At 42.5% G+C, this 57,671-nt stretch carries 36 protein-coding genes and 2 tRNA genes (2 of these 38 cut by a window edge); 26 read left to right on the top strand and 12 right to left on the bottom strand.

The annotated features are described in order from the left end of the window. From H6679_05245 to ssb, 6 genes are all read left to right on the top strand, one after another. Positions 1-516, top strand: partial view of a hypothetical protein gene (locus tag H6679_05245; GenBank protein ID MCB9493651.1) — the 3' portion only. Its footprint begins 123 nt before the window's first position; the window shows 516 of its 639 coding nt (coding positions 124-639); its start codon lies off the left edge, out of view; it ends in the stop codon at positions 514-516. Positions 517-951: 435 nt separating this feature from the next. After that, a complete protein-coding gene (locus H6679_05240; GenBank protein ID MCB9493650.1) occupies positions 952-1,836 on the top strand; it encodes a hypothetical protein in 885 nt (294 codons plus the stop codon). 125 nt (positions 1,837-1,961) lie between these two features. Next, positions 1,962-2,480 (top strand): hypothetical protein, encoded by a 519-nt coding sequence (locus H6679_05235; GenBank protein ID MCB9493649.1) that lies wholly within the window; start codon positions 1,962-1,964, stop codon positions 2,478-2,480. Between the two features lie 265 nt (positions 2,481-2,745). After that, the gene (locus H6679_05230; GenBank protein ID MCB9493648.1) at positions 2,746-3,396 is read left to right on the top strand and encodes a hypothetical protein; all 651 of its coding nucleotides are present in this window, start codon (positions 2,746-2,748) and stop codon (positions 3,394-3,396) included. 9 nt (positions 3,397-3,405) lie between these two features. After that, on the top strand, positions 3,406-4,503 hold the full coding sequence (gene lpxB / locus H6679_05225; protein ID MCB9493647.1) for a lipid-A-disaccharide synthase: 1,098 nt from the start codon (positions 3,406-3,408) through the stop codon (positions 4,501-4,503). A 132-nt stretch (positions 4,504-4,635) separates the two neighbouring features. Then, positions 4,636-5,154: a single-stranded DNA-binding protein gene (ssb, locus tag H6679_05220; protein MCB9493646.1), complete on the top strand. Its 519-nt coding sequence runs from the start codon at positions 4,636-4,638 to the stop codon at positions 5,152-5,154. Between the two features lie 191 nt (positions 5,155-5,345). Here the strand turns inward: ssb and H6679_05215 are convergent, their stop codons facing one another. Beyond that, complete coding sequence (locus H6679_05215; GenBank protein MCB9493645.1) at positions 5,346-5,585, bottom strand: hypothetical protein; 240 nt, start codon at positions 5,583-5,585, stop codon at positions 5,346-5,348. A gap of 185 nt (positions 5,586-5,770) precedes the next feature. Between H6679_05215 and H6679_05210 the strand changes: the two genes are divergently transcribed. Both H6679_05210 and H6679_05205 read left to right on the top strand, forming a co-directional pair. Next, complete coding sequence (locus H6679_05210; GenBank protein MCB9493644.1) at positions 5,771-6,082, top strand: divalent-cation tolerance protein CutA; 312 nt, start codon at positions 5,771-5,773, stop codon at positions 6,080-6,082. Positions 6,083-6,195: 113 nt separating this feature from the next. Further along, complete coding sequence (locus tag H6679_05205; GenBank protein ID MCB9493643.1) at positions 6,196-7,704, top strand: hypothetical protein; 1,509 nt, start codon at positions 6,196-6,198, stop codon at positions 7,702-7,704. Here H6679_05205 and H6679_05200 read toward each other — a convergent pair. Then, the gene (locus tag H6679_05200; protein MCB9493642.1) at positions 7,701-9,179 is read right to left on the bottom strand and encodes a DEAD/DEAH box helicase; all 1,479 of its coding nucleotides are present in this window, start codon (positions 9,177-9,179) and stop codon (positions 7,701-7,703) included. The genes H6679_05205 and H6679_05200 overlap by 4 nt on opposite strands. Before the next feature lie 200 nt (positions 9,180-9,379). Then, the gene (locus tag H6679_05195; GenBank protein ID MCB9493641.1) at positions 9,380-11,329 is read right to left on the bottom strand and encodes a hypothetical protein; all 1,950 of its coding nucleotides are present in this window, start codon (positions 11,327-11,329) and stop codon (positions 9,380-9,382) included. Between the two features lie 233 nt (positions 11,330-11,562). Between H6679_05195 and H6679_05190 the strand changes: the two genes are divergently transcribed. From H6679_05190 to H6679_05175, 4 genes are read left to right on the top strand one after another with little or no spacing between them, the layout of a single operon-like run. Next, positions 11,563-13,269, top strand: a complete 1,707-nt coding sequence (locus H6679_05190) for an arginine--tRNA ligase (GenBank protein MCB9493640.1) — start codon at positions 11,563-11,565, stop codon at positions 13,267-13,269. A 3-nt stretch (positions 13,270-13,272) separates the two neighbouring features. Then, positions 13,273-15,102: an elongation factor 4 gene (lepA, locus tag H6679_05185; protein MCB9493639.1), complete on the top strand. Its 1,830-nt coding sequence runs from the start codon at positions 13,273-13,275 to the stop codon at positions 15,100-15,102. Positions 15,103-15,119: 17 nt separating this feature from the next. Continuing rightward, positions 15,120-15,623: a MerR family transcriptional regulator gene (locus tag H6679_05180; GenBank protein MCB9493638.1), complete on the top strand. Its 504-nt coding sequence runs from the start codon at positions 15,120-15,122 to the stop codon at positions 15,621-15,623. An 18-nt stretch (positions 15,624-15,641) separates the two neighbouring features. Next, positions 15,642-16,508 carry a zinc metalloprotease HtpX gene (locus tag H6679_05175; protein ID MCB9493637.1) on the top strand — a complete coding sequence of 289 codons (867 nt, stop codon included), beginning with the start codon at positions 15,642-15,644 and terminating at the stop codon, positions 16,506-16,508. A gap of 81 nt (positions 16,509-16,589) precedes the next feature. On the opposite strand, the gene H6679_05170 is transcribed toward H6679_05175, so the two are convergent. The 5 genes from H6679_05170 to H6679_05150 all read right to left on the bottom strand — a co-directional run bounded on the left by H6679_05170 (position 16,590) and on the right by H6679_05150 (position 35,766). Beyond that, positions 16,590-26,066 (bottom strand): hypothetical protein, encoded by a 9,477-nt coding sequence (locus H6679_05170; GenBank protein ID MCB9493636.1) that lies wholly within the window; start codon positions 26,064-26,066, stop codon positions 16,590-16,592. A gap of 24 nt (positions 26,067-26,090) precedes the next feature. Then, entirely contained in the window at positions 26,091-30,104 is a 4,014-nt protein-coding gene (locus H6679_05165) for a hypothetical protein (protein MCB9493635.1), read from the bottom strand. Positions 30,105-30,368: 264 nt separating this feature from the next. Next, on the bottom strand, positions 30,369-33,968 hold the full coding sequence (locus H6679_05160) for a hypothetical protein (protein MCB9493634.1): 3,600 nt from the start codon (positions 33,966-33,968) through the stop codon (positions 30,369-30,371). A 238-nt stretch (positions 33,969-34,206) separates the two neighbouring features. After that, on the bottom strand, positions 34,207-34,611 hold the full coding sequence (locus tag H6679_05155) for a hypothetical protein (protein MCB9493633.1): 405 nt from the start codon (positions 34,609-34,611) through the stop codon (positions 34,207-34,209). An 18-nt stretch (positions 34,612-34,629) separates the two neighbouring features. Beyond that, the gene (locus tag H6679_05150; GenBank protein ID MCB9493632.1) at positions 34,630-35,766 is read right to left on the bottom strand and encodes a hypothetical protein; all 1,137 of its coding nucleotides are present in this window, start codon (positions 35,764-35,766) and stop codon (positions 34,630-34,632) included. Positions 35,767-35,934: 168 nt separating this feature from the next. Between H6679_05150 and H6679_05145 the strand changes: the two genes are divergently transcribed. Genes H6679_05145 through H6679_05130 form a run of 4 tightly spaced genes read left to right on the top strand, consistent with a single transcriptional unit; the run spans position 35,935 to position 36,765 of the window. Continuing rightward, positions 35,935-36,135, top strand: coding sequence for a hypothetical protein (locus tag H6679_05145; GenBank protein ID MCB9493631.1), 201 nt, complete (start codon positions 35,935-35,937; stop codon positions 36,133-36,135). Positions 36,136-36,144: 9 nt separating this feature from the next. Beyond that, on the top strand, positions 36,145-36,345 hold the full coding sequence (locus H6679_05140) for a hypothetical protein (protein ID MCB9493630.1): 201 nt from the start codon (positions 36,145-36,147) through the stop codon (positions 36,343-36,345). A gap of 9 nt (positions 36,346-36,354) precedes the next feature. Next, positions 36,355-36,555, top strand: a complete 201-nt coding sequence (locus H6679_05135) for a hypothetical protein (GenBank protein ID MCB9493629.1) — start codon at positions 36,355-36,357, stop codon at positions 36,553-36,555. Between the two features lie 9 nt (positions 36,556-36,564). Then, positions 36,565-36,765 carry a hypothetical protein gene (locus H6679_05130; GenBank protein ID MCB9493628.1) on the top strand — a complete coding sequence of 67 codons (201 nt, stop codon included), beginning with the start codon at positions 36,565-36,567 and terminating at the stop codon, positions 36,763-36,765. A gap of 1,097 nt (positions 36,766-37,862) precedes the next feature. Here the strand turns inward: H6679_05130 and H6679_05125 are convergent. Continuing rightward, positions 37,863-42,845, bottom strand: coding sequence for a hypothetical protein (locus H6679_05125; GenBank protein ID MCB9493627.1), 4,983 nt, complete (start codon positions 42,843-42,845; stop codon positions 37,863-37,865). Between the two features lie 280 nt (positions 42,846-43,125). On the opposite strand from H6679_05125, the gene H6679_05120 reads away from it, so the two are divergent. The 6 genes from H6679_05120 to H6679_05095 all read left to right on the top strand — a co-directional run bounded on the left by H6679_05120 (position 43,126) and on the right by H6679_05095 (position 48,900). After that, entirely contained in the window at positions 43,126-44,334 is a 1,209-nt protein-coding gene (locus H6679_05120; protein MCB9493626.1) for a hypothetical protein, read from the top strand. A 337-nt stretch (positions 44,335-44,671) separates the two neighbouring features. Further along, positions 44,672-44,758: transfer RNA gene (locus H6679_05115), tRNA-Leu, on the top strand. 37 nt (positions 44,759-44,795) lie between these two features. Then, positions 44,796-46,445 (top strand): protein translocase subunit SecD, encoded by a 1,650-nt coding sequence (secD, locus tag H6679_05110; protein MCB9493625.1) that lies wholly within the window; start codon positions 44,796-44,798, stop codon positions 46,443-46,445. An 11-nt stretch (positions 46,446-46,456) separates the two neighbouring features. Then, positions 46,457-46,533: transfer RNA gene (locus H6679_05105), tRNA-Met, on the top strand. Positions 46,534-46,550: 17 nt separating this feature from the next. Continuing rightward, a complete protein-coding gene (locus tag H6679_05100; GenBank protein ID MCB9493624.1) occupies positions 46,551-47,150 on the top strand; it encodes a glycerol-3-phosphate acyltransferase in 600 nt (199 codons plus the stop codon). Positions 47,151-47,154: 4 nt separating this feature from the next. Continuing rightward, entirely contained in the window at positions 47,155-48,900 is a 1,746-nt protein-coding gene (locus H6679_05095; GenBank protein ID MCB9493623.1) for an ATP-dependent DNA ligase, read from the top strand. Positions 48,901-48,906: 6 nt separating this feature from the next. Here the strand turns inward: H6679_05095 and H6679_05090 are convergent, their stop codons facing one another. Continuing rightward, positions 48,907-49,650, bottom strand: a complete 744-nt coding sequence (locus tag H6679_05090; GenBank protein ID MCB9493622.1) for a hypothetical protein — start codon at positions 49,648-49,650, stop codon at positions 48,907-48,909. 190 nt (positions 49,651-49,840) lie between these two features. Between H6679_05090 and murD the strand changes: the two genes are divergently transcribed. The 4 genes from murD to H6679_05070 all read left to right on the top strand — a co-directional run bounded on the left by murD (position 49,841) and on the right by H6679_05070 (position 56,254). After that, positions 49,841-51,325 (top strand): UDP-N-acetylmuramoyl-L-alanine--D-glutamate ligase, encoded by a 1,485-nt coding sequence (gene murD, locus H6679_05085; protein MCB9493621.1) that lies wholly within the window; start codon positions 49,841-49,843, stop codon positions 51,323-51,325. A gap of 96 nt (positions 51,326-51,421) precedes the next feature. Continuing rightward, complete coding sequence (gene ftsW / locus H6679_05080) at positions 51,422-52,543, top strand: putative lipid II flippase FtsW (GenBank protein ID MCB9493620.1); 1,122 nt, start codon at positions 51,422-51,424, stop codon at positions 52,541-52,543. Positions 52,544-52,687: 144 nt separating this feature from the next. Further along, positions 52,688-55,432 (top strand): hypothetical protein, encoded by a 2,745-nt coding sequence (locus H6679_05075; GenBank protein ID MCB9493619.1) that lies wholly within the window; start codon positions 52,688-52,690, stop codon positions 55,430-55,432. Positions 55,433-55,573: 141 nt separating this feature from the next. After that, positions 55,574-56,254 carry a hypothetical protein gene (locus H6679_05070; protein ID MCB9493618.1) on the top strand — a complete coding sequence of 227 codons (681 nt, stop codon included), beginning with the start codon at positions 55,574-55,576 and terminating at the stop codon, positions 56,252-56,254. Between the two features lie 6 nt (positions 56,255-56,260). Here the strand turns inward: H6679_05070 and lpxI are convergent, their stop codons facing one another. Then, on the bottom strand, positions 56,261-57,064 hold the full coding sequence (gene lpxI / locus H6679_05065; protein MCB9493617.1) for a UDP-2,3-diacylglucosamine diphosphatase LpxI: 804 nt from the start codon (positions 57,062-57,064) through the stop codon (positions 56,261-56,263). Further along, positions 57,061-57,671, bottom strand: partial view of a Gfo/Idh/MocA family oxidoreductase gene (locus H6679_05060; GenBank protein ID MCB9493616.1) — the 3' portion only. Its footprint extends 334 nt past the window's final position; the window shows 611 of its 945 coding nt (coding positions 335-945); its start codon lies beyond the right edge, outside the window; its stop codon occupies positions 57,061-57,063. Before H6679_05060 ends, lpxI begins: the two co-directional genes overlap by 4 nt.

Raw genomic sequence — 57,671 nt, 5'->3', positions numbered from 1 at the left:
ATCGGGCAATTGAACGAAGAAGAAAGAGCTGAACTCAAAGCAGCGTTGGCAGAAAATGACAACGACATGATGAAAAAGCTCAAAGATAACAAAGCTCTTGTTATCGGTGGCACAGTTGTACTTGTTGGTGGCGGTGCTCTTGCAGCATGTTACGTCCTCAAAAAGGGTCCATTTGCTCCAGGCGTTGACTACTTGACAATGGATGATGCTAAGCTTGGTGCGCTTGAAAGTGATGACGCTGTTACAGCAGCTAACACAGCTTTTGATGCAGCTGTTAAAGCTAAAAAAGAAGATGCTAAGTTCAAAACATTTGACAGTAATGTTAAACTGAAAGCAGCGCTTGAGCAAGCTACAGAATTTGCTAAGATCTCAGGTGTTTCGGACGGTAAAGTTAAGATTACCGGTGATAGTGGTGATGTTGAAGTTACCGAACAAGCTTTCAAAGACTGGAAAGCACTCAAAGACGAAATTGCTAAGCTTGAAGCTAAAAAAGCTAAAGTTAAAAAGAAAGCTTAACGCTTAAACGCATCTAGTTAAACAAAAAGCGACATAGCTTACCATTATCCAGTCAACACATGTTGCTTTAAATTAGGGACCGAGGTCACAAGCCTCGGTCCTTTTTTGTGGTTGGCCTAAAAGAAAGTATCGACTGTATTTACTAACACTTGACACCGTCGTTCCCGCCCCCTGGTCAAGCCAGAGGACAAGCTCGGCGGGAATCCAGAACTTGGTTTATCATTATCTGGATCCCCGATCGGAGTCGGGGAAGACGAAGTTTTTTGTAAGCCAACTTTCTAATCGTACTGTCTTGGTCTTGTAAGCGATACTAAATGGTAGAGTGAATTTTTAGAAAAATGATAACCGTTCGCGTTTTATAGTGAACTTGGTATACTGCGGATCGATATATCATACATGGTCATTATTATCGTTAATGATGAGGAGTCTTTTTTTATGAATATTTCAAAAACATCAGCCTTGCTTTTGGTGAGTATGTGTGCCTTTGGTTTGCATGCACAAACACTCGTCCAAGAAAATACACAGCAAGAGTGTGCCCCTGTGACATGCGTTGTCAGCCAAGAGCAATGTAATGAACAAGGCAACGTGCAAGACGTTGAGCAGTTTGTGCTTGATCAACTTGCGCAATATGACACGGTTGATCGTGAGCAACTCAAAGAATTGTTTGCTCGTAAGTTTGAAAAGCTAAGCGAGGCCGAGCTGGCAATTATTTTTAAGTTGCTTGATAAAAGTGATGCAGCCGAAGCTGTTGATGGTGAACAAGCGTTGCTTGAACAGGCAAACATGAGTTTGCCTAAAATTGGTAGCGCATTGATGAAGATGAGTGCTTCCGTTGTTGTGTTAGCGGGAATTGATTATTGGTGGGGTGATATGATAGCTAGCAGCAGCGTTATTGCTTCATTTGTACGTAAGCTCAATGAACTGAACAAAGATGGCCAAGCTGGTGGCAGAAAAGATGATGATTGGGCGAAGTCTTTGTGGCGTGCAGGTGCTGTTGTCATTGGTGGTGGACTTGCCGGAGGCTTGACAGGAGAGTGTTTAGGCGATACGGTTGCATTGCTCAGTTTTTCGTCTGATGAAGAGCGCAGTGCAATTTTGGCATGCAGTAAAACATTCTTTTCAGCTTTAGCATCAATGACCATAGCGCTTGCTGTTATTGACGAAGATGACCCTAAGGGGTGGTTGAGTGGCTGGTACGATGCGGCAGCTTCAAAGTCAGATGAGATAAAACAAAAAGCAAAAGAGCTTAAAGAAGCTGCTAAGGCATTACAAAAGAAAGCTGAGCAAGTAGCCGGAGCCGGTGGTGGAGGCGGAAATTAGTATTAAAGATATTTTAACATGAGTAAAAAGCGGGCTGGTAAAACGGCCCGCTTTTGCGTTGTGTATTTTGATATGGTAGGCTTGGTGCATATTATCAGTTAGTGAGCAATTTTTGGGGACTTGTAATGATCAAAAAATCTGTTTGTTTTCTATTAGTGTTATTGTGTGTGTTTGGGAGCTTGTCGCCAGCTGAACCTGCTGATGTACCTGGCAACCGTCCAGCCTATGTAGACAACGTGTTGGACTCAGCCATTGTTTCTGTCGATAATAAAAATCAACTCAAAATTCGTCAACTTGTTGAGCAGGGCATTGCTCTTTTGGCAATGCATGCGATGAGTGATCAGGGTATTTTTTCTTCTGAGTGGGTGCTGAGAGTAGCGCTGCCAGTACTTACGGGCATACTTGTTGGTGAAGCAGTAGAAATTGGTGCACGCGCATGTGGGTACTTGCAAAAACGTCAAGGGTATGACTGGTATGATGACACGGTGTTTGATTTGTCATCACTTGATGATAATAGTGTTGCCAAAAAGATACTTTTTGAGTTTGTGCATAAACGCCGTTTTATCCGTCGACTGGTTGATGTTGTTGGTGTTGTTGCTGCGCATGCATTAGTAACGCGTTATTTGGATGAGGTGGATGTCTAGTATTTACTCGTCAACAGGGATCCAGAGTTTTTTGTTGATTTCTGCTTTTTGTCGTCTTCCTGAACTTGTTTCAGGATCCAGACAAAGGAAAAATCATTATCTGGATGCTGAAATAAATTCAGCACGACACGGGGAGTGATTTGAAAGTGTTTGTTGTTCCCGATGGACCTTGCAAATGTTAGTGCTGGGGTGACGAGAGCAACTGATGTATTGTATCATTTATTAAGTAGGTAAAAAATTCTCAGTAGACTACAAAAGGGATTTCATGAGAAGTAGAAAAAAAGGGTTGTTGTTTTTACTTACAAGTGGATTGGTGTGTGGCTATATTCATGCTCAACAAGCAGGTGGTGATGAGTTTATTATCGCGGCGGATGCCCAGCAGGCAAAAAAACAATCAAAAAATGCGCTCAAAGAGCAGGTTGGGTATGCAACACGAGATGCGTTTTCATCACTTAATCGGCTTAATCGACAACTTGCGCAATTGCAAACTGCGTGTGCGCATATGCATGTGAGTGCCTGCAAACAGAATAAAAAACAGTCTGTTAAGTCAGAAAACTTAGCAGGTGTTAACACGTTGTATGCATTGGTTGGAGACATGCAAACACTTCTTGCTGATGTGCAGCAGACCTTGTCTACTTCGCTTGAAAAACTTTTAGACAATCTGTCTCCGTTCAAAAAAGCAACACGCATAGAGCTTGATGGCACACGAGCAGTGATGCAAAAAATTCAGGCAACGTGTGAGCAACAACAAGGTCAGGTACGTGTGTTATGCAGCTTGTGCAAAGCTGGCGCTGACCTGGCAACGTGCGAGCAGCATGTTGCAACTATGCATAAAAAGCTTACGCTCACACAGTCTGTAGTTAAACAGGTTGTTCAGGAGCTTGATAGTGACGTGTGCATTAAAAAACTTTCATAGCTTGCAACGATGAAAAAAATTTTTATAGTCACTGGCGAACTTTCAGGTGATCGTGTAGCTGCCTGGTATCTGAACAAGCGCAAGCAGGAGGGGCAGCTTGGTAGTGTGCATGCTGTTGGTGGTGATAATCTTTTGCAGGCAGGTGCTCAGCTATATGAACGCTTTGAAAAACTTAACGTAGTTGGGGTGACACAGATTATCAAGCACTTACCCTTTTTACTTCGGTTTTTAGGCAAGCTCACTGCGCATATTATTGATGGGCAGTACGATGAAGTGGTACTGGTTGATTTTCCTGGGTTTAATTTAATGCTTGCAAAGCGGCTGAAAAAACGTGCACCGAATATAACCATTACCTATGTCAGCCCCCCGCAGTTGTGGTGTTGGGGCGCTTGGCGTGTAAAAAAAATTAGACGGTATATTGACTCGGTCGTTGTGTTGTATCCATTTGAAGTTGACTGGTACGCAGCACGGGGGATTAAGGCGAGCTGGATTGGTTTGCCAATGTATCAACGACTTGAGCCGTTTTTTGGTGTGGCTGCTGAGTCGGATATGCAAAAAATTGCTGTGCTGCCGGGTTCGCGCACGTCGGAGATAGAAACATTGTTGCCACTCTTTTTACGCTCAATTCAGCGTTTGCATGCGCATCTTCCTGACGTTCGTTTCGTATTGCCGCAGGCAAGTTCGATTTCGCAGAAAGATATCATGGGCATTGCTGCAAAGCACGAACTCGAGCATGTTTTTGATTACATTGATGTTGTAACCGGTAGTGAAAGCATTATGCGTGAGTTGGGCAGATGTTCACTTGCTTTGAGCAAGCCAGGCACTAGCACATTAGAGCTTGCCTTGCTTGGGCTGCCTGCTGTAGTGGTGTATAAAACATCCTGGTTGACCTATGTTCTGGCTCGTCCGTTGGTCAAGGTGCAATGGATGAGTTTGCCTAACTTACTCCTTAACAAGCCAGTTTACACTGAACTGATTCAGTGGGGATGCAGTCCCGACAACATTGCTCAAGTTTTGTTTGAGCGGTATTGCGCTGCACGTGACAAGACGCCTGCTCATCAAGAGAATATGCAAGACCTACGTTCGTTACGCATGTTATTGGAGTAATTATTAAATTTAGGCTCAAAACAACTTTTTTTTGTGTTCAAAAGAAAGTTAGCTATACTCATGGTTTGTGTTGATGTGCATACACGCATGGTATGCATAACCGTGAGTTCTTTTTCTAGAGGAGTTTTTATTATGGCAAGTTATAATCGCGTTATTATGATGGGTAACCTAACGCGTGACCCAGAGGTTCGACAAATTGCATCTGGACAAACTGTATGTCGCCTTGGGCTTGCATCAAACCGTCAATTTAAAAATAGACAAACGGGCATGATGGTGCAAGAAGTCTGTTTTATTGATGTAGATGTATGGGGTGCGCAAGCTGAAAGCTGTGGACAGTACTTGAGTAAGGGCCGTCCAGTTTTGGTTGAAGGACGTTTGAAGTTAGACAGCTGGCAAGACAATGATGGCAACAAGCGAAACAAACACTCAGTTGTTGCTGATCGTGTTACCTTCTTGTCTGGCGTGCAAGCGGAAGATGGCCAAGAAGATCAAAGTTTTGGCGGTGCATCATCGGCTGACGGTGGGCAAGGTGAATTTGCAGCAGAGTCCGCTGCTCCCAAACCCGTAAAAAAAGCTGCAGCTAAAAATAGCACCAGTGGTGAAATTGATCTTAAAAACGAAGATCCATTTGAAGACGATTTACCGTTCTAAGATAGTTTCGTCACCCCGGACTTGATCCGCGGGGTCTATCTTTTATAGAAGAAAATTGGTATGGATCCCGGCTTAGAGGCCGGGATGACGGGTGCTAGTTAAAAGTGGTCAAAAATTCAAATTATTTTTGACAAAAAAAGAGCGAGCCGGCAGAAAGTCGGCTCGCTCTTTTTTTGTAATGTGTCTAACATCTAAAAATCGTCGTCTTCATCGTCGAGGTCGGCGAAAATATCAAATTCATCATCATCAAATCCAACATTATCACGTGATTCATCAATGATGTTACGATTTGCATTGTATTGATCTTGTGTTTGTTCGCGTCGCTGAGCTCTATTGTTGGTATCTTGGTCCAATCCAGGTGTGTTTGCCAATAATGAATTGGAGATTGTAAAGGTGAGTAGTGCTGCAAAAAGATAGGTATAACCAGACATTACGACTCCTTTTTGGTATTTACTCATATATTTTTGAACAACTCATACTTACGAAGTCTGTGTGAAAAGATTATTTTTGTCAATTTTTTAAATTATGGTGCAATCAATTCATGCGTCTGTATACTGGCGTTTATCATATGTGGTGCCATTTTATTGTCTGGATGCATTAAGGGAGAGTGTTGTAGATGAAAGAGGGTGTTATTGGTTATATCCCAACAGCAAGTAAGCAAGAAGCATGCTCATTAGCTTCTAGTCTTTTGGAAAAAAAACTCATAGCGTGCGCGAATATTTTGGAAGGCGTGAGTATGTATAACTGGCAAGACAAGCCGAAAAGGGAAGATGAGTGCCTGTTGCTTGTTAAAACATCGCATGAGCAGTATGACCAAATGTGTGAAGCGGTAAAAAGTTTGCATAGTTATGATCTTGCATGCATCATAAAAATACCCGTTCAAATGGATGATCAGTATTTTGCGTGGCTTGAAAAGCAAGTCAAATAATAAAATGCTAGACACGCTTTTTGCCAGTTGTTGTTGATAGGTTTGCTAAACAGTGATAGTGTGTAGGGAGTGAACAAAAAGGTGTAGCATGATTTTTTCTAAGGTGAGTAATAATGAACAATCGCATGCAAAGCGTATTGGTGAAACGTTTTTTGGTGTTTGCCATCTTATCAGCTTTTTCTTCTATCTCTCTACTTCATGCCAATGCATATGTTGATTTACCAGTTTTTTACAAAGCCCCTCATTTTACGCTGCCAACCCAACATGACTATGGTGATGGCTCAACTATTCTGACGGTTCGCTACGGCTTTGGCAATACACGAAAGGCGTGGGATTTAAAAGAAGCTCGAGGCCCGCTACTTTCAGCCTATGGTCCGTTTAATATTGTAAAATTGGGTACTGGCCTAGAGGGCAAGCGCGTTGGTAGTACAACCGAAAAATACTGGAATAATTTATTTGATCAAAATTGTGATCCCCAAGAACTAAAGGGTGTTTTTGATACTGAGTTTAAAGAATGCGACGGTAGGGTTAATTTTTGTGGTCGCTTTGATACGGACGAAGTGGGTATTTTCTTGCGTCATCACGTTATGTGGGGCTTTTTTGTGCAGGTATATGTGCCATACCGCGAAGTCAAACTGACCTGTATTCAACACAAAAATTTGGGTGCAAAAATACTTGTCAAAGATAAGTTTGGCAATGATCTAACTGATAAAGATGGGACTGCTGTTACTGTCAATTTAGATGATTTTATTGATGGAAAGAATGCCCACGACTCAACAATGACCGGTGATGGTGGTCTGCCTCGCATTCTGAGTGAAAATGATTTTTGCATACCGCTTAAAGCTGATTATCGTCATACCGGCATTGCTGATATTTTAATTGCTGGTGGTTGGGCTGGACACAAATGCTTTGAGTCAGGCTTGATGACAGCGCTTGGTGGTGAAGTGATGGCCGGTGTACTTGCTCCAGCAGCGGGCGACCGCCCAAACAATCGAGTTTTTAGTGTGCCTCTTGGGTACGAAAACTTTTGGGGTGTACGTATTCAAATGAAAGGATATGTGACGGTTGCCGAAAAATTGAGCGTTGGGGGACATGTTGGCATCAACACATTCTTCAGGCAAAATCGTTGTTTCAGAACAACATCTGATATTTGTCAAAACGGCTGGATTATGCTTGAGCGCGTACATGCAAATGTTGACTATGGTCACATTTGGGACCTTGCCGGCTTTGTAAAAGCTAATAGGTTTTGGAGAGGGTTTTCAGCTTATGCGGGTTATTCATTTACAAAACAAGAGCGAACACACTTGCGTGTACGTGATTGCGATTTCTTAAAGAGCACGCGCAGAACCAAGCTGCCTGAAAAACAGCCAAATACAGATCCTGAAGGTCGTTGTGCTCGCATTGTTTCGCAAGAAGAGATTGCTGAACAAAATAACTTCTTCAGTATCTGGACACAGCAAACGCTACACTTTGGTGCGCAGTACGATCTTGGTGCACATCAGCTTAAATATTGTGCACCTGTCATCGGCATTTCCTATGATTTTGCCCACATGGGTAAGCATGCATGGTCAACTGAAATGTTTAGTGGAACGTTAGGGTTAACGTGCAACTGGTGGTTTTAATAAGCGGCGCGTCGAGAATATCCACGTCTGCTTGCACCACCGCCGGAGTTTCTACTACGATCACCATTATTGCCACCGCGCCTAAAACGTGGCCCGCCGCCAGAACGAGAAAAGCGTCTGTTATTGCCCGAGCGTGGGCGTTGGTGTGATGAAACCTCATCAACGAAAATCTCTTTGCTAAGGCCCCTGAGTTTCATACGCAGGAATGCTGCAGCTAAATCAATAACGCTGATATTTTCGCTGTTGGTTTGAGCGAGAAGTTCTTTGTAATGCTCGATGTTTGTATGCTCGCTTTTTAAGACACTCTGAAGAGCTTTGATAACTTTTTGTGTTTTGACGATCTCAATTTCTTCGATGCTTGGAATTTCGAGTTGAGATATTTGACTATTGGTATAGCTCATTAAACGTTTAATGCGATAAATACTTTGCCCAGAGACAAGACTGATTGCCTTCCCACTTAGTCCGGCTCGGCCCGTACGACCGATACGGTGTACGTAAGATTCTTCATCTTTGGGGAGCTCGTAGTTAACAACAAGCTCAATGCCAGGCACGTCAATGCCACGTGCTGCAACGTCAGTCGCCAATAATACGTTAACCTTGCCGTCTTTGAACTTGCTCATAACACGGTTTCGACGAGTTTGATTCATATCGCCGTGAAGTGCTTCTGTGCTATAGTTATGTGAAGTAAGTTTGTCGAATAAAACATCAACATCGTTTTTGGTGTTGCAAAATATTACGCACAGAGCGTTTTCATGTAGATCCAAAATGCGCATAAGCAAGTCAGCCTTTGAGCGTTGTGCAACGTGGTAGTAATACTGACTAATGCTGTTTTTTGCCTGATTTTCTTTGCTTACCTTGATAGTATGCGGATTTTTTTGAAAGCGTTTTGCCAGCTGCTTAATGTCTGAAGACATAGTTGCAGAGAATAAAACGGTTTGACGCTCTGCTGGGGTGTCAGACAAAATAGCCTGGATGTCGTCACGAAAGCCCATGTCAAGCATCTCATCAGCTTCATCAAGCACGACGATGCTTACTTCTGTTAATTTTAATGTCTTGCGCCTTAGATGGTCCAGCGTTCTACCCGGTGTACCGATGATGATGTGCGCACCTTTTTTTAGGTCATGAATCTGATTGGTAATTGATTGTCCACCATAGATAGCAAGCGCTTTAATTTTTTGTTTGTGGCGTGCCAATTTTTCAATTTCCTGTGCAACTTGTACACAAAGTTCACGGGTTGGGCACAAAATAAGTGCCTGAGGCTTTTTGATTGTAGGGTCTATCTTGTCAATTAATGGGATTGCAAAAGCCGCTGTTTTACCCGTACCTGTCATTGCTTGTCCGATAACGTCAAGACCATTGGCAAGGGAGGGGATTGCTGCTATTTGAATTGGTGAAGGCTGTGTAAAACCCATGTCGCTGACAGCTTGTAAAACTTCGGGACTGATAGGAAGAGAAGAAAACGAAATGTCGTTCATTAAAGACCTTTTGCAAAAACATCCATTAAAATAAGATAGAAACAGTATCTCTACTAAGATTACCTCTTTTATTCATTCTGTCAAATGAGTTTGTATGTAAAGATTTTGTATTTGATTTAATTTTTGATAAAATAAATACAAATATGAAATAATGATAATATGTTCCATGAATATCATCTAAGGAGGCGCTGTGTTTTGGGCTAAACCAGCTCAGTTGCTGCCACATGGAAATAGCGGTGTTTAAGCACAACTCCATCGTTGTGCTGATCGAAAATGTAAACATACGTGCCATCACTGAAGTATGTTTCGCCTTGTACATGGGCGTTCAGACAACCCTTTAAGCAAAGCGCAAATTCCGAGGGTTTGTTGAGATAAAGGCCTAGGCGCAAGTCATGTTGGGCGTATTGCTCAAGGTCCTGGAATTCTATGTGGGTGCCGAATTCAAGAATCAAATCATCGACTAGTGAGCTAAATCGATGCCGAAGAAAGTCGGACAATGCTTCTTGGGGGCTGTTATAGGTTCTGGCTTCATGCTTTCTTGTTACACTACCATTGTTAATTGCAGTTTCTATTGATGAGATAAGTGCTGGGTCAAGAGGTTTTCTTTTGTCGGTGTTGTAAATAATGTGGTTGATCATGTTGTTGAGGGTGGCATTGTTGTCTTCTGACCACTCGGTTTTGATGGTTTGATATGCGTCGTATCCTATGGGTAATTGTTTGACATTTGCTTGATATTTTTTCCTGTCTTTAGTTGTGGCAAGGTAAGTGATGCTTTTGTCTATGATTTGTTTTTGTAGCAAGGGCTTACAAGGTTGCGGAATTTCGGGTCTTGTAGTGATGGGCTGAGGAACTTGATTTTCAATGGGTGTGGTCAAAGGGGAAAGCGATTGTGTTTGCTTTACGTGTGTTGGTTTTCTTGCAAATCGCTTGGTAAGCATATCAAAGGCTTGTCGGCATTGTTTATCTTGTGAATATGTTTTTATGCAATGATCCAGGTGGTTAAGTATGCTACGTGGTTTTGGGCTGAGTTGGTCGGTTTGTTTTTCTTCTAGACGCGAAAGAAAACAAAAAATCTCTATGTTTGTTGCTTGTGGATTTATTTTGCCTGGTTTGCCTTTTGCAACACGATATTGATCGATGCATGAGCTTAGTTCTTTGGTCAGGAGACATTTGGCGTAAAGGATATCTTCTTCTGGAGTGTTGACGGGCGCAAGCTCTGTACTGACGTTAAAGTCAAAAAGGGTGCAAATTATTGCTTGGCATTGGAGTGAAAGTGCCACTTCAAGCAGCATTTCACGCTTTGAAGCTAAGAAGTTTGGACATGCGCCTTGCTCCAGTAAAAAGCGTACAGTAGATGCTGACTCGGCAAGGACTGCTGCAAGCAGTGGACGAATTTTTTTATATCCGTTGTACGAATAACGACTTGGACTGTCGAGTGTTGCTTGTTTGTTGGGCAGAAAGGGAACTACTTTCTTGAGGAGTCTTTTCTTGCCATTATAGATGAGCTCAACTATAAGATCGGTGTTGTTTGCAAGATGTGTAATCGGTTGTGTGTTGTACGTGGCAAGCTTTGAGCTCATGTAGTAATCTTGATTTTTAAGCGCGTACGTTAGTGGCGTTACCGCAGCCGTCGTTTGATAATGGGGCTGAGCTCCGTATTCAAGCAGGTTGAGTATAAATGTTGGATCTTCAATGTCTTGGTCAACAGCGTACTTGATTAAGTAAAAAAACAGTGTGTTACCCATGCCGTCTTGTGTGTTAGCCAGCTCTGCAAGCTCAGCATCGGTGAAGTTGTAGGTTGTTTTGAGCAGCGTGAAAACAAGTTGAGCGAGTAGATAGTCCATGCTTGTTGTGTTCTGGCCAGAGAGGAGCGTGTGAAGGAGTGGCTGGTTGTATGTTGCGGTTGTCATGGTGAAAAACTTTTTAATAGACAGTTTTTGCTTGTCTTTGCAGGGTGTTTTCTTCGCAAGTACATCAAGCGCATTTTTAATAACCATGAAGTTACACTGGGCGTTTTTAACCGTTTGTTCAAAGATTGTTCTAACGTGGACAAAATCAGCTGCGGTAAACTTTACAGCCAGGGTGTGGGTAAAGCTGGTGATGAGAAAGGCTACTGTTACTATGAACACAGTGTTTTTGTTGATTGCCATAACGGTTTCTCGGGTAAGATTATAAAGTGGTAAAATTACCCTTAAATTTTAAACTAATTGTCATTTTTCTACAAGTAACAAACAAAAATCTCATATTTTGTGCGTTACTTGTAGAGAGGGAAAAAGCCTTGTCAACTGTTTTCCTTTAAATGTTTTCAGCTCCTGCTAAAATGGTAAAATATGAAAATTTAATGTGATAACGGCTCGATGTTTATTCTAAAGAAGTGAAAAATATGAATGTGATGCTCCGCCTCAAGCAAGAAATTAAAGTTTTAATGGACCGCGTATTTCAGGTTCATGCTGATCAGTTGAATGCAATGGAGTTTAAAATTAACTTTGATCGCGAAGACGAATTTGGTGATGTCAGTTGTAATGTTGCTATGTTGTGCGCAAAAAAACTTGGTAAAAATCCGCGAGAGATAGCAGCCAGAATCAAGGATGAGCTTGAAAAATCTGATGTTAAAGATCTGTGTCAAAAAGTTTCGATAGCAGGTCCAGGGTTTATTAATATTTTGCTGACGCCTCAAGCCTGGATTCAATTGACTTGCCAGTTGTATCAGCAGCATAAAGGATTTTTTACGCTTAAAGCTGGTGAGCATCATGCCAACTGTCATCTGGAGTTTGTCAGTGCAAATCCAACTGGCCCACTGCATCTTGGCAGCGGGCGTAATGCTATTATTGGTGACGTGCTTGGGCGAGTACTTTTGTTTTTAGGGCATAGTGTACATCGCGAATATTACATTAATGATGCAGGTAATCAAATGGATTTGCTTGCGCAATCGTTTCGGGTGCGTTGCTATGAACTGCTTGAATTGCCAACGGAGTCAATTCCTGAGGGTGGATATCAAGGAGCTTATTTGATTGATATTGCGCGTGAGTGTGTAACTGAATTTGGTAAAGAACTTATGCACAAAGATGATGCCTTTTTTCTTACCTATGTAAAAGATCATTTGTTGCAAATGATAGAGCATGATTTACGTGATTACCATGTTCATTTTGATAAATGGTTTTCTGAAAGATCATTGCATGAAGATGGTTCGTTGACGGATGCGCTGCAGCTGCTTGAAGATAAAGAACTTATGTATGAAAAAGATGGTGCTTTGTGGTTTAAATCCAGTGAGTTTGGTGACGACAAAGATCGTGTTGTCAAAAAACAGGATGGTTCCTACACCTACATAGCCTCAGATATTGCCTATCACAAAAAAAAGTTTGATGGGGGCTATGACATTATCATTGATGTGCTTGGTCATGATCACCATGGTTATGTTAGACGCTTAAAGGCAACTATGAAGGCGCTCGGTTATGATGCTGACAGGTTTGACGTAATTTTGTATCAGCTTGTTAACATAACGCACGCAGAGCAGGTTGTGAAAATGTCAAAACGCTCAGGTAATTTTGCCACACTGCGTGAGATTATTGATGCAGTAGGAGTGGATGTTGCACGTTTTTTTTACTTGAACAGAAAAGCTGACCAGCAACTTGACTTTGATTTGTCAGTTGCTTTACAAAAGTCTGACGAGAATCCAGTTTTTTATATTCAGTATGCCTACGTACGTACCAACAGCGTCATGGCAAAGGCGGCACAACAGAGTGACGAGCTCAAGCAGTTTGTTAATCAGCTTGAAGGGCGTAAACTTACAGACATGGTTCTCAAAGAAAATTTGGGGACATTGCAAATGAGCGATTGTCAACTCATCAAAAAGATTTTTTCGCTGCACGATATTTTGCGCGTTATTGCCGCAAATTATCAAGTTCACTTGCTTTCATATTATGCGTGGGAGCTTGCTCATACCTTTCATACCTACTATGCAAATAATAGAATTATTGATCCAAACGATATGACAAGTACGCGTATGCGCTTACTTATGACACACTTAGTAAATCAGACCCTTGGTCTCTGCCTTGAGACCCTTGGGTTGAGTAAACCGGAAAAGATGTAACAGATGGATATACGCACGCTTTCAGATTTTGATTTGAAAAATTTTACTCCAGATCGTATTCGTAACTTCTCGATTATTGCCCACATTGACCATGGTAAGTCAACGCTTGCTGATCGTTTACTTGAGATGGCACAAACTATTACTTCGCGGCATAAAATTGAGCAGGTGCTTGATAAGTTGCAAGTTGAGCGTGAGCGGGGTATTACCGTTAAAGCACAAACAGCATCACTGTTTTATGAGTATAAGGGACAGGTTTATTTGTTGAACTTGATTGATACTCCTGGTCACGTTGACTTTAGCTATGAAGTATCTCGTTCACTGTATGCATGTCAGGGTGCACTGTTGCTTGTTGATGCTGCACAAGGTGTGCAAGCACAGACGGTGGCAAATTTTTATTTGGCGTTTGAACAAGAACTTGAAATTATTCCCGTCATTAACAAAATTGATATGCAAAATGCTGACCCTGAGCGAGTTGAGCATGAACTTGAACGTTCGTTTGATATGTCGCAAGGCGAGGCGTTGCGGATATCGGCAAAAACTGGATTAAATGTTGAAAGTATATTTGAAAGCGTTATTGAGCGCGTGCCTGCTCCGGTTGGCAATGCAGCTCAACCATTGAAAGCATTGCTTTTTGATTCATGGTATGACGAATATCGTGGAGTCGTTTGTTTGATGAAAATTGTTGACGGAGCGGTCAAAAAGGGTGACATGGTTGAATCGGCCCACACTGGTCAAGAGTATGAGGTGCTGGACATTGGTTTAATGTATCCAGACGTATATCAGACTGGTGCATTGTACACTGGGCAGGTGGGTTATGTCATTACTGGCATGAAAACTGTCAAAGACGCACGCGTTGGTGATACATTCTATCATGTCAGAAAGCCTGTTAAACCACTACCTGGCTTCAAGCCAGCAAAGTCGATGGTTTTTGCCGGCATCTATCCAGTTGAGTCTTCAGAATTTGAGCATCTGCGTGATGCAATTGAAAAATTAACGCTTAATGATCCAAGTATTCATGTTGAAAAAGAAAGCTCGACGGCTTTGGGACTTGGGTTTCGTTGTGGGTTTCTTGGCCTTCTACATATGGATGTTTTTAAGCAGCGGCTCGAGCAAGAGTATGACGCAGATATTATTGCAACCACACCAACAGTGTTATATCGCGTAAAAATGACAGATGGTAAAGAAATTGTTATTGAAAATCCATCGAAATTTCCTGATCAGGTGAAAATAGATCACGTCTTAGAGCCCATGGTTTCAGCCATGATTGTTACGCCAAAAGAGTATCTGGGCAATATTATCAAGATTTGCCAGGACCGCAGGGGTGAACAAACTGAAATGACTTATATGGATGAAGAGCGGATTATTTTACGATATAAAATACCGATGAGTGAGATTATTACCGATTTTTATGATAAACTTAAGTCGATGAGCGCTGGCTATGCGAGTTTTGACTATGAAGAAGCACCATATCAGGTATCAGATCTTGTCAAAATGAACATCTTACTTAATGGTAAGCCAGTTGATGCACTGTCGCTGATTGTGCATAAAACGAGAGTTCAAACAGTTGGGCGAGCATTAACTGAAAAGCTACGAAAGGTTATTCCCCGCCAGATGTTTGAAGTTGCAATTCAAGCTGCGGTTGGAGCGCGAATTATTGCTCGAGAGAGTGTTTCAGCGCTACGCAAAAATGTAACGGCAAAATGTTATGGTGGTGATATTACGCGTAAGCGTAAGCTCCTTGAAAAACAAAAAGAAGGAAAAAAGAAGTTAAAACAGGTCGGTAATGTTGAACTTCCTCAAGAGGCCTTTTTATCGATCCTCAAGTATGATTAAGGCGTGGAGAAAAGATCATGAAAAGAAGAAAAGGGTTTTATTCAATATCAGTTGTTGCAAAGATGTTTTCAGTACATCAGCAAACAATTCGTATGTATGAAAAGGAAGGGCTTATTTGCCCAAAGCGTTCTAATGGTAACACCCGTTTGTTTTCAGAAGAAGATGTTGATCGCCTTGAGGAAGTAATTTACCTGACACATAAACTTGGGGTTAATCTTGCCGGTGTAGAAATGATTTTAAAGCTCAGAAAAAAAATGAAGCGCATGCAAGATGAAATGAATAAAATGTTTGAGCAGACTCATGGTCAGCTAGAATTGGAGCAAAAAGAGCTTGCTATGAGTGGCAAAGAGCAGGCTCAGCGGCTGGTTGCTATCAAGGCTGAAAATGTTAAAAAGGCTCGTTCTAGTTCAATTGATATTCGTGATTTACTTGAAAGAGATCAAATAAACGAGCAAAAAGATCAGCCAACTGAAACGCAGAATATTATTGATGATTGGCAGATTGATTACGACCAAGATTAATTACTTTGTGAGGTGTGTATGTTTTTTAATCAACTAAAGACAGCAGTATTGCTTGCAAGTCTAAGTGGTATGCTCTTACTGTTTGGGTATTGGATGGGTGGAAACCACGGCATTGTCATGGCACTTATTCTTTCACTCATGATGAATTTTTTGACCTATTTTTTCTCAGATAAAATGGTACTTGCCCTGTATGGTGCCAAGCCTCTCGATCGTGTGCAATATGGCTATATTTACGACATTGTTCAAGAGCTTTGTCACAACGCAAATATGCCTGTACCAAAGCTGTGGTTTGTTGACAGTTCAATGGCTAATGCTTTTGCGACTGGCAGAAACCCAAGCCATTCTTCAGTTGCTGTGACGCGTGGTATTCTCGATTTGCTTGAGGAGCACGAACTTCGTGGCGTACTTGCTCACGAGATATCTCATATTAAAAATAGAGACATTTTGGTGGGAACAATTGCAGCAACGATTGCAACTGCTATTGGCTACCTTGCACATATGATGCGTTGGACAGTTTTTCTGGGAGCTCATCGTGACCGTGAGGGTCGTGGTGGCATCGGGGCGTTGCTTGCGGCTATCATTATGCCAATAGCTGCCATGTTTATTCAGCTTGCTATTTCACGCTCTCGTGAGTACCTGGCTGATGAGTCGGGTGCAAAATGCAGTCATGATCCGCTTGCGCTTGCATCAGCACTTGAAAAATTGAGCACAGGTGCGCAGCACGCTAAGCGTGAGCCAGGCTCTCCTGCTGAGGCAGCGACAGCAAGCTTATTCATCGTGTATCCATTTACCGCTAAGGGGTTGTTTCAGTTATTCTCAACCCATCCTCCTATGGAAAAGCGTATTGCACGATTGCGTGCCATGGCCACAGGCAGAAAAGTATAAAAGAAAAAGCCTCGACTTGCTGTCGAGGCTTTTTCTTTTTGTCATTCCCGGCTACGCGGGAATCCAATTTATATTCTTTATTTAACGTCGTCTACTGACGGTGCGTGTCTGCGTTTGACTTCGCGTTCCTGTTGCTCGGCCTCCTGTTCTGGTAGGAGCTGCGACGCTAAGATCTGTACGCGGTGTGGCGGTTGTTGTTGCTTGAGTACGAGTTCTTGAGCGACGTGTTGACGTGGTTGTTGTAGGGTCCTGGACTTGTCGAGTTACCGCTTGCTCTGTAGGCTGTTGTGTTGCTGGTTGATCTTGTTGTTCACCACGTAGCACCATGCCTTCAGTTGACAGTCCTATTCCCGTTGTTGCTCTGATGCCTTTTGCTGTTGTTCGCTGGCGGCCAGTTGCTACAGCTCCGGTACCGACAGCACGATCGCGTGTGTCACGTGTTGCTCGTGGTCCACTGCGCTGTTGTTGCGTTGGCTGACGAGTACGTGCTGGCTCAGCTGGTTCTTGGCCTGCCGCAGCAAGGTCGCTTTGCAGCTGTTGAGTTTCTAGGTTGCATGCCTGCAGATTATTTGTAAGCGTATCGGCTTCAGTTTGCAGCGTGATAAGATCTTGCTCAAGTTGGTCTCGTTCAACGGTAATATCGTTAATTCGTGTAGTAGTGTTAGTTATTTCAGTTTGTATGCTTGTTAACTCGTTTTGAGCGAGCAGCTCAGCATCGGTTGCAGTTTTAATATCGGTGTTTAATTGTTCGATTTGTGTCTGTAGTTGGCCTATGTCGGCTAGTAATTGGGCTGCTTCTGTCGAACCACCGCCAAGATTTTGTTGTAATGCTGCAATTTCATTTTCAAGACGCTGACGTTCATTGTTTGCATCATCACGTTCCTTGGTGAGTTGATTAAGTTGTGTTTGCAGCTGAGTAAGTTCATTGAGTGCATTATCGCGCTCGGTTGTTGTTTGTGTGACGAGGTTTTCAAGGTTGGTTACTTCTTGTGTCAAGTTGTTAATTTGTTCTTGAGCGTTGGTAATGTCGGTATTGATGTCCTGTATTTGCTTGGTTAAGTTTTGAACCTGTGTCGTTACATCGCCACCGGTTGTTTGGGCCGTGGTTATTTGACCGTTAAGTTTTTGAATCTGTTGTTGTGCGCTAGCAATGTCTTGGCTGAGTTTGTCGCGGGCAGTTTCAAGCTGTTGTTTGTCGTTGAGTGCATTATTAAGCGAAGTCTGTAGTTCGGTTTCCTGATTATTGACTGCAGCATCGAGTGCTTGTTGTGCTGCTGTTAGTTCGTTGGTAAGTCGGGTGACTTCGCTTTGTTCGCTGGTAAGATCGTTTTGGATTTTGTCTCGTTCACCGGTTACTTTGGTAAGTTCATTATTAGCTGCCGTAAGCTCATTGGTTAGTCGGTCGATGTCGGCTTGCGCGTCTGTCAAATCTTTTTCGAGTTGATCGCGATTACCTTGTATTTGCTGCTGGTTTTTCTGTGCATTGCTAATTTGCTGAGTGAGTGAGTTTACTTCATTTTGTGCGCTGAGCAGTTGGTTTTGCAGATCTTTAATTTGTGTATCTAAAGTGTCAACATCGGTTTCACATGTCTGTACCTGGTCCTGTTCGTTGGTTAGTTGTTGTTGAAGCTTTGTTAGTTCACTTTGTGCATCTGCAATATCTTGGTTCAGTTTATCTATTTCACTTCCGACAGTTTGTTCACCGCTTTGTGCGTCAGCCAAGTCCTTTTGCAGCTGAGAAATTTCACCTTGCGCCTTTGTTATTGCGTTGTTGAGGCGATTAATTTCATTTTCTGCTGCTTGTTTGTCGGCAAGTGCTTGTGATAGGTCTTGTTGTAGGCGATTAATTTCAGGGTCATCAGAGAGTGGCTGTTCAGCTTGCAGTTTGTTTAACTCGTCAGTAAGTTTTGCAATTTCGTTGTTTGCATTGTTAAGGTCTGTGAGCGCTGTATCAAGGTTGCTTTGGTTTTGATCAATATCTTGTTGTGTTTGGCTGATATCATCGGTAAGTTGCTTGATTTCATCATTTAAGTCACGGTTTTTTTGTTTTGCTTGGTTTAGGTCACCGGTCAGCGTAATAATTTCAGCATCGGCATCCTGCTTTGCTTTTGTTGTTTGATTAAGTTCAGTTTGTTTATCACTAAGCTCTTGTTGCTTGTCAGTGAGTTGTTGTCCAAGATCGCCAAGCTCATCGCCCTTTTGTTTTTGTTGTGAAAGTGTGTTGGTAAGCTGATCTTCAAGGCTTGTTATATCGTTTTTGGCGTTGGTTAAATCTTGCTGGGCCTTGGTCAAATCATTTTGAGTTTGTTGAGCGTCTTGCTGAGCTTTGGTTAGATCTTGTGTGAGCTTGGTAATTTGGTCATTAAGGTCTTTTTCGTTAACATTACAGGTATTGAGGGCATTATTGAGGAGTGTAATGTTGTTATTAGCTTCTTTTAAGTCACTTGTAGCTTCGGTGATGTGTTGTTGGTTTGTGTTGATGCTAGACTGAAGGTTTTGCAGCTGGGCTTGCAGGTTTGCAATTTCAGTATTTTTATCTGCAATATCACTGTCAATGGTGTTCAATTGATTTTGTATGTCTGTCAAGTCACCTTGTGCTTTTGCTAGTTCGTTGGTTAAACGTGTAACTTCATCTTCAGCTTCTTTTTTAGCTGCCAGAGCACTCGTAAGTTCTGCTTGTAAGTCTGATACTTGCTTGAGTGCGGCATCAAGTTGTGGTTGTATCACTGCAATCTGGTCGGCGGCGCTTTTTTGATTATTTTGTGCATCGGTGAGCTGTTTTGTAAGTGTGGTAACTTGATTTTGTGCGTCAGTAAGCTGTGGTTGAAGCTGCGCAATTTCTTCATTAGCATCACTTTCTTGTTTTTGAGCGGTTCCCAGATCAAAGCCAAGTTGTGCCACTGTGTTTCGAGCATTGATTAGATCTTGATGAAGTGTGGTTAGATCTTGTTGTTTTTGGTTAAGCTCGTTGGTTAAATTGTTAACTTGTTGATCAAGTTGTGGTTGTTGGGTAAGTAAGGTGTTAAGCTCTTGCTGTATTGTGTTGATTTGGGTGGTCAGTGATGTAATATCGTCTTGTGCTTGTTTTAGTTGATCTTGCGCTTGCTTAAGGGCATCTTCAGCTGTTTTTTGTTCTTGTTGTGCTGTTGGTAATTCAGATGTGATCTTGTTGAGTTGATTTTGCAATTGGTCGCGTTGATCGGTAAATTGTTTGAGTTGATCCTGTAGGCCGTTGATATAATTGTCGTTGTCTTTAGCTGTTTGTTCATTTTGATTATTAAAGTTTTTGAGTTGGGTGATTTGATCTTGTAGTGGACCAATTTGATTATTGAGGTCGGTAATATCTTGTTCGAGTTGATTTTTTTGATTAGTTAAATTGGTAATGTTTTGATTGATCCCATCGAGTTGATCTTTTGCGTTTTGCTCATTATCGAGTGCAATTTTCAGGTCGTCCTGTGCTTGGGTCAGTTGGTCTTGTAGTGTTTTTATTTGATCTTGTAAGGTTGTGATAGATGTGTTGCATGTGCCGAGTGCATCTTGTTCATTCTTGAGGTCGTTTTGTAGCTGCGTTATTTCGTCCATAAGCGTCTGTATTTGATCTTGCAGTATAGTGAAATAATCAATTGATATCCACTGTGGATCAGCGGGATTATCGGTGAGCGAGAAGTAGCCAACATTATCGTCACCCATTATTGAGTAATGTGTTTGATCAAGATAGTCCCGAGCATCAATTTCAAGAGCGGATTTGCCTGGAACTTGACTCCAGCCTGTTCCATCAGGCTGCTGATTCAGGTTATCACGAGAAAATATGGCCCCGTTAACACCGACAACCCACAGGCCAAGCTTGTCAGGATGCGCTGCAATGTCTTTGGCCGCAGCATCAATTTTTGTCCATTTAGTTGAACCAGTTGGTTGGTAATACAATTCTTTTTGTCCTGCGAATTGAGGATGATCATCAATTGTGAGTGCCCACTTTGTGCCGTTGGCGTCAATGACTTGATTTTGAAGGCCAGGTGCTGGTAATTCAAGAAAGCTGCTCGTATTTGCTGGGTCGATTGGGTAAAATAGCATCGGTTTATCGGCGTCAAATACTGCTACGGCAATAATATTTTGTGTAGGATTTGAAGGGTTTTTCATGCGTATAAAGATTTTTAGCTGATCCATTGCTGGATCATTAGCTGGCCCAAGGGCTGCCTGAATGTCAGGCATGTACAAGAAGCCATTGTCTACTAAGTTTTGTTTGACTTGCGCAGAGACGTCATCGCTTGGGGTTGGGTACGTTGCGCCAACAATCTGCATTTGCATTGGCACAAGCATTGCAGGAAAACCTTCAGGTAATATTTTTGTTGTTGGGTCAACGTCTGGAACAACCGCTTCATTGACGTCAATTGCTTGTAATTCTGCAAGATGTGAAGCAATGCCATTAGGGGACCTGAGGTGGAAGGTATATCTGTTAACAGTATTTGTAGGGTTGAGCGAATTGGTGCACCCAAGTGTGTAGCCAAGTTGTTTTCCTTCACCAGGGTGAGGGTCAGAGCCAAAATAAGTTGTCATATCTGCAGGTATGTTGAGGTACTTATCAGCAGTAAGTTGCTGATCGAGTGTCCCTTTAACATTAGGATTAGTTTTACCCTCAACACCATACCATGCATCAAGGATGTTAAAACTGGCTTCAAATTTAGTTGGCACGGGCACTGGAGGTCTACCGCCTGCATAAATTTTTGTTGCCAGACCTTCGGCAGGTTCCCACGCCATGTTATTAACATCAGCGGTTGACGAGAATACGATACTTTGATCTGTTTTAGTAGCCCAGAAGTGGTTATTAACTGATACGGCAACACTGTTGGTGTTTGTTCCGCAGTTTTGCCAGCCAGTTCCTATTTGGTTAGTGCTGGTGACCCCGGTTCTACCAAAAACTGTACCCGTAGCGTTTTTACCCCAGGCTTGGCCGCTTGGTCCAACGACGATTTCATTAAGACTTCCTGCAATGGTTTGCCATGCAGTTCCTTTAAAATCTGAGCTGGTAACGCCAGTGCGATATTTAATTTCTTTACCATTAACGTCAACATTGCCTAGTCCCAAACTAAATACTGTTCCATTTGCACCAACCGCGATATCTACCAGGCCTTCAGTACTTGGTACAATGTTTTCCCACGCTGTTCCCATAGGGGCAGCCTGAGTAATGCCTGTTCTAATAAAGGGCGCATTGGCTGAGTTTCTACCCCAAAGTTGGCCGTTAGGGCCCAGGGCAATTTTGTTTAGTAGTCCTGATACTTGGGTCCAACCGGTACCTTTAGGATTTTCTTGTGTAATCCCGGTTCTGAAAAATATTTGGTCATTAAGATTAATAGCCCAAACAGCGCCTTCAGGAGAAAGAGCAAGTTCTGCAGCCTTAAGTCCAGTAATCTGAGACCAGCCAGTACCTTTAGGATTTGAGGTAGTAATGCCTTCACGGAAGAAGATATCATTGGATGAGGTTATACACCAGACATTGTCTTCCATGCCAGTTGGTGCCGGCATAGGTTCCGTGGCACTTGGTGGTGTTGGTGCAGAGGTTGGATCTGCCAGTGTTGTCATAGCAATTTTAAAAGCAGGAGATGTTGTCATATCATTTATGTGAACCCAGCCCACCGTGTACTGTTCTCCTAGTTGATTAGTGAATTTTGTTCCAGTGAAGTGTAGAAAGTGTCCGGATGTAGTGTAGAAAAAGACTGAATCATACGGCTCTCGCCATGGTGATCCCGTGCCTGCATTAACAGTCTGGCCGTTTTGTTGATCAGAAAAGGCGATCATAATGTTTTCGCCGCCAGTGACAAGAGATGGTGCTTGAGTTGGTTGGTCAAGACGGAGAATGTTGCCAGTGTTTTTGTGTTGAAGTCTAATGATATCACCCTGGGTAATTGGAGAGCCTTGATATGGACTTCCCGTTGCAGGGTTTGTATCATTTAGGTTTGATCCGCTTGGTGGAAGTATTGTCCATAACTCGTTCGTTGTTTTTGCAGTGCTACCAAAAACTATATCCTCATCAGAGCCGCTTAGGGCAACTTCTTCTGTTGGGAAAAATGACCAAACAAGTCTAATTTCTTGTCCATATTTGACTGCGTCAGCAGGGGTAGGTTCCGGAGTCGGAGCAGGTGGGGTAGGTTCAGGAGCCGGAGCGGGTGTTGTTCCAATGGTGCCAGGGTAGCCACCCGCACTGATGACGGTAAGTGGCGATGGCGTACCTCCCACACCGGTAAATGAAGGAGCTCCTGGTGTTGGGTCTTTGGCGATAAAAATTTGTTTGCTTGTGTTTATAAACCAAAGGTTATTGGTTGGAGATACAGCCATAAACGCTGCTGAACTTGTAAAGTAATTACTCCATGTTGTACCAAATGGATTTGATGTAGTGATCCCTAAACGACAAGATGCCTGTGCGACGTTGTTTGTAGCCCAGAGTTGACCATCGGGGCCAATGGCAAGATCGGCAGCGACGTTAAAGCCGTCAGTAACTGTCTGCCAACCGGTACCACCAGGGTTATTTGCATCGATTCCTGTTCTGTATACCAGTCTAAAGCCTGTACCTGCCACTTGGTTAGAGTCGGTTGCCCAAACGGAACCATTCGCGCCCACAGCAAAACGATAGGCACTTACATTGCCGTCTGTGACTTTTGTCCATCCATTACCGATAGGATTCTGTTCAGTAATTCCCGTGCGGTAAAAAAGTTCTCCTAGGTAGGTTTTGCACCAGAGTTGTCCTTCTAAGCCAGCACCGATTTGCATGATATTGCCACCGTCAAATTTTACCCATCCGTCGCCCTTAGGGTTTTGTGTCGTAATACCTGTGCGGTAGTAAGGAGCAGCAGGTCCAGCACTTTCAATAGCCCACACTTCACCGCTAGCACTTACGTTGATCCATCGAGCCTGTAGCCCAGTAATTTCAGTCCAACTTGTGCCTTCAGGATTTGTTGCAGTTACACCTTCTCTAAACCAGACTTTGCCGTCAGACCCAGATACAGCCCACACATTATCAGTGGGATTTGTCGGGACTGGTGCCGGTGTTGGAGCTGTCGGCAGTGGTTGGATGCTAATGTTTTGAAATTCTACTGCTAGGTCCCAACCGCCAAAACCAACGTAGATGATGTTAGCGATAGTGCTAGGGTCATTAAGTTCTATAAATTTGTTTTGGTCGTACTCTGTGCCTTTACCAATTTTTATAAGACCCCCATCAATGGACATCCAATAGTCATGGAAGTTTGTGGTGCTGTCAGTACCTACAGCTGCTAGTTGTTCTATGCCACCAAGTCTTTGAATAGCTGACTGAGTATTACTCCATCCACCAATAATTGATCTATAAGTCTGATTGTTTTGTGCTGCTTTGAGCTGAGAAAGGTCAACATAAATATCATTCCCTTTTGCTTGAAATTTAATGAGGCCTCTGTTTGGTTCAGGTAGCTGCCATGCATCATTAAATGTTGTTCCTGCTGGTGGATTGTGCGTGTGTTTAGTTGGGTCAAATGGTGCTGGTTGAGGTGGTGGTGTAGCTGATGGTACATAGCCCGCTGGCATACCACCGCCGGTAACTTTAATGAGTTGACCGCTAATTTGTTGCCATGCCATATTATTCATATCGGCTGTTTCAGATACCCATATGGAGTTATCATTTTTGACCATCCATACTTGGTTGCTTCGAGTTACGCCTACAAATTTTGCAGCTGTAGCACATGCTTGCCAGCTAGTACCTTTAACATCTTTTTGTTGACCTGTTATACCTGTTCGGGCGACAACTTCGTTGCTAGCGTTTATACCCCATGGTTGACCATTAGGGCCAACAGCGATTTGTTTAATTTCATAGCTCTCTACCGGTGACCAGGTTGGACCAGGTTGTGTGATTGTGTTGCCCCAGTGCCGGTAAACAACACCAGGATACGATCCGGTTGCCCAGACGCTGTTGTATGTATCTGATCCAGCATCAACATATTTAAAATACGGATTTACATGTTGCCAAGCAGTACCTTTTGGTTGTGACTGAGTGATTCCTTGACGGAAAAATAGATTGTCACCATCGTTAACGCCCCATGCTTGCCCACCAAGTCCGGTGGCAATGACAACTACAGCGCCTCCAACTTCAGACCAGCTTGTACCCTTAGGGTTTGTTCCTGTAATGCCTTCACGGAAGTAAATTTTGTATCCACCCCCAACTGGCGTATTGCCAAGAGCCCAAACTGCACCATCAGGGCCAACCGAAATGTCACTGGCTGCTAGACCAGTAATTTCAGACCATGATGTTCCGGTTGGGTTTGCATCGTTAATGCCCTCACGGAAGTAGACTTTGTTGTCTGCAGCAATACCCCAGACGTTGCCATAAACTGCGCCTGGTGTAGGTGTAGGTGCTGGTGCGCTAGGTGGATTGGTAAGATTTGCAGCGACAACTTTTACGTATTGATTTGGGATGGTAGAAGTAATCTCTGCTCCAGCAACGCAGTTAACGTGATATTGCTGACCCCATTCATTGTTGAATGTGCTTCCAGGTAGGCGTACATACGTTGGATAGCTTGGAGAAAACATTGTCTGATTAATGTTGAGGGTAACACGGTCGTCGTTGTGCCATATGCCGGCGTTCTCTGAGCGTACGACAATATCTTGACCCATGCCAGCCGAGTTTGTTGTAGTTTTTAAATTGCCACCAAGGGCAAGTATTTTCCCCGTATTTTTGTGTTTTAACTGTATTTTTTTAGCGTAGTCAATTACTCCGCCTTGGTATGGACTGCCAGTGTCTGGATTGGTTGCTGTTAGCGCTGCGCCACCTGGTGGCATGACAATCCAAAGATCATTGGTGTATTTATTTGGGCTACCAAAGGCTTCATCAGCATCTGATGCACTTAATGCGACGCCTGGTGCAATATCAAATTCGAGACGGACCTCATCCCCGTAGGTAACGGCATTGGTTGGGATAGGATCTGGCTCGGGAGCTGGTGCTGGTGCTGATGATGCTTGAGCGAGAATCTTTGCTTGAAAGTATGGGGGCGGTTGTTGTGCAAATGCTGTTTGAGCATTTGCTGTTCTAGCTACGTCGTTAGCGAAGTAAACAAAGTAATTACCGGTTATTTGAAAAGTATTCTGGGGATCATTTTCGGTCCAATAGCCTTGAGCATTAGTTGGATTGTAGACATGTACTCTGAACTCACTGGTTGTGTTTGAGCCAAGTCTAAGCGTGGTGCCTGCTGATGGGTATTCAACCATTTTTCCCGTAGCTTTGCTCTTGAGCCTGAAGTAGCCATCGTTTGGAATGGGGGTTCCTTGGTATGTTGTTCCTGTTGCAGGATTGATGTCTGTTAGAGATTTGCCTGAAGGTGGTAACAAAATGAAAACACAAAAGTGGTCTTTTAGTCCCGGCTGTATAGCAGTTACTTCATTGATAGAGTTACCTCGCCAAATGTATCTGCTTGGATGAGATGACCAAATCAGTTCTATTTCTTGGCCATATTTTATTTCTTGGGCTTGTAGTGGTGTTGTTACGCCCGTAACCGTAAGTGCTAGTAGTGCAAGTGACAGTAATATTTTTTTAAATTTTTTCATAATCATTTCCCCTTAACCTCCTTCTTAACGCCGTCTACTGGTTGTACGTGGTTGTGTTTGACTTCGTGTTCCCGTTGTTCTGCCGCCTGTCCGTACAGGAGTTCCAACGCCGACATCTTCTCTTGGTGCGGTTGTTGTTTGAGTGCGAGTTCTTGAGCGTCGTGTTGTCGTGGTTGTTGCTGGATCTTGCGCTTGTCGTGTTACGGCTTGTTCTACAGGTTGCTGTACAGCTGGCTGGTCTTGTTGTTCGCTGCGTAGTACCATGCCTTCGGTTGAAAGCCCAATACCCGTACTTGCCCGGATGCCTTTTTCTGTTGTACGTTGACGTTCTGTTGCCACAGCGCCGGTGCCAACGGCACGGCCACGTGTGTCACGCGTTGTCCGTGGACCGCTGCGTACTTGTGTTGGTTCTCGAGTACGTGCTGGGGTTGTTGTTTGACCGAGTAGGGCAAGTTCTTCAGTAAGATCTGTATTTGTTTGTTCACAAATCTGTATGTCTTGATTGAGTTGATCAATTTGATCTTGTACAAACGTCAACTGTTGTATGAAGTTATCACGCTCTGTGATGATAGTTTGTTCGTCATTTTGCAGTGTAGTAAGCTCTTGACGTGCGCTATCACGTTCCGTTTCGCTTTGCAGTTGTTTGTCTTTTTCTGTTTGAAGTTCGGTTTGTAGATCGGCGAGCTCATTTTGTAAGTCGGCAAGTTGGCTGCTGAGTTCAACGATTTGTTTTTGATCACCGCCCAGACTTTGCTGTAAGTCAGTAAGTTGTTTCTCTGTTTGCTGCTGTTCGGTGAGTGCATCATCACGCTCTTGGGTAAGCACTGGAAGCTGGTTTTGTGCTTGTTGTAAATCTTGAACGGCTTTGTCTCGCTCATTTTCAAGAGAAGTTAGCGTTGTTTGTGTGTTGGTTATTTGTGTTGTCAGGTTAGTTATGTCTTGCTGTAGGGTGTTTAATTCATTTTGTTTTTGAGTGAGCTCGTTGGTGAGATCTGTTACCTGTTGGTTACTGCCCTGTTGTGTTGATTGTGCGTTTTGCAGCTGTTGTTGGAGGTCTGTAATTTCTTTTTGAAGGTTTGCTACATCTTGTGTTAACTGATTGACTTCATCTTGCAGTTTTTGTTTGTCTGCAAGGGCGGTGTTCAGGTCTTGCTGAATTTTTGCAATTTCGGGGCTTTGTACGTTTTGTAACTCTTGATTTACTTGGTTGAGTTCATCGCTCAATTTTTGTACTTGGTTTTGTGCGGTAGTTAGCTGTGTTTCAAGTAGTGCTTTTTCGTCATTAATTTGCTGGATGCTATTTTGGGTTTGTCCCAAATCGTTGGTGAGTTTGATTACCTCATTTTGAGCATTGGTTACATCTTGCAGCAGTTGTTGTTCTGTTTGGCTGAGTTGACCTTGGTTTGATTGGATATCAGTAAGCTGCTTTTCAAGGTTTGCAACCTCATCCTGCGCTGATTTTAGGTCGTCATTAAGTTGTTGCTGTTGAGCAACAAGTTGTCCGTGTTCAAGGTCACATTGCCCTCGTTCACTTTGCGCGTTGGCAAGATCTTGTTGAGCTTTGGCTATATTTTGCTGGAGCTGAGTTAACTGATTTTCTAGGTTGTTGCGTTCGGTGCTGCTTGATTGTTGGGTACCTTGTACTTGTTGAAGTTGGTTGTTAAGTTGTGTGATCTGATTTTGTAAGTTGGTAAGATCTTGGTTGAGTTGTGCAACCGTTTTTTCAGCTGCTGCCCTATCAGCGAGTGCTTGCGTGAGTGCATCTTCAAGCGATGTTGTTTCGGCCGTTTGTGCGGCTTGGTTTGCAGCCTTGCGCGAACTTATCTCGCCACTCAGGCGACCAACTTCGCCTTGCGCCGCGGTTAAGTCTTGCTGTGCTTTGCTCAACTCGTCTTGTTTTTCTTTGAGTTGTTGTTGCAGGCTTGCAAGGTCTTGGGTAAGTTTGTCAACCTGGCCTTGAGCGGTTTTGTTCTGCTCGTCGAGATTGCTGATTTGGTTGGTTAGGCTAGCAACATCATCTTGCGCTGTTTTGAGTGTATTTTGTGCGTCGGTTAATTGTTTGTCTTTATTTGCAAGTTCTTGTTGTTTTTGATTGAGTTGCTGTTGTGTACTTGTAAGGTCATTCAGTGTTGTTTGTAGTATTGCTTGTGCATCTTGTAGCTGTTGGGTTAAGTCAGCAACACGATCCTGTTCTTGCTTGAGCTCGCCCTGTACTTGGCTAAGCTGGGTTTGTAAGTTTTGTAGGTTTTGTTGCTCTTGTGCTAGGTCGCTTGTGAGTTTGTTAACTTGGTTTTGTGCATTAAGTTCTCGTTCGGCGCAGGTGTTACTTTCGTTTGTGAGGCGAGTAACCTCAGCAAGTGCTGCGTTCAGGTCATTCATGAGTTTTTCAAGTGCAGCATCACTTGCACTCAGGTCGGTTGATGCTTTATTTACCTGAGTGGTGAGATTATTTGCTGTCTGTTGTGCACTGGCAAGTTCTTGTTGTTTTGCTGCTAGGTCGTTTTGAGCAGTAGTAAGGCTTTGTTGTGCATTTTGAAGTTCTCCCGTTAGACGAGTGACTTCATCTTCAGCATTTTTTTGCAGGGCTTGTGCATCGGAAAGTTGTTTAGTTAGGGTAGTCACCTGGCCTTGGGCATCGGTAAGATCTTTTTGTTTCTGAGCAAGGGCGTCGGTTGTTGTCTTTTCATTTGCTTGGGCATCTGCTAACTGTTGGGTTAAATCACTTACTTGTTTGACGGCGGCCGTAAGCTGGTTCTGAATGTCGGTTAAGCTATTTTCAGCATCTTGCGCTGCTTTTTGCGCGCTTGTAAGTTGATTAGTTAACTGAGTAATTTGGTTACTTGCTGTTTGCATGTCTTGTTGAGCTTGGGTTAGTTGAGGATTGATCTGGTTAAGATCATTAGTTAACCGTGTAATTTCATCTTCGGCTGTTTTTTTATCCGCTTGCGCTTTGGTGAGCTGGTTTTGGAGATCGCTAAGTTGATTGGTTAGACTGGAGACCTGGTTTTGAGCGTCGGTAAGTTCTTGTTGGACTTGGATGAGATTATCCTCAGCAGCTTTTTTAGCAGCGAGTGCTACGTCAAGTGCTGGCTGACTTTGTTGAATCTGAAAGTCGAGATCATTAATTTCTTTACCTAGTTGATTTATTTGATCGGTAAGGCTATTGATTAAAGTATCCTGGTCATTAAGCTGTCTTACCAGATTTTGCTCACGATTTTGTTCATTAATCAGATCCTGTTGAAGTTTGTTATACTGGCTTTGCAATTGATCTTTTTGGATTTGTAAGTTGTCTACTTCGTTTTGTAGATTTGAAACATCTATTTGTTTTTGTGTAAGACTGCTAAGCGCTGTTTGCTCATTTTGTACAGCAGTTGCAAGGTCTTCTAGTGCTTTTTTAAGTGCAGCATCAAGGGTATCGTATTGCTGTTGTAGAGTGCCTTCATCTGCTTGGCAGGTACTGACATCGCTCAGGGCTGTTTGTATCTGGTTGTTCAAGTTTGTGATCTGAGCTGTCAAATCAGTAATTTGTTGCTGCAGTCCAACTAGATCAGGTTCAGCAACCCATTGAGGATCGCTTGGGTTGTTAGTCAATGAGTGCCAGCGATTATTATCAGTTCCAGTACCAGCAAAATTGACTAACGCATTAATTTCAATATCTTTTAGTCGGCCTGAGGGAAGGGCTTGCCAGCCGTTACCTGTTGGGGCTGAGTTTGAAATGCCAGTACGGGCATAAATAGCATAGTTGTTCTGTTGGCTTTGTGTAACCCACACCTTATCTTCCGTTGGATGTGCAGCAATATCAACTGCAGCACCCCCAATTTTTTGCCATTGCGAGCTTCCTGCTGGCATGACATAAACTTCTTTTTCAGTTTGATATTGCGGGTGAGGATCACTGGTCAATGCCCACTTGTTACCTCGTGCGTCAGTAACGGGTGTTTGTAAATTAGGGGCTGTTTGAGCGAGTGTAACATCTGTGACTAAAAAAAGAGTTAATGAGAAACAAAGTAACAGTGATTTTTTTAGATATTTTTTGGTCATTATTCCCCCTTAACCGCGGCAAAACCTTGATGGCTGGCTGCACTATCTCCATCTTGGAGGTACTTTCGTATGCTGTATTGCGCCATTCCTTGAAATGGCTGCATAATTGAGTGTTTTTTGTTACGAGAGTGCCTGAACAAGAGCATAATGCTTCTCCGCTAGGTATTTTCATACAATATTTCTATTAAAAATATATCTATACAATACTATATTACCACCTACAGAAGGTATAAAGTCAAATATTTTCTAAATGAATTTTTTTTATCATCTTCTTCGTGCTCTGCCTGCCGGTTGCGTTGGCTGTGGGGTTTGTGCGTCTCTGAGAGTCCCAGCTCCAACCTCTTGTGTGTCTTGGCGTAAAAACATACCTTGTTGTGATAGACCGATACCAGTAGCTGCTCGTATGCCTTTTTCAGTTGCTCGTTGACGGTCTGTGGTTAACGCGCCAGTGCCAACTGTCTGGCCTGTTGAGCGCTTAGGTTCGATGCGCGTACTCGTTGTTTGCTCAGAACGCTGTTCACGTTCTGTTGGTAGGGCGTTGGCAAGTTCTTGCTCAAGTTGGGCGATGCGTGCAGTAAGCCTGTCAATTTCGGCAAGAGCATTGGTAAGCTCTTCTTGTGTTAGCTGATGAGCGTTTTCGCTATTAGAGAGTGATTTTTGCAGGTTTGCAAGTTCGGCTTGCATCCTGTCATAATCGCTTTGGAGTGACGAAAGTTCAGCAAGGAGTTTGTCCAATTCGGCTTGCGTATTTTGTTGCGTGGTTTGAGCTTTGGTTAGTTGCGCCTGGAGCTGAGTGTTCTGAGCCTGTTGTTCGGCCAGCTGTTCTTGCAGCGTTACTACTTCTTGAGCGTTTTGATCACGCTCTGCGATTGCTGTATTCAGCTCAGTTTGAAGGTCTGTCATCTGGGCTTGTGCCCCTGTTAGGTTATCTTGTGCTACTTTCAGGTCTGCAAGTGCTTTGTCTCTCTCGGCCTCAGAGTTTGTCAGCTGTGTCTGTAGCTGTGTTGCCTGGGCATTAGCATTATCAAACTGCTCTTGAAGGGCTGCTAAATCACTGCTAAGTTTGTTTCGTTCGGTTTCTGCCCCGGCTAATTGTTGTTGTAGGTTGGTCAGGTCAGCTACCGATGTGTCTTGGTTTGCAAGTGCATTGTTTAGATCTTGCGTGAGTTTATCAATTTGTGTCTGATTATCGACTAGCTGCTTGTTAAGCTCGTCAACTTGGGTATTGGCACTAGCCAGATCAGTTTGAGCATTGTCACGTTCTGCTAGGGCGCTGTCACGCTCGGTTTGTATGCTGGTTAACTGTGTTTGTAGGGTAGTGACTTGGGTGTTGGCATCATCAAGTTGCTGTTGTAGTGCACTTGTATCTGCTGCAAGATTATCACGCTCAGTTTGTAGGCTAGTAATTTGTTGTTCAAGGTCTTGAGTTTGTTTTTGACTGTCTGCCAGTTGTTGCTGCAGGTTTGTTAGGTCAACTGCTGAGGCATCTTGGTTGGCGAGTGCGTTGTTCAGATCTTGTGTGAGCTTTTCTATCTGAGCCTGGTTGTCGGTTAACTGTTTGGTGAGATTATTAATTTGAGTATTTGCACTGACAAGATCTTTTTGTGCTTGATCAAGATCTGTAAGAGCTTGATCTCGTTCACTTTGGACGTTTGTCAGCTCTGTCTGAAGTGCGGTTACTTGCTTGTTAGTGTCATCGAGCTGTTGCTGTGTTGTTGCTAAGCTATTTTGGAGGTCTTTGTTTGTTGCATTAGTATCTGCAAGTTGTTGCTGGAGGTTGGTTAGGTCAGCAGCTGTGGCATCTTGATTTGCTAGGGTATTGTTTAAATCATTGGTAAGTTTATCAACTTGGGTTTGGTTGTCAGTTAGTTGCTTGTTGAGCTCATTAATTTGAGTATTGGCTTGGTCAAGATCTTTTTGTGCTTGATCAAGGTCAGCAAGCGCTTTGTCTCGTTCGCCTTGCATGCTAGTGAGTTGGGTTTCAAGGTCAGTAGTTTGTTTTTGGCTATCAGCAAGTTGTTGTTGTAGTGCTGTCAGATCAGATGCGGTAGCATTTTGATTTGCGAGTGCATTATTTAGATCGCCAGTAAGTGTATCAATTTGAGCCTGGTTGTCGGTTACCTGTTGATTGAGAGCATCAATTTGAGTGTTGGCGTTGTTGAGGTTTGTTTGAGCGGAGTCAAGGTCAGCAAGTGCTTTGTCACGTTCACCTTGTGTAGTAGTAAGTTGTTGTTCAAGGTCGGCTACTTGTTTTTGGGTATCGTCAAGCTGTTGTTGTAGGGTGGCTACGTCATTTACAAGCTTGTCTCGTTCGGCTTGTGTGTCGGCAAGTTGGGTTTCAAGGTCAGTAGTTTGTTTTTGGCTGTCTGCAAGTTGTTGCTGTAGAGCAGTCAGATCAGATGCGGTAGCATCTTGATTTGATAAAGCATTATTTAAGTCGTTTGTAAGTTTGTCGATCTGGGCCTGGTTGTCGGTTAATTGTTGATTAAGTGTGTCAATTTGAGCGTTTGCTTGATCGAGGTCTTTTTGTGCCGTGTCAAGAGAGCTAAGTGCATTATCACGTTCCCCTTGTGCATTGGAGAGGTTAGTTTCAAGATCAGTAATTTGTTTATTAGCATCATCAAGTTGTTGCTGGGTGTTGGCCAGGTCATCTTGCAATTTTTGTTGTGTGTTTGCAAGGTCGGTTATTTGCTTGCTTAGGTCATCAACTTGCTTGTTAGCATCATCACGTTGTTGTTGTGTTGCAGATAGATCATTGTTGAGCTGGTCACGTTGTGCAAGTGCATCATCAAGTTGTTTTTGTAGATCAGCAAGATCTGCATTGGCTTTATCCAGTTCTGACTGTCTTTGTGTAAGCTGTCCTTCAAGGTCTTGAATTTGTTGTTGAGCCTGGTTGAGGTCTTTTTCTGCCTTGCTTAGTTCTTCCGCAGTTGCTCCTTGATTGTCAGAAATCAGGGTTATCTCATCATTAAGACGTTTAATTTCGCTTTGAGCGTCAGTTAACTGTTTATTGAGATCATCAATTTGCTTGTTGGCATTGTCAAGCTGTTGCTGTGTTGTGTTGAGATCACTTGAGAGTTTGTCTCGTTCATTGTTAGCGGTATCTAATTGTGTTTGTAGATCAGTAATTTGCTTGTTTGCGTTGTCAAGATCTTGTTGTGATGATGACAAGTCGTCTTGTAGTTTTTTGTATGTACTGTCAGCATCAGCAAGTTGTTTGGTAAGGTCGTTAACGTTTTTATTGTTATCATCAAGTTGCTGTTGTGTGGTTGTAAGATCATTGTTAAGTTTATCGCGTTCAGCATTGGCCGTATCAAGCTGTGCTTGAAGGTCGGTAACTTGTTTATTTGCATTATCAAGATCTTGTTGTGATACAGCTAGGTCATCCTGTAGTTTTTTATTTGTGTTATCAGCGTCAGTTAATTGTTTGTTTTGGTCATCAATTTGCTTGTTGGCATTGTCAAGCTGTTGCTGTGTAGTTATAAGATCATCGTTAAGTTTATCTCGCTCTGTTTGTAGGTTGGCAAGTTGTTTAGTCAAGTCGTCAACCTGTGTATTAGCGTTGTTAAGATCTTTTTGAGCAGTATCAAGGTCGGTAAGTGCTTTGTCTCGTTCATCTTCGGTGCTGGTGAGCTGGGCTTGCAGGTCGGCAAGTTGTTTATTTGAGCCATCGAATTGTTGTTGTAGTGCAGCTAGATCGTTAGATAGTTTATCTCGCTGTGCAACTACATCATCACGCTGTTTTTGCATGTCGGCTAGATCAGCATTAGCTTTATCAAGTTCTGCTTGTTTTTCTGTAAGCTGTTGTTCAAGGTTGGTCACTTGCTGTTGCACTTGTGTGAGTTCTTTTTCAACTTTGCTCAATTCTCCAGCTGTTGCATCTTGGTTGTCAACAATGAGTGTGATTTCATCATTGAGTCGTTTTATTTCACTTTGTGCATCGGTAAGCTGCTTGTTAAGGGTATCAATTTGAGTATTTGCGTTGTTAAGCTCTTTTTGCGCAGTGTCAAGGTCTGCAAGTGCTTTGTCACGTTCCCCTTCGGTGGTGGTGAGCTGGGTTTGTAGGTCATCTTCATCAAGTTGTTTTTGTGTGTTAGCCAGGTCAGCGGCATTTTATCGTTGCATCAACAAGCTTCTTTTGCGCAGTGTCCAAGGTCGATTTCATAGTGGTATTGGTTTGTAGGTCGGTAAGCTGTTTATTAGTGTCATCAAGTTGTTTTTGTGTGTTAGCCAGGTCAGTGGCATTTTTATCGCGCTCAGCAGTTGCATCGGTAAGCTGCTTGTTAAGGGTATCAATTTGAGTATTTGCGTTGTTAAGCTCTTTTTGCGCAGTGTCAAGGTCTGCAAGTGCTTTGTCACGTTCCCCTTCGGTGGTAGTGAGCTGGGTTTGTAGATCGGTAAGCTGTTTGTTAGTGTCATCAAGTTGTTTTTGTGTGTTAGCCAGGTCTGTGGCATTTTTATCGCGCTCGGCAGTTGCATCGGTAAGCTGCTTGTTATGGGGTATCAATTTGAAGTGTTAGCGCTATTAAGTTCTTTTGTGCGGTGTCAAGGTCTGCAAGGGCTTTGTCCCGCTCCCCTTCGGTGGTGGTAAGCTGGGTTTGTAGATCGGTAAGCTGTTTATTAGTGTCATCAAGTTGTTTTTGTGTGTTAGCCAGGTCAGTGGCATTTTTATCGCGCTCAGCAGTTGCATCGGTAAGCTGCTTGTTAAGGGTATCAATTTGAGTGTTAGCGCTATTAAGTTCTTTTTGTGCGGTGTCAAGGTCTGCAAGGGCTTTGTCCGCTCCCCTTCGGTGGTGGTAAGCTGGGTTTGTAGATCGGTAAGCTGTTTATTAGTGTCATCAAGTTGTTTTTGTGTGTTAGCCAGGTCTGTGGCATTTTTATCGCGCTCAGCAGTTGCATCGGTAAGCTGCTTGTTAAGGGTATCAATTTGAGTGTTAGCGTTGTTAAGCTCTTTTTGCGCAGTGTCAAGGTCGGCAAGCGCTTTGTCCCGTTCCCCTTCGGTGGTGGTGAGCTGGGTTTGTAGGTCGGTAATTTGTTTATTAGTGTCATCAAGTTGTTTTTGTGTGTTAGCCAGGTCAGTGGCATTTTTATCGCGCTCAGCAGTTGCATCGGTAAGCTGCTTGTTAAGGGTATCAATTTGAGTATTTGCGTTGTTAAGCTCTTTTTGCGCAGTGTCAAGGTCGGCAAGTGCTTTGTCCCGTTCCCCTTCGGTGGTGGTAAGCTGGGTTTGTACAGCTGAAAGATTAGCGTTGAGCTTGTCAATGGTTACTTGGTTGTCAGTTTGTTGTTTTTCAAGCTTGCTAATTTCTTGTTGGGCTTGCTGAAGATCTTGCTTAACTTTGTCAAGCTCTTCAAGCGTTGCGGTTTGGCTGTCATTAAGCTGTTGGAAATCATTGTTAAGTTTTGCTACTTCGGCCTGAGCTTTAGTGAGCTCCTGTTGGGTTGTTTCAAGATCAGCAAGGGCCTTATCACGTTCTTGGGTGAGGGTAGTAATTTGGTTGTTGAGGTTGTCAATTTGAGTATTAGCGTTATTAAGATCTTTTTGTGCAGTATCAAGGTCGGTAAGTGCTTTGTCACGTTCCCCTTCGGTGGTGGCGAGTTGGGTTTGTAGGTCGGTAATTTGTTTATTAGCGTCATCAAGTTGTTTTTGTGTGTTGGCCAAATCAGTGGCATTTTTATCGCGCTCAGCGATGGCGTCGGTAAGTTGTTGGTTGAGGTTGTCAATTTGAGTGTTAGCGTTACTAAGCTCTGTTTGGGCGGTATCAAGGTCGGCAAGTGCTTTGTCCCGTTCCCCTTCGGCGGTGGCGAGTTGGGTTTGTAGGTCGGTAATTTGTTTATTAGTGTCATCAAGTTGTTTTTGTGTGTTGGTCAGGTCTGTGGCATTTTTATCGCGTTCAGCGATGGCGTCGGTAAGTTGTTGGTTGAGGTTGTCAATTTGAGTGTTAGCGTTACTAAGCTCTGTTTGGGCGGTATCAAGGTCGGCAAGTGCTTTGTCACGTTCCCCTTCGGCGGTGGTGAGCAGAGTTTGTAGGTCGGTAATTTGTTTATTAGTGTCATCAAGTTGTTTTTGTGTGTTGGTCAGGTCTGTGGCATTTTTATCGCGTTCAGCGATGGCGTCGGTAATTTGGTTGTTGAGGTTGTCAATTTGAGTGTTAGCGTTACTAAGCTCTTTTTGTGCGGTGTCAAGGTCTGCAAGTGCTTTGTCCCGCTCCCCTTCGGTGGTGGTGAGCAGAGTTTGTAGGTCGGTAATTTGTTTATTAGTGTCATCAAGTTGTTTTTGTGTGTTGGTCAGGTCTGTGGCATTTTTATCGCGTTCAGCGATGGCGTCGGTAAGTTGTTGGTTGAGGTTGTCAATTTGAGTGTTAGCGTTACTAAGCTCTGTTTGGGCGGTATCAAGGTCGGCAAGTGCTTTGTCACGTTCCCCTTCGGCGGTGGTGAGCAGAGTTTGTAGGTCGGTAATTTGTTTATTAGTGTCATCAAGTTGTTTTTGTGTGTTGGTCAGGTCTGTGGCATTTTTATCGCGTTCAGCGATGGCGTCGGTAATTTGGTTGTTGAGGTTGTCAATTTGAGTGTTAGCGTTACTAAGCTCTTTTTGTGCGGTGTCAAGGTCTGCAAGTGCTTTGTCCCGCTCCCCTTCGGTGGTGGTGAGCAGAGTTTGTAGGTCGGTAATTTGTTTATTAGTGTCATCAAGTTGTTTTTGTGTGTTGGTCAGGTCTGTGGCATTTTTATCGCGTTCAGCAGTTGCATCGGTGAGCTGTTTGTTGAGAGCGTCAATTTGAGTGTTAGCGTCGTCAAGCTGTTGTTGTGTTGTTGCTAAGTTTGTATCACATTGATCACTTTGAGCCGTCGCTTGTGAGAGTTGCGTATTGAGGTTGTCGATTTCATTGTTAGCAGCTGTGAGGTCGCCTTGGGTTTGCGTTAAGTTGTTTTGGAGGTTATCACGTTCTTGGGTGAGGGTAGTGATTTGATTGTTGAGGTTGGTGATTTGTTGGTTAGCGCTGTCAAGGTCGCCTTGAGTTTGCGTTAAGTTGTTTTGGAGGTTATCACGTTCTTGGGTGAGGGTGTTGATTTGATTGTTGAGGTTGGTGATTTGTTGGTTAGCGCTGTCAAGATCGCCTTGAGTCTGTGTTAAGTTGTTTTGGAGGTTATCACGTTCTTGGGTGAGGGTAGTGATTTGATTGTTGAGGTTGGTGATTTGTTGGCTAGCGCTGTCAAGGTCGCCTTGAGTTTGCGTTAAGTTGTTTTGCAGGTTGTCACGTTCTTGGGTGAGGGTAGTGATTTGATTGTTGAGGTTGGTGATTTGTTGGTTAGCGCTGTCAAGATCGCCTTGAGTCTGTGTTAAGTTGTTTTGGAGGTTATCACGTTCTTGGGTGAGGGTAGTGATTTGATTGTTGAGGTTGGTGATTTGTTGGCTAGCGCTGTCAAGGTCGCCTTGAGTTTGCGTTAAGTTGTTTTGCAGGTTGTCACGTTCTTGGGTGAGGGTAGTGATTTGATTGTTGAGGTTGGTGATTTGTTGGTTAGCGCTGTCAAGATCGCCTTGAGTCTGTGTTAAGTTGTTTTGGAGGTTATCACGTTCTTGGGTGAGGGTGTTGATTTGATTGTTGAGATTGGTGATTTGTTGGTTAGCGCTGTCAAGATCGCCTTGAGTCTGTGTTAAGTTGTTTTGGAGGTTATCACGTTCTTGGGTGAGGGTGTTGATTTGATTGTTGAGATTGGTGATTTGTTGGTTAGCGCTGTCAAGATCGCCTTGAGTCTGTGTTAAGTTGTTTTGGAGGTTATCACGTTCTTGGGTGAGGTAGTGATCTGGTTGTTGAGGTTGGTGATTTGTTGGTTAGCGCTGTCAAGATCGCCTTGAGTTTGCGTTAAGTTGTTTTGGAGGTTATCACGTTCTTGGGTGAGGGTAGTGATTTGATTGTTGAGGTTGGTGATTTGTTGGTTAGCGCTGTCAAGATCGCCTTGAGTTTGTGTTAAGTTGTTTTGGAGGTTATCACGTTCTTGGGTGAGGGTGTTGATTTGATTGTTGAGGTTGGTGATTTGTTGGTTAGCGCTGTCAAGATCGCCTTGAGTCTGTGTTAAGTTGTTTTGGAGGTTATCACGTTCGGCAGTCACATCTGTTAATTGCTTATTAAGTGTTCCAATCTGTGTATTGAGATCGTTAATTTGTTTGTTTGCGGCTGCAAGCTCTTGGATTTTGGTATTTAGATCTTGTTGTAGGGCATCTCGTTCAGAAGTTGCCTGATTCAGCTGAGTAGTTAGATTTGAAATATTTTGATTTGCTTGATCAAGTTCACCTTGCTTTGTGTTTAAATCATTTTGTAAGTTGTCACGTTGAGCAATGGCGGCATTAAGATCGTTGGTCAGAGTGCTAATTTGCTTATTAGCATTGTCAAGTAAAGCAAGTGTGTTGTTGAGGTCACTAGTGAGTTGATTTTTCTCTGTGGTTAGAGTGTTTATTTGTTGATTTGCATTAGCAAGGTCATTGAGTGCATTATCACGTTCTGTTGTTAGTGTGTTGACTTGATTAGTCAGTGCAGTGACTTGATTAGAGAGAGTAGTTGCTTGATTTTGTGCTGCGGTCAGATCAGTAAGTACTTGGTCTCGCTCAGAGGTTAATGTATTTACCTGTTGTTGAGCTGTATTTAAATTAGCTAGTGCGTTATCACGTTCTGTTGTGAGTACATTTACTTGATTAGTTAATGTGGTGATCTGGTTTGTCAGGGTTGAGTTTAGCCCTTGTTCTGTAGCTAGGTCGGTTAGGGCTTTATCGCGTTCGGAAGTTAGTGTGTTGATTTGGTTAGTGAGTGTGTTGATTTGATTATTAAGTATTGTTATCTGATTTTGTATTGTGCTTAGGTCAGTAAGTGCTTTATCGCGTTCTGAAGTTAAGGTGTTGACTTGGTTTGTTAGTGTTGTTATTTGTTGCTGCGCAGCATTTAAATCTGTCAATGCTTTGTCTCGTTCCCCTGTGAGTGTGGTAATTTGATTGGTTAGTGTTTTTACTTGAGTATTACATGCATCTAGATCTGACTGAAGGGTGACAAGGTCAGGTTCGAGTGTCCATTGTGGGTCTGTTGGGTTGTTGGTTAGGGAATAATATTTTTGGTTGTCAGTACCAGTCCCGGAGAAGAACCCAAACGAGTTTATAGAAATATCTTTGAGTGCCCCCTGAACGGCTTGCCAACCAGAGCCACTTTGTTGGGAATCAGTAATGTTTGTCCGAGCGTGAATTTTGTAGCCAAGTTGCTGACTTTGCGTGACCCAAACTTGGTCAAGGCTAGGATGTGCTGCGATATCTTTTGCAGCGGCAGGAACTTGTTGCCACTGTGTGCTACCCGAAGGCTGAAAGTAAAGTTCAAAATCATTTGCCTGAGTGGGGTGAGGTGTTGAGGTTAGTGCCCATTTGTTACCACGGCGATCAGTTATTGCCTCTTGTAATTGTGGACCTGTTACAGGTGGTTGCAACATGGGGCCGGGAGTAGTGTAGTTGATGGGATAAAAAATAACTGGTTTGTTGGCATGAAAGGTACCTACAACGATAAGGTTTTGGCTTTGATTTTGGGGATTCTTGATGCGAACATAGAGTGCGAGTTGGTCTTTTGCGGGGTCGTTGGCGGCACCGAGTTCTGCCTGAAGATCTGGGAAATAGATGAAGCCATACTGTTGTAGATTTTGTTTTATTTGTGCTGTTACATCATTGGATTGGGTGGGATATGTTGCGCCAATAACTTGCATAGGAATTGGGGCGATCATGCTGGGAAATCCGTCGGGTAGTGTTTTTGTTGTTGGGTCAACGTCAGGTGTGGTGGTTTCACTGACTGCCATTGCAAGTACCTCACCCAGATGAGAGCCAAATCCTTCTGGAGATCTGAAGTCGAGGCGGTACGTTTGTGTTGTACCTAAGGCATCTTTAGCCGACAGTGAAACAGCAAGTTGCTTCTTTTGCCCAGGAAATGGGTCCTGCCCAAAATAGGCTGCCATGCCGGCAGGCATGTTCAAATATTTATCTGCATTAAGTTGCTGAGAAAGTGTTGTTTGGACATTTGGATTGCTTTGACCTTCAACGCCATACCACGCCCCCGAAATAGTAAAGCTTGCAGGGGTTGGTGTTATTGGTGTAGGGGGTGCGGTTTGTGGGGGTTGTAGCATAATAGATTCAAAGCTTGCGTAATCTAAGAGATAGAGGAAGAGTGGTTTATTGTCTGTGACACGAAATGTGACATCAATGTTTGTGCCTTGTGATATGATGTTTTCAATACGTAGGGTAATTGTGAGAGTATTGACATTGGTGTCAGCGTTGCCGAGCAACTGTTTGATATTTGGGGCAAATGGAAAGCCATTTGCTTGAACATTTTGTTTAAGCTGTGTAGTGACATCGGTTTGAGTTGAGCCAGTAGTATATGTTGCATTAACGACTTGCATGCTTGCTGGTGGATAGACTGGGGGGAAAGTACTAGGAAGAGTTATTGTTGTTGGGTCAACTTCCCGTGTTAATGCTTGAGATACGGGAGCTGTTGTGATTTCCCCGATGTATGAACCTTGCCCTTCTGGCTGTAAGTGATAAATTTGGTGGCTGGCTGCAGAGATGGTTCCATACAAAAGAACTTTAGGATTACCTGTTGTAGCAGGCTGAGAAAAATAAGTGTTTAGATTTGCAGGAAGATCAAGCATAGCATCTTGTTGAAGTTTTTGCGTCATGATTGATGTTATATCAAGGGCTGTGCCAAAGAAGTCGTAATATCCAAAGGCAACAGAAAAGGTTGCGCCAGTTTGCACTGGAGCTGTCGGTAGTGGTTGAATGTTAATGTTTTGAAATTCTACTGCTAGGTCCCAACCGCCAAAACCAACGTAGATGATGTTAGCGATAGTGCTAGGGTCATTAAGTTCTATAAATTTGTTTTGGTCGTACTCTGTGCCTTTACCAATTTTTATAAGACCCCCATCAATGGACATCCAATAGTCATGGAAGTTTGTGGTGCTATCAGTACCTACAGCTGCTAGTTGTTCTATGCCACCAAGTCTTTGAATAGCTGACTGAGTATTACTCCATCCACCAATAATTGCTTTATAAGTCTGATTGTTTTGTGCTGCTTTGAGTTGAGAAAGGTCAACATAAATATCATTCCCTTTTGCTTGAAATTTAATGAGGCCTCTATTTGGTTCAGGTAGCTGCCATGCATCATTAAATGTGGTTCCCGCTGGTGGATTGTGTGTATGTTTGGTTGGGTCAAATGGGAGCGCTGCTGGGGGTCTACCACCAGCATAAATTTTTGTTAGTACGCCGCTGGCGGATTCCCATGCCATGTTGTTGACATCAGCGGTTGCTGAAAAAACAACGCTTTGATTTGTTTGAGCAGTCCAGCAGTGGTTGTTGACGGATACAGCAATATTGCTACTACCGGTGCCACAGTCCTTCCATCCTGTCCCTATTTGGTCTGTGCTGGTGACACCCGTTCTGCCAAAGATTACGGCTGAAGTATTTTTCCCCCACACTTGCCCATTAGGACCAACAGCAATGTGGTTAAGTCCGCCCGCAACGATTTGCCATCCAGTTCCCTTAAAATTTGAACTAGTTACACCTGTGCGATATTTAATTTCATTGCCACCAGTTACGCCTGTAGTGCTTAACGCCCAAATCGAGCCGTTAGCGCCGACTGCAACCTGGGCAATATTCTGATCAACAACTTCCCAAGTGGTTCCCATGGGCGCGGCTTGAGTAATGCCAGTTCTGACAAACAGTGTGTTGCTTGAGTTTTTACCCCAGAGTTGGCCGTTAGGGCCCAGGGCAATTTGGTTTAGTAGTCCTGATACTTGGGTCCAGCTGCTACCTTTAGGGTTGTCTTGTGTAATGCCGGTTCTGAAAAATATTTGGTCACTGAGGTCAATAGCCCAGACAGAACCTTCGGGTGAAACGGCAAGTTCTTTAGCCTTGAGCCCAGTAATTTGAGACCAGCTGGTACCTTTAGGCACCGCGGTGGTAATGCCCTCGCGAAAGAAGATGTCGTTTGTTGAGGTTATGCACCAGACGTTGTCTTCCATGCCGGTTGGTGCTGGCATAGGTTCTGTTGAACTGGCTGGTGAGTCAGGTTGAGTGAGATCTTTGTTTTCTACTTGGTCTACTCGAAACGTTGTTCCACTGCCAGGTTGTGTCCCTAGTGCTTTTCGATAGTCAGTACCTGTGTATTCATTGTCTCTGCGGACATCGATGGTGACTGAAGACATAATCATGTAACTGTTTGTTGCTTGGTGTTTGAATTGGACTAGATCAGTATGATCCCAATTTGCACCAGTTGCTTTTCCATCAATCTGAACAATCCAGTAGCGATTAGTAAGTTCTTGAGCCGATGAATAAGGATCATCAGTCCATTTGATGGGTGTCCCTCCTGTGGGAAGTGTTCCAGATGGGGCAACGTTTCCAAATGCTAGACCCGCTTGTGTGTACATAGAATAGTTATTTTTCCAACCGTTTCTGAGTTGAATGACATCACCATTTTTGACGATGCCAGTCTTGCCTGAAGGGGAATCAATAACCCAGCGGCTTCTGGCGTCGTTGGCAGGGGCTCCGTGAAATAAATGCTTTTGTGGCTCCCAAAGCTCCACGGGAGAGCCAACCACGGAAGTGTTTCCTACGGTGAAAAGTAGTGCTGCATCACCGTATTCAATACTACGTGTGTGTACAGAATTTTGCAGTGAAAGTACTGTCGTTACTATGAAAAGTAACGACAGTAATCGTTTTCTGTTCATCATAGCACCATGATTGTTCTAATAGCTCTCTTGTACGCAGTTATGAGCTTTGGTTGTAGTGATTGCAACATGCAAAGAAGCATTCCCACTTCTCCCCTCAAAATCGAAAAAATGCTTTATATAAAGCCATGTTTGGTGTTTTTTATATTTTTGTCGCTTTTTGAATGCATAGTTCTACACAATTAAGAATAACAAAATATAGCAATGCATAGTCAATAATTCTATTTGAAAATAAAAAAAATAAAGAAGGATGAGTGGCACTTTCAGAAGGGGAGTTGGTATGAATGTTTGTCAAAAAGTTTTTCTTATGATGGCTTTAATTGGAAATTTAAGGGTATATGGCCTTATAGTGGAGGTTGACGTGCTTTCAGGACCTGGTGACCAAACTATTCATGTGCTTGCTGTGGATGGACAAGACTTTTCGCAGCAGGAGCGAGCAACCCTGCAGGAGGTGCAGATGGACGTACTGCGTGTGCAACAACAGCAGGATGATGATATGGCCTGGCTTGCGCTTGATTGGCGGGGAATTTATGATTTTCAGCAAGCACGGGAGATTTCTGGAGGTATGGGTGCGTTATTGTATGAGGAATGGGCTCGACGTGATGCTCGGCTTGAAAATGTTGAGTGTCGCTACTGGCTTTTGGGGTATCAAGATTTTTTTACACCTATACCGCCTCTTTGGGGGTTGCCGCCAGAGGGAGTGCAAGAGGGTCGCACACTCAATGTTTATGACATAACCTGGGATAAACTCTTTGAGGAATACAATAAGTTACGGTGTGCCATTATTGAACGTGCTTCGAGATTGGGACTCACCGTTATTGACGAAGCACTTTATGAGCTGAGGGATTTGTACAATGAGCTGAAAGAGCTGAAGGGCGAATGCGATGGAAGTACCAGTTTATTAAAGCTTGCAACTGACTGTTTTATTAGTGAGCTGAAAAAACAGCAAGGCAACGATTATGACAGGTCAAAATTTGTTGTAGAAGCGCTTGAAAATGCCGTAAATAATTTTATGCAGATATATCCAACAATGTCTAATGAGTCGTGGCAAGGATTTACTCATTGGCAGCAAAGTCGTCTTAAACTATTACAAGAAGGTTATGGCATTGATTTTGAAGCGTTTGGCTATACAAAGAAATATGCTCAAGTTAGTGAGGTTATAGAAAGGATGGGAGACCTTTTTTACACATTAAGTGTGTTACTTAGTATTTTTGAAACCAACGATGTGTCAAGAATTGTAGTTGTGATCGAAATATATCAGCTTGATCTTTTGAAAAAGTTGTTGTTGCCATGTGGATACCGATCTATTTTTACCAGGCCGGATTGTGATTCAAAGGCACGCTTTGTAGGTACTAGGGATTTGGAAGAAGCATTCTGCCAAAAGCTTTCGGGAGGGCGTCAGACAAGCATAGCTGTTGGTGACACTTTTTCTCCCGGTTGTAGTGAGGAGAAAGGGGCAGGCCTGAGTAGTTTTTCCAATGACCCGTAAGATTGTGGGGGGCTGACTATTTTTTGTCGGCCCCAGCAAGACTTGCGAGGTTTTAATTTGTATTTCTTTAGGTTATGATTTGTACAAAATCATAGAGTCTTTTGCTGTAAATGTTAGATTGGTTTTGTCATTAATGCCTCTATTAGAGGCTGTCGAGATATTGCGACTCGAGAAAGCGGAAAGCAAAAGTTTTTGAAAAATTGATAAAAAAACTTTTTATGGCTTGCAAAGTGTCAGATCATTTGATACATTTTTGCAATGTTTTAGCAGCAAAAGATCCTGTACAAAATTATTTTGGCATATTAAACTCTAAAACGCGTGATAATTTGAATCTGTTGCCGAGGTGGCGAAACTGGTAGACGCACTGCTTTAAGGGGGCAGCGGGAGAAATCCCATAGGGGTTCGAGTCCCCTCCTCGGCACCATTTTTTGTACCAATTTATTTTCAAAAGGGAGTATTAGATGAATACCCAGGCGCGACTTGGCCGAGTTCTTTTTTCTCCGTTTATGCTGTGGATTGCAGCCCTTATCGTCTGTTCCTACTTTATTTTTTCATTTGATAAAAAAGCACTTGTTGTTGAAGTGGATAAGCAAGAGTCTATTTGGGATAGCGTACAACGTTATGGACGGGCTCTTAAATTGACCCATGTCAAAAAAGGAATTGATTTAGCGGGTGGAACGTATTTGGTGCTTGGTGTTGAACTTGAAAAAGCAATTGAAAATAAGTTGGCTCTAGAAAATAAAAACTTTGATACTTTGTTTCAAACAAAGGGTTTAAGATCGCTTCCTACTAAAAAACAAGTACTTGGTGATCGTATAGAGCTTGAGTTTGCAAATGATGAAGCCGCTCGAGCCTGCGCTAATTTACTGAAGGATGTGCGCAAGGGATTGCTTCGTGTCAAGCAGTCTGAGGCTGCAGTAGAGGTAATGCTTGCACCTGAGGTTGAATTAGAAATACGTACTGGCGCAATTGAACAGGCAGTTAATGTACTAAGTAATCGTTTGGGTGGTTATGGGGTTGAAGGTATTGTTGTGCAAGAACATGGTGATCGCCAAGTTGTGGTACAACTTCCTGGTATTGACGATCCTGAGCATGTTAAATCAGTGATTACAAAAACCGCACACCTGGAATTTAAAATTGTCGAGAAGGTTGCAGCGACGAAAGATAGTTTGTTGGACGACTTTGATCATGATTTGCCATCTGATAAGATGATTATTCCTGGTCGAGTGGAAGAGGGAGAACAGGAAACGCGTTGGTACCTAGTTTCGGCTTTTCCTGACCTTACGGGTGATCGTATGGTTTCAGCTCGTGTAGAGTATGATGAGTTTAACCGCCCAGTTGTTAGTTTTAAACTTGATAGCGCCGGAGGCCGTGAATTTGCAGAGTTAACAGGTAATAATATTGGCCGTAATTTAGGTATTATTATTGATGATGTTGTTTACATGGCGCCAAACATCAAGCAAGAGTTGAGTGGGGGTTCTGGACAGATTTCGGGGAACTTTACGCGCAATGAAGCATTTGATCTTGCGTTGGTCCTTAAGTCCGGTGCGTTGCATGCGCCACTCAAGATTGAGCAGGAGAATCGTGTAGGGGCTTCTCTCGGACAAGATTCGATTAATAGTGGTATTATGTCATGTTTGATAGCCTTGCTCTTGGTATTTATATTTAGCATCTTGTACTACAAAATTCCGGGTTTATTAGCGGTTATTGCACTTGTATGTAATATTTTCCTAACACTTGTTTGTTTATCTTATCTTAAGGCTACATTGACGCTTCCTGGTGTTGCTGGTATAGTACTTACCATTGGGATGGCTATCGATGCTTCCATTTTGATCTATGAACGAATTAAGGAAGAGCTTGCAGCGGGTACAGGCCTGCGTACTGCTATTAACCATGGGTTTGGTGGTGCGATGGCTGTTATCATGGATTCTAATATAACGACCTTTTTGACGGGTTTGGTGCTTTACCAATTTGGTGGGCCGGCTATTAAAGGTTTTGCCGTGACGTTGATGGCAGGGATTGTGGCAACACTGCTTTCGGGTATTTATTTCCTCAAGGCAATGTTTGTTTTCTTGCTTGATATGTTTGGCATCAAAGAAATGAAATTTTAGTCAATTTTCGTGGCGGCGTAGCTCAGTTGGTTAGAGCGACGGAATCATAATCCGTAGGTCCTGGGTTCGAATCCCTGCGCCGCTACCATTTCCCTTGTAGAAGTTATGTATGAAGCCTCTCCCTTTTTATTACTAGTATTAGCGTATCTGGTTGGGTCCTTTCCAACAGGGTACGTTTTTGCTCGCTTAGCAAAAGGGATTGATATCACGAGGCATGGTTCTGGTAATATCGGTGCAAGTAATGTTGCACGAGTCTTAGGCTTGCAGTATTTTGCGTATATTTTTTTTATTGATGCTGCAAAAGCATTTATTTTTCTGAAGTGTGTTGCTTGCCGGATAAATGGTTCTGATTCAGCTCAGTACTTTTTGTATGTGCTGGCCGCAGCGTTGCTTTTAGGTAATGCGTTTTCAGTTTTTTTGAACTTCAAGGGTGGGAAAGGAGTTGCTACTGGACTTGGCATCGTGACATACTTTGTACCGTTCCCTTGTATTATCTTGTTTGTACTGACGTGGCTAGTTATGCTTGTTGTTTTTGCACAGCCCTTTATTGCATCACTTGTGAGCATAGCAGTGCTCCTTGTTTTTTATGCTGTATTTTATGGGCTAGATACGTTCTTTACATTTTTGGTTTGTTTGTTTATCTGGTCATTGGTTATGCATTACCAAAATATTATAAATTTTTTACGGCACAATCTGAGAAGGTGAGCATATGAAATTTGTGCATGTAGCCCAGGCGTTTGAAGAGATAGAACAAGAATCTGCTCGTCTAACGATGACTAAGTTGCTTGCTGATTTATTTAGCAAAGCAAGTCCTGCCGAGGCTGGCATGATTGCATATTTGACGTTGGGCTCTTTAAAACCTCCCTACATGCAGGTACAGTTCAACTTTGCACAAAAGAGTATGAACAAAGTATTAGCTCAACTGCTTGGCTATTCTCTCCAAGCTATTTCCAAGCAAGCAGCAAGATTGGGTGATAGTGGCAGTATTGCCGCACAAGGTGATTGGCAAAGAAGTAGCCACATAGATCAAACACTGGAGTATGTTTATGGTGCCCTTTCGGATTTTCTCGAGCTGACGGGAAGGGGGTCACAGGAGGCAAAAGAGGCTGCGATGCTTAGTTTGCTGAAAAAACTCGATCCTGTATCAGCAAAGTTTGTCATACGTATAATACTGGGGAAACTGAGGCTTGGTTTTTCTGATATGACCTTACTTGACGCATTTTCATGGATGGAAGTTGGTGATAAGTCGTTGCGCAAAGAACTTGAACATGCATATAATATTTGCGCCGACATTGGCTTAATTGTGATTGTGCTTAAAGAGAAAGGGAAAAAGGGTTTAGCATCGATTGATGTAACACCGGGCATTCCCATCAGGCCTGCGGCAGCAGAACGTTTGAAAGATGCCAAAGCGGTTATCAAAAAAATTGGGATGTGTGTTGCGCAGCCGAAAATTGATGGGTTTCGTCTGCAAATTCATGTAGATAAAAACAAAAATATACGTTTTTTTTCTCGCAATTTGCAGGATATGACCGACATGTTTCCTGATTTATATGATGCAGTTAAAAATCTCAACGTTGACTCTTTGATAGCTGAAGGCGAGGCAATTGCCTTTGATCCAAATAGCGGTAACTTTTTACCATTTCAAGAAACGGTAAAGCGTAAGCGTAAATATGATGTTGAAAAATTTGTTGAGGATTATCCTCTTAAGTTGTATCTCTTTGATTGTCTGTATGTGAATGGTCAATCGCTGTTGGATAAGCCGCATCACGATAGGCGAGATACTTTGTTGGATCTTTGTCCTAAAAAAATTACTGACTCAACCATTGTTTTACCGATACAAGAAATTCCCTTTAATGATTCAGATTCGCTGCAAGACTATTTTGACGAGGTGATAGCCTTAGGGCTTGAAGGGCTTGTGGTCAAGCGTAGAGATGCACCATATCAACCAGGGAAAAGAAACTTCAATTGGATCAAATTAAAGAAGACACATTCAAAAAAATCTGGCGTGCAGGATACGCTAGATTGTGTCATAGTGGGTTATTATCATGGACGGGGTAAACGAGCAGCATTGGGAATAGGCGCATTACTTGTTGCCGTGTATGACGAGAAAAAAGATAATTTTGCTACTGTTGCAAAGATTGGAACCGGCTTAAGTGATGAGGAGTGGGTTGAGTATAAAAAGGCGTGTGATCAGTATGCTGTTAATGAAAAACCAGTACAGGTTGTCTGTTCAAAGGAACTACATCCTGATGTGTGGGTGGCCCCAAAGCTCGTGTGTGTTGTGTATGCTGATGAGCTGACTCGCTCACCCCTTCATCAAGCCGGAAAGACGTCAACAAAGAGGGGAATTGCACTACGCTTCCCTCGCATTGTTAGTCAACGTTCAGATAAATCACCAACTCATGCAACAACAGTTGAAGAGCTTATTTCGCTATATGAGCTGCAAAGTGCATAGTTTGCCTTAAAAAACATCGTCAGCAAATAAATTTATAAGGCTACCAAGTTCTTTAATTTTTTTCTTTTTTTCAGCAGTTTTTTGTGGGCTGTTAATGTAGCTGTGAATGTAATAAGTTGTGTAAGCCAAGTTTGCCAAAATAAAAACAAGATGGGGCTTTGTCAGATATTGAGTGTTTTTGTGTATAAAACATTCGGTTAGGCTCCTAGTGAATGCCTCAATAGCTTGCAATAGGTAGCATTCCTCGAGATAGTTATCCTGTGGAATAGTTAGTGCAATATTTGTTCCGCATATACTTTGTAGAGTTGCGAGTGAGTAATGCAGCAATTGAATAATGTTATTGACGCGGTTACAATCGCTTTTATTAAAAAAGTTACGCATTAGCTCACTGCGTGAATCATTATCTCCGGAGATGTATAACCAAAGATGGTAAAGTAGATGGTGTATGTCATATAACATCCATACGTAACGGTAGTGTAAGCTTGCGCTTTGTGATTTGTTGCAGTGAGATGCTGTGGCATTGCCAAGTGATGCTAAGTCTTTAAGAACAGCCAGAGTGGTGTGCGTTGTGGCAGATGAATTCTGTGTGTTTGGATTAAAGGAATAGCCAGTTATCGCTGCTTTTGATAAAGCTAGAAGAATTTCTAAACCATTTTGTTTTGTGTAGGTGTGTCTGGTCTGATTTGGTAAAGAGCTTTCTGTTACACAAGTGGTGAGCAGAAAGATAATGAATAAAGCCAGCATTTTCATATTTTTATCCCCCTCAAAAATGAGCTTGGCAGATGATGTATTATCACTGCTTTTCTTTTGCACCGTTTATCAATAGAATCGTATACATCTTTACTGTACTGGAATTGTTTTAAGTGCAGCAATATTCTTGCGGGAATGGAAGACTTTTGCTTGTGGCAGAAAGAAAAATTATAGTGTTGGATTAGGTATTATGAGTTATAGAATAGGGATTATAGGTTTTGGTATTGTTGGTAAATCGGCACTGAACTTTTTTTCACACCATGTATCAGCTTCTTGCATGAGCCAGCTGCCGGGCTACGATATCAAAGAAAAAATGATACAATTACGTGTTTGGGATAAGCGTTTACTTGGTGCTGATGAATTAATGATGATTGCGCAGGCTAATGCTGAATTTGTCTGCGGGCAGAATCAAACCTTGAGTGAATTTATTGCTGAGCATGATGCTGTTTTTGTGAGTGCGAGTGTCGATGTATCGGCATATCTGATGTATGCGTACAAAATGATCAACGAGCTTGATTTATTTTCAGCATGCTACAAACAGCCGGTGGTTGGAGTGACTGGATCTGTTGGCAAGACGAGTGTAACCGCACTGCTAGCGCAACTTATCTCAGGGATGTCTTTTTTAGGGTGTAAAAGATTTAAAGCTCATGCCGTTGGTAATATTGGTGTCGGATTACTAGACTTGATTTCTTCTCAAGGCTGTGATGATCTCTGCGTTGCAGAGTTATCCAGCTTTCAACTTGAACTGTCAAGTAAAAGTAATGTTGACATTGCTATTTGGACAAACTTTTACCCCAATCATCTCGATCGCCATCGTACTATAAAAGATTATTTTGATGCAAAAGGTAGTCTCTTGCTTGCTCAGAAAGAACACCAAGTTGCGTTGCTTTCTGCTCAGTTACTTGAGGATGACTTTGTAAAAATGACGAGCGAGTTGCTAGCAAGGGTGAAGTCACACATTTGTTTTTTTGATGCTACACGTTCTGGGGATGAGTTTTTCCAGCTTATTCCACTTAAAGACTACTCACTGTTGTACATTAATGATGGAATAATTTGGTACGAGTGTGTTAAAGATGGCGTGTGCGCAAAACAGAAAAAGCTTTGTCCAGTTGCTTTTTTTCCTGGAAATATTTTTATTGCAAACATACTTGTCTTGGTAGGAGCGCTTTACTTTTTGGGAGCAGATTTTGACTTTTTTTCGGTGCAAAGGGTACATGAATCATTGCACAATGAATCCTTACGTTCTTACCAACAGCATCGTTTAGAGTTAATTTGTTCGCCTAATGGAGTTGATTTTTACAATGACTCAAAGGCCACGATTGCTCAAGCGACGCAGGCAGCAGTAGAACGCCTCTCGCATAATAAGCGGCCGCTTATTGTTATACTCGGTGGAACAGACAAGGGTGTAAAGCGCGGATGGTTGGGTAAATGGCTTGCAGGGAATCCATTTGTTAAGCGCGTATACTGCTTTGGCCAATCGTGTGCTGATTTTGAACAAGTATATCCAATGAAAACACTCGAACAGGTTGTTGAATCTATTGCCAATGATGTTCAGCTGGGGGATCAGGTATTGTTTTCCCCTGGTGGGGCAAGTTTTGACCAGTATACAAATTACATGGAGCGTGGCAATGCGTTTAAAGAGCTTGTTTGGAAAAAATTTGGCGTGACCAAATAAGGGGCATTTTTTTTAGATAGTTGCATATTCTCTTTCTAAATTTCTACACTAAACACGCGCTGGGAAATTCACGGTAATTTTGGGGGGGGAGTAGGTATGGCAGTTCCTCGTTCTGTAATAAAATATCATTTGTATACCTTTTTAATGACGGCACTGTTTTTAGTTTTGGTTGGGTTTGTTTTTATCTATTCAGCAAGTTCTGTGTATGCACTTGAAAAGTTTGGATCGGCACATTATTTTCTGAAAAAACAATCTGTCTACTTTTGCATAGGCTTGATTAGTTTTGTTTTTTGTTCTCGTGTGCCATTTGGTTTAATTAAACGTAGTACGCCACTGCTTTTTTTTGCTGCACTTGTATTGACTGGTCTAACATTGGTACCAAGTTTAGGAGCTCATTGTCATGGATCTAGTCGCTGGCTCAATGTTTTTGGCTTTAGTTTTCAACCGAGCGAGTTTTTGAAAGTTTTTTTTTTCATGTATATTGGCTTTTTTCTTGATCGTAAGTATTTACACATACGGTCGTTCGTTCAAAGTTATGTACCATTTATAGCAATTTTAGGGGTTACGTTTCTGTTATTGCTTAAGCAGCCTGACTTTGGTTCTGTAGTGACAATGTTTTCAACATCTATCATGATTTTTTTTATTGCGCGGTTTCAATTTGCCCATTTGTTTGTGACACTTGTTGCAAGTGTGCCAGTGTTGCTTTATTTGATTGTTTCACGTTCATATCGTCTTCATCGGATTTTAATTTTTCTTAATCCTTGGTCAGATCCACGAGGCCGCGGTTTTCAAATTATTCAGTCGCTTATTGCTATCGGATCGGGACATATTTGGGGGCTTGGTATAGCCAATTCAAAGCAAAAATTTTTCTACTTACCGATGCAGCATACCGACTTTATTTTTTCAATTATTGCCGAGGAGACAGGGTTTGCAGGATCTGTAATATTGTTGTTGCTCTATTTTGTTCTTTGTTTTTCAGGTCTGCGCTTAGCCTTGCAGTTAAAAGATCCCTTTCAATTTTTTACAACACTTGGTTTTGTGTTGTTCATTACTTTGCAGGCGGGTATTAATTTGATGGTTGCCTCAGGCATGCTCCCTACTAAGGGACTAGGGTTGCCCTTTGTCAGCTACGGAGGGACAGCGTTGATTGCACTTTGTATGATGGCGGGTCTCATTACTAACTTTGTGCGGACACATATGACACTTCGAAGTTTCTAGTGTTTTCTTTTTGTCATTTTTTGACTCTTTTGTAAAATGCTCATTTATGAGCCTCTGTTGACACTCTTTGCAAGGTTGACATACTTAATGGTACGCAAAATTGCTGTATATGCTTAATACATCTTTATAAAAGGGTTATTTTTTATGAAAAAAAGGTTGTGTGAGGCGCTATTGCGTCTATCGCTGTGTGCTATTGTTCTTATGGTACCAGTTTTTTTGCAGGCAGAAGATCATAAAAATGTTGCAGACCAGCAGACTACTGTAGGTCATAAAAATCCCCATAGTCAAGAAGGCTTTCGAGTAAAAAAGGACCCTGATGGTGAATTGTCAGGAGAAGAAGAGCTTGAACAAGAAGCTTCCCTTGCTCGCCGGCAAGAAGAACTCAGTGTTTTATTCGAAGATTTTTTATCAGATTTAACGGGGAAGCCACAACAAGATACGGCGGGAGATGACGTTGAAAGATCAACTCAGGATAGTGAGCAAAATCCATTTAGTACTGGGGGACAGGACTTAGTAGGAATGCTATCCGGCATGCGTGAAAAGATGCCCGAGCTGGCAAAAGCATTGTTGAGCATGATTGAGATGGAAGAAGAGATGCGTCGCAATGAAATGAAACAGTCATTGCCAGAAGAAGTCAGAGAAAAGCTTGATCAGGCTTTTCGTGAATATGATGAAGTCATAAAAAAATGTGGGCTTTCGCATCATTTGCAAATCTTGACAAAAGAAATTGATGAGTGGTTGGCCTCATGTGATCGAATGAGTCAGGATTATAAAGAGCATATTGAGCCTTTTGAAAAAGAGTATAGCGACTTTTGTCGTGCCCTTAGTGATGGCTCATTCAATACCCTCGTGTTTGGAACCAAGGGCATGAGCCTTGAAGCAATTAAACAAATGATTGAAGATCTTGCTTATGGTCGCGGGCTTGAAGAAGGCATTTACGAGAAGCAAGACTTAACAAATTTGCTTGATAGCATTGCTCAATTGCCAGTAGAAGAGGTTGATAAGATTGAAGATGTGATGGGTAAGTTTGTGCGTATGCTGCATCTTATTTATAAGACGATAGAGCATGGGGATGAACATGATGAAAATCATTTTAACAATCTGCTTAAGGTTTACTTTGACTCGCTGGCTCCGCAGGTGAGTCACGCCCGTAGTATTTTGAGTGATGTGAAACGAGATCTTGAAAAAGTGTTTCTTGAAAGCACCGTGCAAAAAGAGCGTACAGCATTGCGCCATTGGCTTGGTGAAGTGAAAGATTACCTGCATACACTAGACGAGCTGATGACATTGAAAGAGACTGTGCATTTTGAATGGGGTAATGTTTCAAAAGATATGTTGTGGGTATTTATGGGAGGTCTTGATTTAGCGTCGTTGTGGGCAGAAATGTATTTTGATGATCATCAACGAGAGATTGATGATCGCCGTATGAATATGACCAGACTTCTTTATTCGCCAAAAAGTACAGCTAAGCATTTTTTCTTGACCTTGATTCCACATATTCCAGCAGTTATCTGGAAGTATAAAAATAATCGTTCCGATCTGAACAAAGATGTCTTGACCAAGGTAGTGCAGGGTGTTGATATCTCATTAATGAAAGGTATGCTTGAACAAATCGTTCCCTCAAAGGTATCGCTTGGGGGGAAGAATGTATACACCATTAATAGAGCTAAGTGGAATCCACTTGCATTACTCTTTACTATGTTTGGATCAGGCCTTGGGATGCTGATAACATCGCGTCATAGTCTGAAGTCAGCAATGATGTTTTTGAGTGCGGTTTGGATTTACTTTCAACTTATTGGTGTTGAAGGTCAGGATCGACTTCTTTCTGATGGCAACATAGATACGCTTGAAGCGTTTTTTAAACGAAGCATTCCTGCGCAATATAGCTATTGGAAGTGGGCGAGTCTACGAGTTCTTTCAATTTTGAAGAATAAGTTAATCATTCGGCCAATTTACCAGGCAATTGATGGAGTCCTTGATGCACAAGACCTTGAAACGATAGAAAATTCAACCATGGGTATTGTTAAACCCGAGTTAGCTGCTGAAGTTATTACAACATTGTTTTATATCTCTCTGGTGAACAAAGATTCTCCTCTTCACAAGCATATTGCGCAATATAGCTCTGGACTATACGACCATAAGTATAGCGACGTACGTTATGAAAAAAACCTAGAAAAAGAAAAAGAGGCACGCAGGCAGGGAATAGACAAGAAGATACTGACTGATGAAGAAAAGCTTATTCATAAGCTTTCACCTCGGGACAGAGATTTTTACTATTTTGAAGAGCAAATGTTAAAGTATTGCCTTGGCCAAGCTGGTGGATTCTGGGGGCGTGTCATAGGTAAAAAATATGGAAGCGATATCAAAGCAGGATTTGGCTTTGCAGGACGACAAGCCCTTGATTTTCTTTCTTGGTGTAAGGTTATAGAAAAAGAATCATGTGATGAAGCTGGTAAAGCTGTCGACAAAAATATAGAGGGAATGAGAGAATTGCTCAAAGATATGATTATCATGTTGTTTAACAGCGAACTTGAGTGGAAGCGTATGATGATTCGTCCGTTCTATGAAACGGGTAATGTGAGCGAAATGCCAGTTGATCCACTAGAAGTTGACCAGTGTATAGTTATTCAGATGCTTAATTTCTTCCATGACTGTCAGTTGTTGACCCATCTTGAAATCGTTGAGTTGTACAGTACATTCAGTCGCATAGAGCCTGGCTCGCTAGATAAGTTTGCAGATCAATTACTTACACACGTTGAAAACAATATTATGGGCTTGGTTGGTAGTTGTGTTGGTGCTGCAGTGGGGAGTGAGTATATCGCAGACAGAGTTACTAAAAAATGGGGTCCTGGGCCAGGGTACTGGGCTGGTTGGTATGGAGGAGCATAATCGACAGTGCATGATAAATGAATGTTTAAAAGACCATCTATTTTTAGATGGTCTTTTTTATTGTGGGTAAGAAATAAAGTCATGTACTCTAAAAAAGAGGTTTGCTTTTGCTGAATAGGTAGAGTGAGGGAGAAAATAGAGATGAAATTTAAGGTGTGGTGTGCTGTCATGATTATGCTGTTTTGCTCAGGCGGTATAGTGGAGCCGTCAGTTAGTGATATGCTCAGGGCGGTCAAATTAAAAATAGTTAATCTTGCAATGACCATAGCAGGATATGATAATAAAAGAGATGAAAGAAATCCCTTTAAGGGAAGTCAATTTGCAGGTTTTTCTGAGCCAGATTGGACCGAAGTGCAACTTTTAAATCATGATGATGCTGGATATGCTCTTGATTATGCCTTACTTACAGGAAAATACAGAAACAATGAAGAGTTGATCAAAAAATTGTTTAATAACTGCAAGCTCGAACAACTACAAAAACAAGATCTAATAAATAAGATTTTTGGTCATGCTGTTTACAGTGAAAATCTTTCAATTGCTACTTTTTTACTGCAAGGACTTATTAAAAAAAATATCTATGAGGCGAGCGTTGACGAAGGCGAAGAGATTAGCGATTTTTTTAGAGGTATTGCTTTATTAATCTATAGCCCTGAAACCGACGATTTTGATGAAAAATTTCTCATAGAGCTTGCGGCCAACATTATTACGGTAAAAAACAATGAGTGTTTTTTTGTTGGTACCAACAGGAAGTGTGATTTTAAAGTAAGGTATAGGAATTGGTGCCAGGATCTTTTTCAAGCTATAAAGGAAATGAAAAAATAGTGAAATCTAGACAGAGACGAGTGTGATAGCAAGTTCTTTGGCTAAGCTAACAAATTTTTCACGTTCAACGATGAGCGTTCGTTCACTATTCCATGCGAGAGCATGGACTTGCCCGAATTTGAGAGAGGTGAGTGATTCCGGCCCCAGGGTTGGCAGATCATACTGTGCATTGTGTGTAGCATGTGCAGATTTGCAGATGATAACTCGTCCGTTTCCGAGTTCAATGCCCCGTTTAATGCAAGCGTCAGTTCCTTCAACGCCTTCAACGGCAAGTACGGCTTTATCTTTAACCACAACAGTTTGACCGACTTCGTAAGTAGAGAGAGCATCAGCTGTGTGCATGCCGAGTTTGATATTTGCTTCTAGCTCGCTGTCAAGTTGGCCACACAAAATACCCGGTTTGACTAACAGGCCATCAAGTACATCGCTTTGTTGAATGACGTGCATGTTGTGGTGCGCCAGTTCTTGGATAAGACGCTCCATAATTGCCTTGTCACTTTTATAAACAAGTGATGCGAGCAATTTCAGAGCAAATGTGTCGAGTCGTAATTTTTTGAACAGGTTTCCCTTGTCGACCTTGCCAATGAATAAGACTTGAGTTGTTCCGCGTGCCTTAAGGGTGTCGAGAATAGCTTGTGCTTTGCAAAAATCTTGTGGGACAATGTCAATGTTGGCACCAACGGCGTCTTGTAGTAGAGCCAGATTTTGCTCCGGAAAGAGTGAGATGACAAAAAAATCTTTATTTTTTGATTTTAAACTGCGACAGGCATATGCGGGAACAACGCCTGTTCCAGCAATAATGCCGATCATACCGCCCCAATCAGTCTGTCAATTTCAAGTGTTAAGTCGAGTGCTGGTAGATCTTGGTTGTGATTGATCATATTTTGTTTGTTTTTTATTGCGTCGATAAAATATTCGACTTCCAGTTTTAATGGATTGTCCTTGTATACAAACAAGTGCTCAATAGTTTCTTCTTGTTTATATTTGAGTTGGTCAAGGCCAATATCAACGCTTGAGCTTGCATGGCGATGAATGGAGAGATCTTGTGTTGTGAAATCAAGTTGAATGAACTCTTTCTTTTGGTGAATCGTCATAGTGCGTCGTTTAATTTGTGAAGCACGGCTTGAGATAATATTTGCAATCGTACCATTCTCAAAGCTTACTTGCACGTTGGCAATATCGCAACGCTGAGAATAAACCTTATGGCCACGCGCACTAATGTGTTTAACAGGTGAGTTGACCAAATTTAAAATTATATCAAGATCATGAATCATGAGGTCGAGCACCACGCTATCTTTTTGAACACGTGGGGCAAAGGGCCCCATACGATGGCTTTCAATCAAGAACGGCTTATTAATAATTTTTTTAAGTTCTTGAACGGCTCCATTAAATCGTTCAACGTGACCAACATGGAGTG

It is taken from the genome of Campylobacterota bacterium, from assembly GCA_020633995.1.
Taxonomy (GTDB): Bacteria; Babelota; Babeliae; order Babelales; family RVW-14; genus JACKCO01.
This window is presented reverse-complemented; position numbering and strand designations above follow the sequence as displayed.

What these genes read in the sequence shown, in the direction of transcription:
- H6679_05240 (MCB9493650.1), top strand. Translation starts at nt 952, where the DNA reads ATGAATATTTCAAAAACATCAGCCTTGCTTTTGGTGAGTATGTGTGCC.
- H6679_05235 (MCB9493649.1), top strand. Translation starts at nt 1,962, where the DNA reads ATGATCAAAAAATCTGTTTGTTTTCTATTAGTGTTATTGTGTGTGTTT.
- H6679_05230 (MCB9493648.1), top strand. Translation starts at nt 2,746, where the DNA reads ATGAGAAGTAGAAAAAAAGGGTTGTTGTTTTTACTTACAAGTGGATTG.
- lpxB (MCB9493647.1), top strand. Translation starts at nt 3,406, where the DNA reads ATGAAAAAAATTTTTATAGTCACTGGCGAACTTTCAGGTGATCGTGTA.
- ssb (MCB9493646.1), top strand. Translation starts at nt 4,636, where the DNA reads ATGGCAAGTTATAATCGCGTTATTATGATGGGTAACCTAACGCGTGAC.
- H6679_05215 (MCB9493645.1), bottom strand. Translation starts at nt 5,585, where the DNA reads ATGTCTGGTTATACCTATCTTTTTGCAGCACTACTCACCTTTACAATC.
- H6679_05210 (MCB9493644.1), top strand. Translation starts at nt 5,771, where the DNA reads ATGAAAGAGGGTGTTATTGGTTATATCCCAACAGCAAGTAAGCAAGAA.
- H6679_05205 (MCB9493643.1), top strand. Translation starts at nt 6,196, where the DNA reads ATGAACAATCGCATGCAAAGCGTATTGGTGAAACGTTTTTTGGTGTTT.
- H6679_05200 (MCB9493642.1), bottom strand. Translation starts at nt 9,179, where the DNA reads ATGAACGACATTTCGTTTTCTTCTCTTCCTATCAGTCCCGAAGTTTTA.
- H6679_05195 (MCB9493641.1), bottom strand. Translation starts at nt 11,329, where the DNA reads ATGGCAATCAACAAAAACACTGTGTTCATAGTAACAGTAGCCTTTCTC.
- H6679_05190 (MCB9493640.1), top strand. Translation starts at nt 11,563, where the DNA reads ATGAATGTGATGCTCCGCCTCAAGCAAGAAATTAAAGTTTTAATGGAC.
- lepA (MCB9493639.1), top strand. Translation starts at nt 13,273, where the DNA reads ATGGATATACGCACGCTTTCAGATTTTGATTTGAAAAATTTTACTCCA.
- H6679_05180 (MCB9493638.1), top strand. Translation starts at nt 15,120, where the DNA reads ATGAAAAGAAGAAAAGGGTTTTATTCAATATCAGTTGTTGCAAAGATG.
- H6679_05175 (MCB9493637.1), top strand. Translation starts at nt 15,642, where the DNA reads ATGTTTTTTAATCAACTAAAGACAGCAGTATTGCTTGCAAGTCTAAGT.
- H6679_05170 (MCB9493636.1), bottom strand. Translation starts at nt 26,066, where the DNA reads ATGAAAAAATTTAAAAAAATATTACTGTCACTTGCACTACTAGCACTT.
- H6679_05165 (MCB9493635.1), bottom strand. Translation starts at nt 30,104, where the DNA reads ATGACCAAAAAATATCTAAAAAAATCACTGTTACTTTGTTTCTCATTA.
- H6679_05125 (MCB9493627.1), bottom strand. Translation starts at nt 42,845, where the DNA reads ATGAACAGAAAACGATTACTGTCGTTACTTTTCATAGTAACGACAGTA.
- H6679_05120 (MCB9493626.1), top strand. Translation starts at nt 43,126, where the DNA reads ATGAATGTTTGTCAAAAAGTTTTTCTTATGATGGCTTTAATTGGAAAT.
- secD (MCB9493625.1), top strand. Translation starts at nt 44,796, where the DNA reads ATGAATACCCAGGCGCGACTTGGCCGAGTTCTTTTTTCTCCGTTTATG.
- H6679_05100 (MCB9493624.1), top strand. Translation starts at nt 46,551, where the DNA reads ATGTATGAAGCCTCTCCCTTTTTATTACTAGTATTAGCGTATCTGGTT.
- H6679_05095 (MCB9493623.1), top strand. Translation starts at nt 47,155, where the DNA reads ATGAAATTTGTGCATGTAGCCCAGGCGTTTGAAGAGATAGAACAAGAA.
- H6679_05090 (MCB9493622.1), bottom strand. Translation starts at nt 49,650, where the DNA reads ATGAAAATGCTGGCTTTATTCATTATCTTTCTGCTCACCACTTGTGTA.
- murD (MCB9493621.1), top strand. Translation starts at nt 49,841, where the DNA reads ATGAGTTATAGAATAGGGATTATAGGTTTTGGTATTGTTGGTAAATCG.
- ftsW (MCB9493620.1), top strand. Translation starts at nt 51,422, where the DNA reads ATGGCAGTTCCTCGTTCTGTAATAAAATATCATTTGTATACCTTTTTA.
- H6679_05075 (MCB9493619.1), top strand. Translation starts at nt 52,688, where the DNA reads ATGAAAAAAAGGTTGTGTGAGGCGCTATTGCGTCTATCGCTGTGTGCT.
- H6679_05070 (MCB9493618.1), top strand. Translation starts at nt 55,574, where the DNA reads ATGAAATTTAAGGTGTGGTGTGCTGTCATGATTATGCTGTTTTGCTCA.
- lpxI (MCB9493617.1), bottom strand. Translation starts at nt 57,064, where the DNA reads ATGATCGGCATTATTGCTGGAACAGGCGTTGTTCCCGCATATGCCTGT.